The organism is Amycolatopsis sp. A1MSW2902, assembly GCF_017312175.1.
Lineage (GTDB): Bacteria > Actinomycetota > Actinomycetes > Mycobacteriales > Pseudonocardiaceae > Amycolatopsis > Amycolatopsis nivea.
This window is the reverse complement of the sequence record NZ_QJPO01000001.1, coordinates 7,462,825-7,519,561: the sequence shown is the minus strand read 5'-3', so window position 1 is coordinate 7,519,561 and position 56,737 is coordinate 7,462,825. Positions and strand designations below refer to the sequence as shown.

52 protein-coding genes and 1 tRNA gene (2 of these 53 running past the window's edge) are annotated in these 56,737 nt (G+C 67.9%); 25 read left to right on the top strand and 28 right to left on the bottom strand.

Annotated features, from left to right (window positions below):
* A protein-coding gene (locus tag DMP23_RS35010; RefSeq protein WP_037808921.1) for a (Fe-S)-binding protein crosses the window boundary here: on the top strand, positions 1–1,548 show its 3' portion. The gene continues 744 nt to the left of window position 1, outside the view; the window shows 1,548 of its 2,292 coding nt (coding positions 745–2,292); the start codon falls outside the window, past its left edge; the stop codon is at positions 1,546–1,548.
* Positions 1,549–1,755: 207 nt separating this feature from the next.
* A complete protein-coding gene (locus DMP23_RS35005; RefSeq protein ID WP_037808923.1) occupies positions 1,756–2,748 on the top strand; it encodes a cation diffusion facilitator family transporter in 993 nt (330 codons plus the stop codon).
* Here the strand turns inward: DMP23_RS35005 and DMP23_RS35000 are convergent.
* From DMP23_RS35000 to DMP23_RS34985, 4 genes are all read right to left on the bottom strand, one after another.
* Positions 2,742–3,284 (bottom strand): CAP domain-containing protein, encoded by a 543-nt coding sequence (locus DMP23_RS35000; RefSeq protein WP_337823607.1) that lies wholly within the window; start codon positions 3,282–3,284, stop codon positions 2,742–2,744. The two genes, DMP23_RS35005 and DMP23_RS35000, sit on opposite strands and share 7 nt — an antisense overlap.
* Positions 3,285–3,531: 247 nt before the next feature.
* Positions 3,532–6,123, bottom strand: a complete 2,592-nt coding sequence (gene rph / locus DMP23_RS34995) for a rifamycin-inactivating phosphotransferase (RefSeq protein ID WP_337823606.1) — start codon at positions 6,121–6,123, stop codon at positions 3,532–3,534.
* Positions 6,124–6,296: 173 nt separating this feature from the next.
* Positions 6,297–10,289 carry a DUF7507 domain-containing protein gene (locus DMP23_RS34990; protein ID WP_337823605.1) on the bottom strand — a complete coding sequence of 1,331 codons (3,993 nt, stop codon included), beginning with the start codon at positions 10,287–10,289 and terminating at the stop codon, positions 6,297–6,299.
* Between the two features lie 63 nt (positions 10,290–10,352).
* Positions 10,353–10,823: a MarR family winged helix-turn-helix transcriptional regulator gene (locus DMP23_RS34985; RefSeq protein WP_043831607.1), complete on the bottom strand. Its 471-nt coding sequence runs from the start codon at positions 10,821–10,823 to the stop codon at positions 10,353–10,355.
* 71 nt (positions 10,824–10,894) lie between these two features.
* On the opposite strand from DMP23_RS34985, the gene DMP23_RS34980 reads away from it, so the two are divergent.
* Entirely contained in the window at positions 10,895–12,091 is a 1,197-nt protein-coding gene (locus DMP23_RS34980) for an FAD-dependent oxidoreductase (protein ID WP_337823604.1), read from the top strand.
* On the opposite strand, the gene dcd is transcribed toward DMP23_RS34980, so the two are convergent.
* Both dcd and DMP23_RS34970 read right to left on the bottom strand, forming a co-directional pair.
* Positions 12,088–12,669 (bottom strand): dCTP deaminase, encoded by a 582-nt coding sequence (dcd, locus tag DMP23_RS34975; RefSeq protein WP_037354328.1) that lies wholly within the window; start codon positions 12,667–12,669, stop codon positions 12,088–12,090. The two genes, DMP23_RS34980 and dcd, sit on opposite strands and share 4 nt — an antisense overlap.
* Positions 12,656–13,864: an oxygenase MpaB family protein gene (locus DMP23_RS34970; protein ID WP_134727710.1), complete on the bottom strand. Its 1,209-nt coding sequence runs from the start codon at positions 13,862–13,864 to the stop codon at positions 12,656–12,658. Before DMP23_RS34970 ends, dcd begins: the two co-directional genes overlap by 14 nt.
* A 115-nt stretch (positions 13,865–13,979) precedes the next feature.
* Here DMP23_RS34970 and DMP23_RS34965 point away from each other — a divergent pair.
* A tRNA-Gly gene (locus tag DMP23_RS34965) sits at positions 13,980–14,050 on the top strand.
* A gap of 334 nt (positions 14,051–14,384) precedes the next feature.
* On the opposite strand, the gene DMP23_RS34960 is transcribed toward DMP23_RS34965, so the two are convergent.
* From DMP23_RS34960 to DMP23_RS34940, 5 genes are all read right to left on the bottom strand, one after another.
* A complete protein-coding gene (locus tag DMP23_RS34960) occupies positions 14,385–14,798 on the bottom strand; it encodes a type II toxin-antitoxin system VapC family toxin (protein ID WP_337823603.1) in 414 nt (137 codons plus the stop codon).
* Positions 14,795–15,049, bottom strand: a complete 255-nt coding sequence (locus tag DMP23_RS34955; RefSeq protein ID WP_078870279.1) for a hypothetical protein — start codon at positions 15,047–15,049, stop codon at positions 14,795–14,797. The genes DMP23_RS34960 and DMP23_RS34955 overlap by 4 nt, the downstream gene beginning before the upstream one ends.
* 208 nt (positions 15,050–15,257) lie before the next feature.
* Positions 15,258–16,640 carry an amino acid permease gene (locus tag DMP23_RS34950; RefSeq protein ID WP_037808936.1) on the bottom strand — a complete coding sequence of 461 codons (1,383 nt, stop codon included), beginning with the start codon at positions 16,638–16,640 and terminating at the stop codon, positions 15,258–15,260.
* 128 nt (positions 16,641–16,768) lie between these two features.
* Complete coding sequence (locus tag DMP23_RS34945; protein WP_337823602.1) at positions 16,769–17,419, bottom strand: hypothetical protein; 651 nt, start codon at positions 17,417–17,419, stop codon at positions 16,769–16,771.
* 2 nt (positions 17,420–17,421) lie between these two features.
* Positions 17,422–18,090 (bottom strand): hypothetical protein, encoded by a 669-nt coding sequence (locus tag DMP23_RS34940; RefSeq protein WP_337823601.1) that lies wholly within the window; start codon positions 18,088–18,090, stop codon positions 17,422–17,424.
* 114 nt (positions 18,091–18,204) lie between these two features.
* Here DMP23_RS34940 and DMP23_RS34935 point away from each other — a divergent pair, with 114 nt between their 5' ends.
* Both DMP23_RS34935 and DMP23_RS34930 read left to right on the top strand, forming a co-directional pair.
* Positions 18,205–18,582 (top strand): nitroreductase family deazaflavin-dependent oxidoreductase, encoded by a 378-nt coding sequence (locus DMP23_RS34935; RefSeq protein WP_337823600.1) that lies wholly within the window; start codon positions 18,205–18,207, stop codon positions 18,580–18,582.
* A gap of 12 nt (positions 18,583–18,594) precedes the next feature.
* Positions 18,595–19,125, top strand: coding sequence for a GNAT family N-acetyltransferase (locus tag DMP23_RS34930; RefSeq protein WP_337823599.1), 531 nt, complete (start codon positions 18,595–18,597; stop codon positions 19,123–19,125).
* A 1-nt stretch (position 19,126) separates the two neighbouring features.
* Here the strand turns inward: DMP23_RS34930 and DMP23_RS34925 are convergent, their stop codons facing one another.
* From DMP23_RS34925 to mug, 4 genes are all read right to left on the bottom strand, one after another.
* Positions 19,127–19,402, bottom strand: coding sequence for a GlsB/YeaQ/YmgE family stress response membrane protein (locus DMP23_RS34925; RefSeq protein WP_037808945.1), 276 nt, complete (start codon positions 19,400–19,402; stop codon positions 19,127–19,129).
* Positions 19,403–19,560: 158 nt separating this feature from the next.
* Positions 19,561–21,405, bottom strand: coding sequence for an acyl-CoA dehydrogenase (locus DMP23_RS34920; protein WP_134727712.1), 1,845 nt, complete (start codon positions 21,403–21,405; stop codon positions 19,561–19,563).
* A gap of 159 nt (positions 21,406–21,564) precedes the next feature.
* A complete protein-coding gene (locus DMP23_RS34915; RefSeq protein WP_051728643.1) occupies positions 21,565–22,353 on the bottom strand; it encodes a response regulator transcription factor in 789 nt (262 codons plus the stop codon).
* 246 nt (positions 22,354–22,599) lie between these two features.
* Positions 22,600–23,178, bottom strand: a complete 579-nt coding sequence (mug, locus tag DMP23_RS34910; RefSeq protein WP_337823598.1) for a G/U mismatch-specific DNA glycosylase — start codon at positions 23,176–23,178, stop codon at positions 22,600–22,602.
* Between the two features lie 29 nt (positions 23,179–23,207).
* On the opposite strand from mug, the gene DMP23_RS34905 reads away from it, so the two are divergent.
* The gene (locus DMP23_RS34905; protein WP_337823597.1) at positions 23,208–23,846 is read left to right on the top strand and encodes a class I SAM-dependent methyltransferase; all 639 of its coding nucleotides are present in this window, start codon (positions 23,208–23,210) and stop codon (positions 23,844–23,846) included.
* Between the two features lie 183 nt (positions 23,847–24,029).
* Here DMP23_RS34905 and DMP23_RS34900 read toward each other — a convergent pair whose 3' ends face one another.
* Positions 24,030–24,671 (bottom strand): VanZ family protein, encoded by a 642-nt coding sequence (locus tag DMP23_RS34900; protein ID WP_337823596.1) that lies wholly within the window; start codon positions 24,669–24,671, stop codon positions 24,030–24,032.
* 103 nt (positions 24,672–24,774) lie between these two features.
* Complete coding sequence (locus DMP23_RS34895; RefSeq protein WP_276323719.1) at positions 24,775–24,900, bottom strand: hypothetical protein; 126 nt, start codon at positions 24,898–24,900, stop codon at positions 24,775–24,777.
* Between the two features lie 170 nt (positions 24,901–25,070).
* Between DMP23_RS34895 and DMP23_RS34890 the strand changes: the two genes are divergently transcribed.
* Positions 25,071–26,759 carry a bifunctional metallophosphatase/5'-nucleotidase gene (locus tag DMP23_RS34890; protein WP_337823595.1) on the top strand — a complete coding sequence of 563 codons (1,689 nt, stop codon included), beginning with the start codon at positions 25,071–25,073 and terminating at the stop codon, positions 26,757–26,759.
* Between the two features lie 83 nt (positions 26,760–26,842).
* Positions 26,843–27,184, top strand: a complete 342-nt coding sequence (locus DMP23_RS34885) for an MmcQ/YjbR family DNA-binding protein (RefSeq protein ID WP_443111307.1) — start codon at positions 26,843–26,845, stop codon at positions 27,182–27,184.
* Here DMP23_RS34885 and DMP23_RS34880 read toward each other — a convergent pair.
* The 3 genes from DMP23_RS34880 to DMP23_RS34870 are packed head-to-tail and all read right to left on the bottom strand — an operon-like array spanning position 27,174 to position 31,200.
* Positions 27,174–29,012 (bottom strand): VanW family protein, encoded by a 1,839-nt coding sequence (locus DMP23_RS34880; protein WP_337823593.1) that lies wholly within the window; start codon positions 29,010–29,012, stop codon positions 27,174–27,176. The genes DMP23_RS34885 and DMP23_RS34880 overlap by 11 nt on opposite strands.
* Before the next feature lie 24 nt (positions 29,013–29,036).
* Entirely contained in the window at positions 29,037–29,369 is a 333-nt protein-coding gene (locus DMP23_RS34875; RefSeq protein WP_037808959.1) for a GroES family chaperonin, read from the bottom strand.
* A 1-nt stretch (position 29,370) separates the two neighbouring features.
* Positions 29,371–31,200, bottom strand: coding sequence for a thioredoxin-like domain-containing protein (locus DMP23_RS34870; protein WP_134664419.1), 1,830 nt, complete (start codon positions 31,198–31,200; stop codon positions 29,371–29,373).
* A 169-nt stretch (positions 31,201–31,369) separates the two neighbouring features.
* On the opposite strand from DMP23_RS34870, the gene DMP23_RS34865 reads away from it, so the two are divergent.
* On the top strand, positions 31,370–31,942 hold the full coding sequence (locus DMP23_RS34865; protein ID WP_043831743.1) for a hypothetical protein: 573 nt from the start codon (positions 31,370–31,372) through the stop codon (positions 31,940–31,942).
* A 3-nt stretch (positions 31,943–31,945) separates the two neighbouring features.
* Here DMP23_RS34865 and DMP23_RS34860 read toward each other — a convergent pair whose 3' ends face one another.
* The gene (locus tag DMP23_RS34860; RefSeq protein ID WP_336156890.1) at positions 31,946–32,401 is read right to left on the bottom strand and encodes an SRPBCC family protein; all 456 of its coding nucleotides are present in this window, start codon (positions 32,399–32,401) and stop codon (positions 31,946–31,948) included.
* Positions 32,402–32,418: 17 nt separating this feature from the next.
* Complete coding sequence (locus DMP23_RS34855) at positions 32,419–34,722, bottom strand: oxidoreductase (protein ID WP_337823592.1); 2,304 nt, start codon at positions 34,720–34,722, stop codon at positions 32,419–32,421.
* A 117-nt stretch (positions 34,723–34,839) separates the two neighbouring features.
* Between DMP23_RS34855 and DMP23_RS34850 the strand changes: the two genes are divergently transcribed.
* From DMP23_RS34850 to DMP23_RS34830, 5 genes are read left to right on the top strand one after another with little or no spacing between them, the layout of a single operon-like run.
* Entirely contained in the window at positions 34,840–35,601 is a 762-nt protein-coding gene (locus DMP23_RS34850) for a hypothetical protein (protein WP_337823591.1), read from the top strand.
* Positions 35,602–36,210 carry a DUF3558 domain-containing protein gene (locus tag DMP23_RS34845; protein WP_337823590.1) on the top strand — a complete coding sequence of 203 codons (609 nt, stop codon included), beginning with the start codon at positions 35,602–35,604 and terminating at the stop codon, positions 36,208–36,210.
* Between the two features lies 1 nt (position 36,211).
* Positions 36,212–37,441, top strand: coding sequence for a hypothetical protein (locus DMP23_RS34840; RefSeq protein WP_337823589.1), 1,230 nt, complete (start codon positions 36,212–36,214; stop codon positions 37,439–37,441).
* Positions 37,442–37,468: 27 nt separating this feature from the next.
* On the top strand, positions 37,469–38,218 hold the full coding sequence (locus tag DMP23_RS34835; protein WP_337823588.1) for an ESX secretion-associated protein EspG: 750 nt from the start codon (positions 37,469–37,471) through the stop codon (positions 38,216–38,218).
* A 27-nt stretch (positions 38,219–38,245) separates the two neighbouring features.
* Complete coding sequence (locus DMP23_RS34830; RefSeq protein WP_337823587.1) at positions 38,246–38,869, top strand: DUF3558 domain-containing protein; 624 nt, start codon at positions 38,246–38,248, stop codon at positions 38,867–38,869.
* Positions 38,870–38,910: 41 nt separating this feature from the next.
* Here DMP23_RS34830 and DMP23_RS34825 read toward each other — a convergent pair whose 3' ends face one another.
* Genes DMP23_RS34825 through DMP23_RS34815 form a run of 3 tightly spaced genes read right to left on the bottom strand, consistent with a single transcriptional unit; the run spans position 38,911 to position 41,578 of the window.
* Positions 38,911–39,684 carry an amino acid ABC transporter ATP-binding protein gene (locus DMP23_RS34825; RefSeq protein WP_037808968.1) on the bottom strand — a complete coding sequence of 258 codons (774 nt, stop codon included), beginning with the start codon at positions 39,682–39,684 and terminating at the stop codon, positions 38,911–38,913.
* Positions 39,681–40,640 carry an amino acid ABC transporter permease gene (locus tag DMP23_RS34820; RefSeq protein WP_337823586.1) on the bottom strand — a complete coding sequence of 320 codons (960 nt, stop codon included), beginning with the start codon at positions 40,638–40,640 and terminating at the stop codon, positions 39,681–39,683. The genes DMP23_RS34825 and DMP23_RS34820 overlap by 4 nt, the downstream gene beginning before the upstream one ends.
* A 23-nt stretch (positions 40,641–40,663) precedes the next feature.
* Positions 40,664–41,578, bottom strand: coding sequence for an ABC transporter substrate-binding protein (locus tag DMP23_RS34815; RefSeq protein WP_337823585.1), 915 nt, complete (start codon positions 41,576–41,578; stop codon positions 40,664–40,666).
* Between the two features lie 166 nt (positions 41,579–41,744).
* On the opposite strand from DMP23_RS34815, the gene DMP23_RS34810 reads away from it, so the two are divergent.
* From DMP23_RS34810 to DMP23_RS34800, 3 genes are read left to right on the top strand one after another with little or no spacing between them, the layout of a single operon-like run.
* Positions 41,745–43,406, top strand: a complete 1,662-nt coding sequence (locus DMP23_RS34810) for a circularly permuted type 2 ATP-grasp protein (RefSeq protein ID WP_337823584.1) — start codon at positions 41,745–41,747, stop codon at positions 43,404–43,406.
* A 14-nt stretch (positions 43,407–43,420) separates the two neighbouring features.
* Positions 43,421–44,368, top strand: coding sequence for an alpha-E domain-containing protein (locus DMP23_RS34805; RefSeq protein ID WP_337824475.1), 948 nt, complete (start codon positions 43,421–43,423; stop codon positions 44,366–44,368).
* On the top strand, positions 44,365–45,207 hold the full coding sequence (locus DMP23_RS34800) for a transglutaminase family protein (protein ID WP_037808975.1): 843 nt from the start codon (positions 44,365–44,367) through the stop codon (positions 45,205–45,207). Before DMP23_RS34805 ends, DMP23_RS34800 begins: the two co-directional genes overlap by 4 nt.
* On the opposite strand, the gene DMP23_RS34795 is transcribed toward DMP23_RS34800, so the two are convergent.
* Complete coding sequence (locus DMP23_RS34795; RefSeq protein ID WP_051728647.1) at positions 45,208–46,188, bottom strand: FecCD family ABC transporter permease; 981 nt, start codon at positions 46,186–46,188, stop codon at positions 45,208–45,210.
* On the bottom strand, positions 46,185–47,207 hold the full coding sequence (locus tag DMP23_RS34790) for a FecCD family ABC transporter permease (protein ID WP_337823583.1): 1,023 nt from the start codon (positions 47,205–47,207) through the stop codon (positions 46,185–46,187). Before DMP23_RS34790 ends, DMP23_RS34795 begins: the two co-directional genes overlap by 4 nt.
* 62 nt (positions 47,208–47,269) lie before the next feature.
* Between DMP23_RS34790 and DMP23_RS34785 the strand changes: the two genes are divergently transcribed.
* A complete protein-coding gene (locus DMP23_RS34785; RefSeq protein WP_037808980.1) occupies positions 47,270–48,283 on the top strand; it encodes an ABC transporter substrate-binding protein in 1,014 nt (337 codons plus the stop codon).
* A 52-nt stretch (positions 48,284–48,335) separates the two neighbouring features.
* Here DMP23_RS34785 and DMP23_RS34780 read toward each other — a convergent pair whose 3' ends face one another.
* Positions 48,336–49,757, bottom strand: coding sequence for a M20/M25/M40 family metallo-hydrolase (locus tag DMP23_RS34780; RefSeq protein WP_238603755.1), 1,422 nt, complete (start codon positions 49,755–49,757; stop codon positions 48,336–48,338).
* A 360-nt stretch (positions 49,758–50,117) separates the two neighbouring features.
* Between DMP23_RS34780 and pdhA the strand changes: the two genes are divergently transcribed.
* The 6 genes from pdhA to DMP23_RS34750 all read left to right on the top strand — a co-directional run.
* A complete protein-coding gene (pdhA, locus tag DMP23_RS34775; RefSeq protein ID WP_037808983.1) occupies positions 50,118–51,323 on the top strand; it encodes a pyruvate dehydrogenase (acetyl-transferring) E1 component subunit alpha in 1,206 nt (401 codons plus the stop codon).
* Positions 51,323–52,315: an alpha-ketoacid dehydrogenase subunit beta gene (locus DMP23_RS34770; RefSeq protein WP_037808984.1), complete on the top strand. Its 993-nt coding sequence runs from the start codon at positions 51,323–51,325 to the stop codon at positions 52,313–52,315. The genes pdhA and DMP23_RS34770 overlap by 1 nt, the downstream gene beginning before the upstream one ends.
* Positions 52,316–52,331: 16 nt before the next feature.
* Complete coding sequence (locus DMP23_RS34765) at positions 52,332–53,666, top strand: dihydrolipoamide acetyltransferase family protein (protein WP_337823582.1); 1,335 nt, start codon at positions 52,332–52,334, stop codon at positions 53,664–53,666.
* Between the two features lie 106 nt (positions 53,667–53,772).
* Positions 53,773–54,345, top strand: a complete 573-nt coding sequence (locus tag DMP23_RS34760; protein WP_167753960.1) for a TetR/AcrR family transcriptional regulator — start codon at positions 53,773–53,775, stop codon at positions 54,343–54,345.
* 20 nt (positions 54,346–54,365) lie between these two features.
* Positions 54,366–56,300, top strand: coding sequence for an ABC transporter ATP-binding protein (locus DMP23_RS34755; protein WP_337824474.1), 1,935 nt, complete (start codon positions 54,366–54,368; stop codon positions 56,298–56,300).
* Between the two features lie 31 nt (positions 56,301–56,331).
* Positions 56,332–56,737 carry the 5' portion of an ABC transporter ATP-binding protein gene (locus DMP23_RS34750; RefSeq protein WP_337823581.1) on the top strand. Its footprint extends 179 nt past the window's final position, so the window shows 406 of its 585 coding nt (coding positions 1–406); it begins with the start codon at positions 56,332–56,334; its stop codon lies beyond the right edge, outside the window.

Genomic DNA, 56,737 nt, shown 5'->3' with positions numbered 1-56,737 from the left:
GCGGACGGCGGCGTCGCACTCGGCAAGGTCAAGCCGATGATGAGCAAGGGCAAGGTGCTCGACCTCGAAGAGGCGGACCCGGACGAGGACACCTTCGGCGTCGGCGCGATCGAGGACTTCAGCTGGAAGGGCTGGCTGGACTTCTCCACCTGCACCGAATGCGGCCGTTGCCAGTCGCAGTGCCCGGCGTGGAACACCGGCAAGCCGTTGTCGCCGAAGCTGCTCATCACGCAGCTTCGCGACCACGCCTACGCGAAGGCGCCGTACCTGCTCGCGGGCGGCAAGCGCGACATGGCGGGCGACGAGGTCGGCCTGTCCGGCGACAACATGTACGCGGGCATCGACGTCCTCGCGATCGCTGAGTCGCAGAAGGCGCTCGTCGGCGACGACGGCGGCGTCATCGACCCGGACGTCCTGTGGTCCTGCACCTCCTGCGGTGCTTGCGTCGAGCAGTGCCCGGTCGACATCGAGCACGTCGACCACATCGTGGACATGCGCCGCTACCAGGTGATGATCGAGTCGTCGTTCCCCACGGAGCTGAACGGCATGTTCAAGAACCTGGAGAACAAGGGCAACCCGTGGGGCCAGAACGCCAAGGACCGGCTGCAGTGGACGGAAGACCTCGACTTCGAGGTCCCGGTCTTCGACGGCGACCTCGGCGACGCGGAGTACCTGTTCTGGGTCGGCTGCGCCGGCGCGTTCGAGGACCGCGCGAAGAAGACCACGCGGGCCGTCGCGGAACTGCTGCACATCGCGGGCGTCAAGTACACCGTGCTCGGCTCGGAGGAGTCCTGCACCGGTGACCCGGCTCGCCGCGCGGGCAACGAGTTCCTGTTCCAGATGCTGGCGCAGCAGAACGTCGAGGTGCTGAACTCGGTGTTCGAGGGCCGGGAACGCAAGGCGCGCAAGGTGGTCGTCACCTGTGCGCACTGCTTCAACACCCTCGCCAACGAGTACCCGGAGCTGGGCGGCCAGTTCGACGTCGTGCACCACACGCAGTTGCTGAACCGCCTGGTGCGGGAGAAGCACCTGACGCCGGTCGCGCCGGTCGCCGAGGACGTCACCTACCACGACCCCTGCTACCTGGGCCGGCACAACAAGGTCTACGACGCTCCCCGCGAGCTCGTCGGCGCGTCCGGTGCGCAGCTGCGCGAAATGCCGCGGCACGGCGACCGCTCGATGTGCTGCGGCGCGGGCGGCGCGCGGATGTGGATGGAAGAGAAGATCGGCAAGCGGATCAACGTCGAGCGCGTGGACGAGGCGCTCGGCACCGCTCCGTCGAAGATCGCCACCGGCTGCCCGTTCTGCCGCGTGATGCTCACCGACGGCGTCACCTCGCGCCAGAGCGACGGCATGGCGAGCGAAAAGGTCGAGGTCGTGGACGTCGCGCAGCTGCTGCTCACCGCGGTGAAGCGCAAGCCGGAGCCGGCGCTGGTCGCCTCGGGCGCGCCGTCGCTGGACGAATCGGACGCGGAGCTGTCCGCCAAGCCGGACGTCCCGACCGACGAGAAGCCGACCGGAACACCGTTGCCCGAGGGCGACGACTGAGGTTCTCGCTGACAAACGGCCCCTGGCATCCGCGGATGTCAGGGGCCGTTTCGTTGCCGGGACGTACTGCTGGGTCGGGTTGCTGCCCGCCGTCCGCGGGTTTCGCCGCGACGGTCGAACAGTCGGTACTGGTCGTGGGCACGCTCGCCCTCGTCGTGGCTGCTTGCAGCAGGCGGCCTACCCCGCAGTGCCGTTAGTCTTTCCGGCGTGAGCGACGAACCGGAGGGCGGCGGCGAAAGCACTCTCACCGTGGTGCTGGCCGGTGGGGTGAACCTGGCGATCGCGGTGCTGAAGCTCGTCGCGGGCATCATCACCGGATCGGGCGCGATGCTGTCCGAGGCCGCGCATTCGGTCGCCGACACCATCACCGAGGTGCTGCTGCTCACCGCGTTGAAACGGTCCGAGCGACCGGCCGATCGCCGCCATCCGTTCGGGTACGGCAAGGAGCGGTACTTCTGGTCGCTCCTGGCCGCGGTGTCGATCTTCGCTTCCGGTGCGGTTTTCGCGCTGTACGAAGGATTCACCACCGTTTTCGGAGAAGGCGCGGAGCAGACGAAACCGATCGTCGGCTACATCGTGCTGGCGCTCGCTTTCGCGCTCGAATCGGTGTCATGGGCACAGGCGGTCCGCCAGGTCCGGCGCGACGCGAAAGCCGAGCAGCGACCGTTCTTCGCCTACCTGCGGATGATCGACGACCCGGCGCCCAAGACGGTGCTCTTCGAGGACTCGGCGGCGCTGGTCGGTCTGCTGCTCGCGTTCGCCGGGATCGGACTGCACCAGCTGACCGGCTCGGACGTGTGGGACGGCATCGCGTCGATCCTCATCGGCGTGCTGCTCGCGTGCGTCGCGTACCTGCTCGGCAGCACGAACCGCGGTCTGCTGGTCGGCAGGCAGGCGGATCCGCGCCTGGTCCGCGGCATCCGGGATCATCTCGGGGCCGCACCGGAAATCGACGCGCTGGTGGATCTGCAGACCATGCTGATGGGCACCGACCACGTCCTGGTGTGCGCCCGCGTGGACTTCGACGACGCTCTCGGTGCCGCCGACCTGGAACGCGCGTGCGTGCGGATGGCCGACGAACTGAGCGAGCGGTTCCCGGACGTCGCGGAGGTGTTCATCGAACCCGTGCCGCGGACTGATCCGAAGCTGCGCGCGACGGTGCTGGCCCGGTACGGCGTGCCGCCGCGACCGAATCAGTAGCCGAAGTCCTGCGTCCAGTACCAGCCGTCGGTCGTGACGCCGACGCCCAGCTTCTTCAGCGAGCAGTTGAGGATGTTCTTGCGGTGTCCGCTGGAGTTCATCCACATCCGCATCACCTGGTCCGCGCTGGTCGCACCCTTCGCGATGTTCTCCGCCCCCGGTTTGGGATATCCCGCGGCGGTGATGCGGTCGGCGAAGCTCTCGCCTTCCGGGGTGTCGTGGGAGAAGTAGTCACGCTGGGACATGTCGTCGCTGTGTCCCTGCGCCGCCTGGTCGAGATGGGGTTCCTCGGCCACCGGATCGCAGCCCGCCTTGTCCCGCTCGTCGTTGACCAGTGCGATGACCTGGCCCGCCAGCGTCGGCGCGCTGCGCGGCTTGGGTGCCGGCTTCGCGCTGCTGCTCGTCGGAGTGTCCTCTTTGGACTCCTCGGCCGGCGGCGGCGGGGGCGGCGCGGGAGTGGCCGAGGTCGATGGCGGTGCCGTAGTCGCGGGCGCGCTGCTGCTCGGTGTCGCCGACGTGGAAGACGCTGGCGACACCGCGAACGGTCTCAGGGCGCCCGAGGACAACCCGCCGTCGCGAGTTTCCGGGACAGCGACGCTCAGTGTGTCGAGGTGCCCGGAGCGCAGCGCGAACGTCCCGCCAGCTGCTCCGAGCCCCCCAAAGAGAACACTGAGAGTCACACTTACGACCCGGACGCGCACACTAATGGAGGACACAGCCGCGGAAACTATCACGAACTGATTACGATGGTTACCTCCAAATGGCGCAGCGGCCGGAGACCCACTACCCAGCGTCGAGAACCTCGACGTACCCGTCCGTCCCGTTGACGCGGATCCGTTGTCCGTCCTTGATCAGCTTCGTGGCGTTCTGCACCCCGACGACCGCGGGCAGGCCGTACTCCCGCGCGATCACCGCGCCGTGCGTCATCTGGCCGCCGACCTCGGTCACCAGGCCGGTGATCGCCACGAACAGCGGGGACCAGCTCGGATCCGTGTACGCCGTGACGAGGATGTCGCCCGGTTCGAGATCGGCGTCGCCGAGATCCAGGATGACGCGGGCACGTCCCTCGATCGTCCCGGCGGACACCGGCAGCCCGCCCAACGCGCCTTCGGGCAGGTCGTCGCGGCGGTAGCTGCCGGAAACGGCCTCGCCGTCCGAGGTGAGCACGCGGGGCGGCGTCATCGATTCGTAGGACCGGAACGCTTCCTTGCGCTGCTGGATCAGCTCGCCGTCGACCTCGCTCGTCCGCACGACCTCCTGGAATTCCTGCAGGCGCAAGAAAAAGAGGTCCTCCGGCTCGTCGAGCACGCCGGCCCGCACCAGCCGCTCGGCCTCGCCCAGCAGAGCTTCCTTGTACACGAAATAGCGGCTGATCATGCCGTACTTCGGGTACTCGCGGTACCCGGTGAACGTGCGGACGCGCTCGATCATCCGCTCGGTTTCCTCGGCCTTCGCCGCGCCGTCCGGCAAGGCGCGCAACCGTTCCAGGACCTCCTGCGCCTTGTCCAGCGCTTCCTGACGGCCCTGTTCGAAGCGGCGCTGCCCGGCCCCCGGCTCGAAGTTTTTGATGTTGGACAACAACATCGGCACCAGCGCGACCGGCTGTTCGCTCCACCGCGGCCGGGTAATGTCGATCTCGCCGACGCAGCGCATCCCGTACTTGTCGAGGTACCCCTGGATCGCGGCGCGCGATTCCTCCCCGCCGGCCAGCCTCGGCAGTTCGTCCAGGAACCCGTTGTCCTCGACGTCCTGCAGGAACGCGACGACCTCGGGATGGGCGCGGAGCACGTCGGCGACGTCAAGGAGCGCCAGCCCCATCTCCGCGGTGACGTTGTGCGGGACGGATTGGGTGAGCGTGTCGGCGACATTCTTTTCGCCAAGCCACTCTTGAAGGTGGTCATTCAGCCACCAGGTCGCCTGCATCGCCGCGGTGAACACCTGGTGGCTGCGCCGGTCGAAGAGAATCCGGCGCATTTCCTCGACGTCCTCGAAAATGAAGTCGAGCAGTTCACTGCCGGACTTCGCGGCGATTTCTCGCTGCAGCTTGGCGATGGAGGCCTCGCTGTGCTGGATCAGCTCGGTGACGACGGCCGGATCGGTTTCGATGGTGGCCGGTGCGGCGCCGGGGATCTGCTCGCCGGGTCCGTCGTCGTCGGACAGCGGGAGGAAGCCCTCGCGGGAAAGGACGGTCTCCAGCGCGTCCGCCATCAGCGGATCGGATTTCCCCACCACCGCGAGGAAACTGGCGCGGCTCTTGGGCACCGACAGCAGTGCGGTGGCGTCCGCGAACAGCCGCCCGCCCGCCTCGGCCATCGGACGCGGGGTCGTCAGCTGCCAGACCGACAGGCCCAGCGGCTTCATCGCGTCGGTCATCATCTGCTGGTGGCCGACGGAGAGGTAGACGTGGTTTCCCTCGTCGGCGGCCGCCGGGAGCGGGAACAGCGTGGTGATCGGGCGGCTCTGCACGATCTGGAACTCGTCGTCGGCCAGGCACCATTCGATGTCCTGCGGGCGGCCGAAATGCGCCTCGATCGTGCGGCCGAGTGCCACCAGCCGCAGGACCTGGTCGTCAGTCAGCGCGGCCTGTTCCTGCTGGTCCGCGTCGATCACCTGCTCTTCAGTGCCGCCGCCCTCGACGGCCAGGATGGCGCGTTGCTTGGCGGAGATCGCCTTGTCGACGATCGCGCCGTCGCGCACCTGGTAGTTGTCGGCGTTGACCAGGCCGGAAACCAGCGCCTCGCCGAGGCCGAAGCTGGCCTCCACGACGGCGGTCTTCCGATTGGACGTGACCGGGTCGGCGGTGAAGAGCACCCCAGCCGCCTGCGGGAACACCATCTGCTGCACGACCACGGCCATGTGGACTTTCCGGTGGTCAAAGCCGTTGCGCAGCCGGTAGGTCACCGCGCGTTCGGTGAACAGCGACGCCCAGCACCGGCTGATGTGCCGCAGGACCGCCTCCGCGCCAAGGACATTGAGGTAGGTGTCCTGCTGACCGGCGAAGGACGCGCCCGGAAGGTCCTCCGCGGTCGCGCTCGACCGGACCGCGTAGGCGCGTCCGTCCACCAGCGCGTCGGTGATCTCCTTCGCCAGATCGTCCGGGATCGCGATCGCTTCCAGCGCCTGCCGGACCTCGGCGCTGCCCTCGCTGATCGCGTCCCGGTCGTCCGGGTTCAGGTTCGCCAACCGGTCCAGCGGCGCGGCCAGTTCCGGCGCGTTCTCGACGATCCGCTCGAACGCTTCGGTCGTCACGCAAAAACCGGGCGGCACCCGGACCCCGTCGATCCGCGCGAGTTCGCCCAGATGCGCGCCCTTGCCCCCGACGATCGCGACCTGCTCCCGGTCGATCTGCCCGAGACCGAGCACGTAGCTGCCCATTCGTTCGTTTCCCCCGTCTGTGGTCGTTCCCGGCTTTCGCTCGCCGCCGAGCGGAAGCCGGATCGGCTGGAGATTCTGCGGTACCACCCGGGTCTTGCGGCAAGCCCCCCGATGCGTTATAAGTTAAATACGGCAGGGAGAGATGTTCTTCGCTGCCTTTTCTTTTGCCCGCCTCAGGGGCTCACCTTCGTCGTCGTGGTGGCTTCCTTGGTCACCGGGCGTCCGGTCTGATCCGTCGCGGTCGCGGTCGCGGTGGTCGTCGTGGTGACGTCCGCGCGAGCCGAAAGCGTGCAGGCGCGGGTGACCTGTTCGCCAGGGGCCAGCTGGGTGACGGTGAACGAGCAGACCGGGTCCGCGGCGCGAACGGTCACGTCGTGCAAGAGCGCGTCGCCGGTATTGCGGAGGGTGCTCACATAGGTCACCGGGTCACCCGGCCGGATCGGTTGGTCCAGGTGATCGCGGCGCAGGTCCAACGCCGGGTGAAGCACCGCGAAGTCGGCTTTCCCGGTCGCGGTCACCGGCGGGCCCCACGGGGCGGCCGCGGTCGCGGTGAGCGGGGCGGCGCTTGCCGGTGCCACGCACTGGTAGCGCTGGGTTCCGCCGACCGGCAGCTCGGCGAAGGCGTGCGCACAGGCAGGGTCGCCGGCCACCCGGACGTCGTGCAGCGGCTGGTCGCCGGTGTTGGTCACCACGACCTCGAACGGCACCGCGTCGTCGGCTCGATACGCGCTGCCCGGGGCGTATTTGGCGACGGACAGCGCAGGCTTCTTCACCTTGAACGACGCCTGGGCGGAAGCGCTCACCGTTCGCTGCGTCGGGTCGGTGCCGGTCACCTTCGCGGTGTTCGTGAACCCGGCCGCGCCCGCGGTGATCGAGCACTGGTACTCGACTTGAGCGTCCGGGGCCAGGCTCGGGATCTGGTGCGCGCAGGCCGGGGTGCGATCGTCCACAACGGACACCGCGGTCAGCGGGACGTCGCCGACGTTGCGGACCAGCAGCGAGAAGGTGACCTTGTCGCCCTGGCGCACCTCGTACGGCTGGGCGTCCTTCATGATCGCGAGTTCCGGGTGGATGACGTCGATCTTCGCCGAGCCGGACGCGGTGACCGGGCGGTTCGTGGGGTCGGTTCCGGAGAGGGTGGCGAGGACGGCGAAGTCGTCCGGTTTGGCGTTCACCGTGCACTGGTAGCTCTGTGCGGCACCGGGTTCGAGGCGGTCGAACTTCTTCGGGCACGCGGGATCAGTGCTGGTCACCGCGGTGAGCGGGACGTCGCCGGTGTTGGTGACGGAGACCGTCACGGTGAGAGTGTCGCCGACCCGCGCGACGGTCGGGTTCGCCGAGGTCAGCACGGTGAGCGCGGGATGGATCACGTCGATGTGCGCGTCGGCGGACGCGGTGAGCGGCGGGCCGACCGGCGGGGTGCCGGTGATGTGCGCGGTGCTGACCGCGTCGTCAGCGGGGGCGGGGATGGTGCAGTCGTAGGTTTTGTTCGCTTTCGGGGCGAGGGTGTCGAGGGCTTTCGCGCACGGGCCCTGGTCGGTGACCTTGACGGCGGTCAGCGGGGCGTCGCCGGTGTTGGTCGCGGTGATGGTGAAGGTGACCGGGTCACCGGCGCGGAAGGGGCCGCCGTGGACGGTCTTCGTCAACGACAATCCCGGGTGCACGACGGTGAACGCAGCGTCAGCGGTGGCGGTTACCGTGCCGCCGATCGGGTCTGCGGCGGTCACCTTCGCGGTGTTCGAGTAACCGTCGTGCCCAGCTTTCGTGGTGCAGGTGTAGTGCTGTTCTTCGCCAGCGGCCAGGGTGGGGAAGTCGCGGGTGCAGCCGGGGGTCTTTTCGTCCACAATGGACACCTTGGCCAGTGGCACGTCTCCGCTGTTGCGCACGGTGATGGTGAAGGTGACTTCGTCCCCCTCGCGCACCTGCGTCGGCGCGACAGTTTGGGTGAACTGGACGGCGGGGTGGATGACGTCGACGTGTGCGCTCGCGTTCGCGGTGACGGGGCGGCCGGACGGGTCGGTGCCGGTGACCGTCGCGTCGCTGGTGAGATCGTCAGTCGCGGGCCGGGTGCAGGTGTAGGTCTGCTTTGCCTGCGGGGCAAGGGTTCCCAGCCGCTTCGCGCATTCCGGGACACTCGGGTCAGCGACCTGGGTGTCGCGGAGTTCGGTGTCGCCGGCGTTTGTGACGGTCAGGGTGAACGTCGCGGGCCCACCCGGGCGCACGACGGTCGGCGTCACGCTCTGCGCGAGCGTGACGAGCGGGTGGATCACGTCGATTGCTGCCTCCGTCGCCGCCGTCACCGGCGTTCCGACCGGCGGTTTCGCGGTGACCTGCAGTGCTTCTGTCACGTCGGCACCCGGTGCGGTAGTGGTGCAGTCGAACGCCCAGTTAGCTCCGGGGGCGAGGGTGTCGTGCTGTTGTGCGCAGCCATCGGCACGGGCCATTGTCGTGACGGCCAGTCCGGTGAGCGGCACGTCGCCGGTGTTCGCCACGACGACATGAATTGCGATGGAGTCGTTTTCGCGGAACGGTCCACCTTGGACAGTCGCGGTCAAGGTGACTGCCGGATGCTGCACGGTGAACGACGCGCTCGCCTTTGCGGTGACCGGACGGCCGGTTGGATCGGTGCCGGTGACGGTCAGGTCGTTCGTGAAGCCCTGCGTTCCGGCGACCGTGGTGCAGGTGAAAGTCTGCTTTCCTTGTGCGGCAACAGTTCCGAGGGTTCGCGCGCATTCGGCGACCCGGTCGTCTGCCACGGTGACGTCGTGGAACTCGGCGTCGCCAGCGTTGCTTACCGTGACAGTAAAGGTGACACGGTCCCCCTCGCGCACCTGCGCGGGCGCGGCGGCGACGGAAGCTTCCAACGTCGGGTGAACCACATCGATCCGCGCCTCCGCGGTCGCGCGCTGTGTCGTTCCGAGCTGGTCTTTGCCAGTCGCGACAACGGTATTCGTCACGTCGTCCGCCGGAGCTAACTGTTCGCACTTATACGTCTCGACCGCATTGGGCGCCAACGTGCCGAACTTGCGGACACAACCGGGCACGCTGTCGTCGGCCACCGCGACGTCGTCGAGCGGCACGTCCCCGGCGTTGCGCACGGTGACAGCGAAAGTGACGCGGTCCCCTTCGCGCACCTGCGCGGGGGAGGCGGCAGCGGTGACCGCGAGGGCCGGATGGATCACCGTGACAGTGGCCGAGGACTTGGCCGTGACCGGTCGGCCGGTGGCGTCCGTACCCGTGGCGGTAACGCTGTTTGTGGTGGTGAGCGCGGGTTTCGCGGTGCAGGAGTAGGTCTGCTGGGTGCCCGGCGTCAGTACGCCGAAGGACCGCGAGCACTCCGGAGTCAGATCATCGGTGACGTCGACCGGGTTGAGCGGGCTGTCACCGGTGTTGCGCACGGTGATCTTCCAGGCGACCTGGTCCCCGCCGTGCACCACCGGCGGGACGGCTTCCTTGGAAACGGAGATCGCGGGCGTGATGAGGGGGACTTTCGCATCCGCGGTCGAGCTGACGACCTTGCCGAGCGGGTCGATGCCCTTCACGGCCGCGCGAGCTCCGTTCGGCAGCGGCACGGTTGCCGCGCAGGTGCCCACCGCCGATTGGCCCGGCGCAAGGGCTCCGATGGCGCGTGCGCACGAGGGGACCGCTGGGTCGGCGATGGTCACGTCGTGCAGCGGAACGTCGCCGGTGTTGATGGTCTTGAGCGTGAAGGTCGCCTGATCGCCGGCGCGGTAAGCCGGTTTGTCGACCTGTTGACTCAACTTCAGGGCCGGGCGGAGGACATCGACGTTGCTGCCCGCCGAAGCCGACACCTGCTCCCCGCCGGAGCCCACCCCAGTCACCTTGACCGTGGCGACAAACCCCTTCTCCGGCGCGGCGAACGTGCATTGATAACGCGCGCTGGCCCCCGGCGCGAGGGTGCCGATCTTCTTGCCGCACTGCGGGTTCCGCTCGTCCACGACGTCCACATCGGACACCGGGACGGACGCCGGGTTCGTCACGCTGACCGTGAACGTCACCTGGTCGCCCGCGTGTACCCGATGCGGTTCGGCGACCGCCGTGACCTGCAATTCCTGCGCCGGCCGGGGCGCCGCATACGCCGCGGGGGTCAGCAGAGTGGCCACCAGGCCGAGGACTAAGAGCAGACGTTTCCCGGCCGAAACCATGGGGGCAAGTTTTCCACCATCCGGTGACGCCGCGGCGATTTCTTACCCGGCAGTGGGATTACCTCACTCCGCTGAGCGATGAGTGAGACGCACGGTTGACTCGTGGGTGATCGCCGCCGCCTGATCGAGGAAACCGATCACCGTTTGGAGTTGCTCGTCGGAGTAGCCGGCCGCGACCGACTTCGTCGCGGCGACGATGTAGTCCCACAGCGGCGCGACGCGCTCGACGTTCGCCGGGTCGACCCGGACGAGGACTTTCCGCCGGTCGTCCGGATGCGGCATCCGGTTGACGACGCCCTTGCGCTCGAGCCGGTCGACCAGCGCGGTGACCGACGCGGGCGCGAGTCCGGCGTACTCGGCCAGCTCCTTCGGCGTGAGCGGACCGAGCCGGGCGAGGTAGTCGGTCACCTTGCTCTCGACCGGCGAAAGGCCGTTCTGCTCGGCGAGCGCGGTGTGGAACATGACCGTCTCGGTCGACAGCACCCGGGCACGAAGCAGCAGCTCAGCGACCAGATCCTCGCGTTCGCTTGACATGTCCCGGAGTCTAGCGGACTCTTTAGTTCGATAGAACGAATTACTTTCCAAGATATTCGAAGGGGCGAATCATGGCACGGATCTTGATCGCGGGCGGGGGCATCGCGGGGGCGATCACCGCGATCGCGCTGCACGAGGTGGGGCACGAACCGGTCCTGTACGAGGCGTATGACCGCAGCGCGGAAGGGGTCGGCGCGTTCCTGACGCTCGCCGTGAACGGCCTCGACGCGCTGACGCCATTAGGGCTGAAACCGCTGGTCAAAGACCTGGGTTTCGACACGCCGCGGATGACCCTCGGGCTCGGCAACGGCCGCCGGCTCAGCGAGTTCCCGCTCGGCGGGCCGCTGCCGGACGGCACGGTGAGCCAGACCGTCCTGCGCTCCGATCTCTACGTGGCGCTGCGCGACGAAGCGGTCAGACGCGGCGTGCGCACGGAGTTCGGCAAGCGGCTCACCGACGCCGAACAGTCGGCGGACGGCGTCGCCGCGGTCTTCGCCGACGGCACGAAAACCCACGGCGACCTGCTGATCGGCGCGGACGGGCTGCGGTCGACAGTCCGCCGGATCCTGGATCCCTCCGCCCCGTCGCCGCGGTACGTGCCGCTGCTCAACACCGGCGGTTTCGCCCGCGGCCTCGACCTCGACGACGAGCCCGGCATCATGCACATGGTGTTCGGCCGCAAGGCCTTCTTCGCGCACGTACTCGCCCCGGACGGCGCGGTCTGGTGGTTCGCGAACGTGCCGCACGCCAGCGAACCGACCGAATCCGACCTCGCCGCGATGCGCGGCCCCGGCTGGCGGAAGCGGCTGCTCGACCTGGTCCGCGCGGACCGCACTCCGGCCGCGGCGATCATCGAGGCCAGCGAAAACATCTACGAACCGTGGGCGACGTACGACTTCCCGACGGTCCCGGTGTGGCATCGCGGCCGGATCGGCCTCATCGGCGACGCCGCGCACGCGACGTCACCGGCGGCCGGTCAGGGTGCGGCGATGGCGATCGAGGACGCGGTGACGCTCGCGATGTGCCTGCGCGACGTCCCCGACCCGGCGGGCGCGTTGACCACCTTCGAGGCGTTGCGCCGCGAGCGGGTGGAAGCCGTTGTGGCCCAAGGCAAACGCAACGGCGACGCCAAAGCCCCGGGCCCGATCGGCCGGGTGGTCCGGGACTTCTTCATCACGCGCGCGATGCGCAAACCGGCCACCGACGACCCGAACCGGTTCATGTGGGAGCACCGGATCGACTGGGCCGCCCCGGTGAAGGCGGCTTAGCGCCAGGTGTCGACGCGGTGGAAGTTCTTGTACGCGCGGCTCGGCGTCGGCCCGCGCTGCCCCTGGTAGCGGGAGCCGGCCTCGCTGGAGCCGTACGGGAATTCCGCCGAGCTGGACAGCCGGAAAATGCACAGCTGGCCGATTTTCATCCCGGGCCACAGCGTGATCGGCAGGTTCGCGACGTTCGACAGCTCGAGCGTGATGTGCCCGGAGAAGCCGGGGTCGATGAAGCCCGCGGTGGAGTGGGTGAGCAGCCCGAGGCGGCCAAGGGAGGATTTGCCCTCGAGCCGTCCGGCGAGGTCGTCGGCGAGCCGGACCTGCTCGAACGTGGACCCGAGCACGAACTCGCCGGGGTGCAGCACGAACGGCTCGTCGCCCTCTTTTTCGACCAGCGAGGTCAGCTCGTCCTGCTGCAGCTGCGGGTCGATGTGGGTGTACTTGCTGTTGTCGAAGACCCGGAAGTACCGGTCGAGCCGGACGTCGATGCTGGACGGCTGGACCATGGCAGGGTCGAAGGGGTCGATGCCGAGGCGGTCGGCGTCGAGCTCTTTGCGGAGGTCACGGTCACTGAGCAGCACGGATGCAGCCTATCGGGCGGGCAGGCGCGGCCGGGGCACCCCTCCGTCCGAACACCGCGTCCATCCGCTTGAGGTACCGCCGCCGCCCGAACGCGCCGAGTGCTTCCTGCAGCGCAGTCGCACCGGGCACCAGCTGCCGCACGGTCTCCGCCGCGTAATTCACCCCTGCGGCGGCGAGCACCGCGGCCTGCGCGACCGGGTTGTCCGGCAGCCCGAGAAAGTCGGCGTTGTCCCGCCCGAGCACGAGCCGGCTGATCGCGGAGTGCACACCGACGTTTACCTGCGCGAGCACCTTCCCGGCCGCCCCGCGCCCCTCGCCGATCGCCGCGTGCGTGTCGACGAGGGCGCGGGCGAGCCGGACGGAGTCGTCGTCGGGGATGAACTCGGTGGCGGCGAGCATCCAGAGCAACCGCCAGGCGTCGTCCTCATCGGCGGGCAGCAGCTCGTCGGCGACGCCCATCAGCCAGCCGACGTAGCGCCAAAGATGCAGGATGTCGGCCTTCTCGCGGGCGGTGTAGCGGAGGCCGAGCAGCTGGGTGCCGAAGACGTAGACGAGCGAGAAGAGCAGGAGAGTGCCCGCGGTCTGGACCTGATTGACCGGCCGGTCCCACCGCTCGTAATCCCAATCCGGCCGGTTGTTCATCGCGCGCCGGACGTGCGCGTGCACCAGCCGAATCTTGAGCGCGGCCTGATACCCCGTGCGGTGCTTTTGGAGCGCGCCCGGAGTCGTGACGTCAATCCACCACGCCGCAGTCTCCACCAGCCGCCGCGGTGCCCGGTGCTCGATTTCCCCGGTCCCGACCAGGGATTTCGTCGCGCGTGAGGCCAGGTAGCCGCCCATGAGCGACATGTCGCCAAGCGGGAAAAGCCCGAGCAGCCCGGCGCGGGTGATGGCCTTCGCGCCGCGGACGAGCCTTTGCTGGTCGACCCAGTACGGGGTGGCCTCGACCTGGTCGATGAAGGCTTTCAACTCCGGGTGAACCTGTTCCCCCGCCAACGCCTGGTCGACGCGGCTTTGCTGGTGAGGCTCCCGGTGCAGCCACTCGACGACGGCGTCGGCCAGGGCGTCTTCCTGCTGCGCGAAGGTGCGAAGCCGCTTGAGCTGCGCTTCGTCGGCGGTGGCGCCCCGGCTCCGGGCGGCCAGCCGGAACCCGCCTTGCCGGAACATCTCAGGAGACATCTCGGGGTCGTCCATCGCGCACCTCCGCACCGTGGGTCGACAACAAGTGTTGTCACTTTGGCGGGGGAGCGTCAAGGCGTAGCCCCGCTGGACATGGGGGTGCCGTGGTTGTGTATGCTGGCGGAGCACTGCGGATGTAGTTCAATGGTAGAACATCAGCTTCCCAAGCTGAATACGCGGGTTCGATTCCCGTCATCCGCTCTCATAGAGAAGCCCCAGGTCAGTGGTCGTCTACTTTAGACCTGGGGTTTACTTTATCTGCGCTCTTCACTTCTCGCGTGCGAGCCCGCGGACTAGCGTCGACCAAGCGAGGCAGTCCTCCGCTAACAATCCGGAGGAGACCGTCCGCGCCGCAACTCGTATCGCTCATTCGCCCTCATCAAAGTCGGGCGTGTGGCGCATCTGCACGGAGCCGAGCCTGCCCTGGGTCGGAGTCGCGATCTGAGACGAGCAGCCTCTCAAGAAGTGATCTACGGGGCGGAACGACTTATCCGACACAGTCTTCGCTGCGGCCTTCTTGTCTCTGCCGAAGACACTAGGAAGGCAATAGGGTGAACGACGAAATATGCCTTGGCCTGACAACCGAGAAATGACGCGTATCAAGGGTTGCCACCCGCGTAATGCCGAGCCGCTCAGCCAGTGCGATGACGCACGCATCGGCGGTTCCCAACGGGAGATCCGCGTACTTCTCCACAAGGTCGGCCGCCCGCGCGATATCGGCGAGCATCATGGACTCGACGGTGTAGAGGCCGTCAGCGACGTCGCGAAGAAAATCGGCTTCCGCTGAAGCGCCGGCACGCGAGCCAAGCATGTAGCCAATTTCCACAAGCAACGGCTCGGGCAAGATCAGTGGCTCTAGAGTCGAAGCCAGGAGTTCGGTACAGCGTTCGTGGTCGTCATCGCGCCGGTTGCCCATGGCGACCACGACTCCAGTGTCGACCAGGATCACGCCGATTTGCCCGATCCGCTGCCAAGTTCTCGACGGGCCACTTCCTTGGCGCGCCGGCCGAGGTCATGTTCACCTTCGAACACGCCTACCGTGCGAAACCGACGACGTGGCGGTTCAGCGTCTGGTGGCACCTCCGCCAGTTGCCGAAGCGCCGCCAACGCAGCGGATACCCGTTCGTCGGGAACCGCCTCGAGGAGGCGTCGAGCCTCTTCACGAGGAGCGCCCGGATCAGGGGCTTCGCTAGTCGCCATGCCACCATCCTAGCTGCAACCACACACAATTCCGACGAACGCGAAGTACGCAATCGCTACTGCGGGTGCACTTGAGCAGCTCTACGCATCGACCGGAAGAGGCTCGGCCCCAGGTCGGAGGCCAGGGCGAGGATCACGGTCAGGGCCCTGTAAGCGTTGCCCTACTGGCTGGTTACGACACCACCCGCCCGACTTGACGGTGCTCGCGTTATCCGGCCTCGGACATCGCGTCTTCCTTCGGCTCCGACGGCGTTGCCCTGCGGTGGAACCAAAACAGCCCGCACAGCACCGCCAGCCACACCACCCCGACGAGCAGCGCCAGGCGGGTGTCCTCGGCGAACGCCATCACCACGAAGATGAACACCATGAACACCATCGTCAAAACCTGGCCCACCGGCCAAAACGGCACCGGGAACTCCAGATCAGCGGCAGACGAGCGACGCCGTGAACGGTAGTGCGTTAGCAGGATCATGAACCAAACCCACACCGTCGCAAAGGTGCCCACCGAAGCGATCAGCAGGAAAGCACTGTCCGGCAACAGATAGTTCAAGACGACAGCCAAACTCAGCGCAGCAGCAACGACCAGGACAGTCATCCACGGGATGCCATTACGCGTAACCCGGGCCATCACAGCAGGAGCCTGGCCGCGTCGAGCCAGGCCATAGATCATCCGGCCGGCACCGAAGATGTCGCTGTTGATCGCGGACAACGCCGCGGTCACCACGACGATGTTCAAAACCGTTGCGGCGGAGTGCAATCCCAGACCGGCGAAGATTTGGACGAAGGGGCTTCCGGAAGTGCTGATCGTGTTCCACGGGTTCAGCATCATGATGATCGCCAGGGTCGCCACGTAGAAAAGCAAAACCCGGACGGGGACCGTATTGACCGCCTTCGGCATGGCGGTGCGCGGGTCTTCGGATTCGGCAGCAGTGAGGCCCAAAATCTCCGTGCCGCCGAAGGCGAACATCACCAAGGCGAACGAAGCGATGAAACCGCTTACCCCATTGGGGAACCAGCCGCCGTGGGACCAGAGGTTGGTTACGCTGCCGGAACTCGAACCCAGGCCGAAGATCAGGATTGCCGCGCCGCCGAGGATCATCGCTACGATGGCGACTACCTTGACCAGCGTGAACCAGAACTCCAGTTCACCGTAAACCCGTACGCTCACCAGGTTCGCGGCGGCGATGACCAGGATCGTCAGCACAACCCAGATCCAGCGCGGCACATCGGGGAACCAGAATCCCATGTACACAGCCAAAGCCGTGACATCGGCGACGCAAACGATCACCATCTCGAACGCGTAGGTCCAGCCGGTCAGGAAACCTGCCAGCGGGCCCAGGTGCTTCCGCGCATACTCGCCGAAAGAACCGGGCGCGGGGTCGTTGACGGCCATTTCGCCCAAAGCGCGCAGCACGAAGAAAATCGCCGCGCCGCCAATGAGATACGCGAGCAGCACCGACGGTCCGGCCTTGGCGATCGTGTCCGAGGAGCCGTAGAACAATCCGGTGCCGATCGCCGAACCTAGGGCGATGAACCGGATGTGCCTGCCGTTCAACCGGCGGCTCAAACCATCCCCGGACTTCGTCGTCATCGACGGAACCTCCCGAAATCAGTGGCCCGCGCGCGAGCGGGTCGGCACAGTAGAACTGATCCGGCCCGGACCGCCCAACCAACGACTACCGGAAAGCGTCTGCGATTTCAGACAGTCCACAAAGGACGTCAGCCTTCCACCAATTCCCACGGCGCGCCCGGCTCCGCCCGGTCGAACACCTGGCCCGGCGCGGCGAGCAAGGCCGGCACGACGTCCGGGTACAGCTGCACGACGTGTTCCAGTTCCAGGCCCTCCACCTCGAAATCCTCCGCTTCCGGGACCTCGAAGCCGACGAACAGCCATGTGCCGTCCTGCTCGCGGACGACCTGGCGGACTGCCCGCGCCGGCGCGTCGGCGGTCGTGCCGATTTCGGTCAGGCCGGTGCTCAGCTGAACCTCTTCCAGCGGCGAACCGGGGTGCGTCCAGGCGGCGATCCGGGCCTCCTGGTGCACGAGATCCTCGTCGAGGTCATCAGAATCCGACACCGAGCTGAGCAGCCAGGTGCGGCGGTCCGGGTCCCAGTCCGCGGCCATCCCGGGCGGCACGTCGGCCAGCGCGACCAGGTGCGGCAGCAGGGTCGCCGCCGCGCGCAGGGTCGTCGCGCCGAACAGCTGGCGGTTGACCTCCATGTCCTCTTCGAACTCGGCACCGTCGCTGATGAACCAGTCGTCGTCATCGTCGAGGACGACGAAAGCCAGTTTTTCCGGGTGATCCACCAGGTCGTGCGCGATGATCACCGGGGATTCCGGGTCCTGTCGCAGCGGCCATTGCTCGGACATGTTCACTCCCCGTCGTCGATTACGTGCAGCCACTCGGCATCCGGAGCCTCGCGGAAGAACACCTCGCCCGGTTCCGCGTCCAGCAGTTCGACCACCTCCGGGTACAGCTGCGCCACGTGCCCGAGCTCCAGGGTGTCAACCTCGACGTCGGTCTGCTCGTCGGGATCCGGCACCTCGAAGCCGACGAACATCCACGTGCCGTCTTCTTCCCGGCTGACGTACCGCACGTTGCGCGCGGGTGCGTCCGCCGCGGCGCTGATCTCCATCAGCCCCAGGCTGAGGTTCACCTCGTCCATTGGCGACCCGGCGTGCGGCCAAGCGGCGGCGCGCGCCTCCCGGTACGCGCGGGCCTCGTCGTCATCGCTCGGCACGAGCGGCGAGATCAGCACCCAGGACGCGTTGCCTGCGTCCCACTCCGCGCCCATCCCGGCAGGCAGCTTCCCCAGCGCCGACAGCTGCGGCATCAGCTCCACGACGTCGTGCAGGCACATCGTGGCGAACTGCTCCTCGTCCAGCTCCGGATCGTCGCCGAACTCCGTGCCGTCGCTGACGAACCAGCCTTCCTCGTCGTCGAGCAGCACGTGATCGAGCTGCTCCGGATGCTCGATCAGCCCTCGCGCGACGAGCACCGCCGCGTGCGGTTCCTGCCCCATCGGCCAGTCTTGCGACATGCCCGCTCCCCACCTCGTGTCCACGTGCGGGCCCATCCCACCAGACCCGCTCGCGCAGGCGCACAGCGCGTCTCCGACAGGAAATTCCACATACGTTGGATTAGGCTGGACGACATGGTGCTGCCCGAACGTCTCGCCCGGTTCAACCGCGTGGTCACCAACCGGGTCACGAAACCCTTCGCCGACAAACTGCCCGGATTCGGGGTGCTCGTGCACCGCGGCCGCAAGTCCGGCCGCGAATTCAGCACCCCGCTCAACATCTTCCGCACCGACGACGGATTCGTCGTCGCGCTCACCTACGGACCGGACGCGGACTGGGTCCGCAACGTCCGCGCCGCGGGCGAGGCGGAGGTGATCACGCGCGGCCGTAAATACCGCGTGCGTGATCCGGAACTCGTGCATGATGAATCGCGCCGGCCGATGCCGCCCGGGGTGCGGCAGTTCCTCGGACTGGTCGGCGTCACGGATTTCCTTGTGCTGAAACGAGAATGAGGGGGAGCGCGGATGCTCACGGGGAAGCTGGTCCGGCTCCGGGCGATCGAACCGTCGGACGCCGAATCGATCTACCGCTGGATCCACGACCCCGAGGTCGGCCGGTACATGACCGGCGATTACCCGCGTTCCCTCGCGCAGTTGCGCAAACGGGGCGAGGACCGCCCGGTGAACACGTACGAGAACGTCGTGCTCGGCATCGAGTCCCTCGAAGCGGGCAAGCTGATCGGCGTCGTCGACCTGCGGGACGCGAGCCCAGAGATCGGCCGCGCCGAGTTGGACATCTACATCGGCGAGACCGACCACTGGGACGGCGGATACGGCACCGAGGCGTTGAAACTCATGTGCCGCTACGGGTTCAACGTGATGCGGCTGCACCTGATCGCGCTCTGGGTGGTCGCCGAGAACGAGCGCGCCCGGCACGTCTACCGCAAGGTCGGGTTCGTGGAGGACGGCAGGCACCGCGAATGCCATCGCGGGCCCGACGGCCAGTACCACGACATGTATCTGATGAGCCTGCTCGAGCCGGAGCTGAACGATTGAGCTAGCTCTTGACCTGCCGCTTGCCCCACAGGCTCGCGGCGAGCGTCACGCCGATCGCGGCGAGCACGACCTGGGTGATGATTTCCAGCCAGTCGATGCCCTTGGTGTCCGCGTAGCCGATGCCGCGCGCGATCGCGGTGCCGACGAACGCGGCCACGATGCCGACGATGATCGTCAGCCAGATCGGGATGGATTGTTTGCCAGGTGCGACCAGCTTGCCGAGCAGGCCGAGGATCAGGCCGATCACGACCGCGCTGATGATGCCGGAAACCGCCATGCCGAACTCCTTTTGCCGAGAGGACCGGGCCCGACCGGTTTAGCCCGGAACCCGTGGGTTCAAACCCGGCTTACCGCCCGCATGGGGCCACCGCCACCGGAAGCACGAAAAATGCCCCGGTCCGGGTGCGGAGCGGGGCATTTTTCCAGCCAGTGCGATCAGAACGCGGCTTCGTCGATCTCCATGAGTGCGTTGTCCGCGGCCTCCACGATGGCGCGGCGCGAGGTCAGCTCCGGCAGCACGCTCTTCGCGAAGAACGACGCCACCGCCAGCTTGCCCTCGTAGAACGGCTTGTCCTTGGCCGACGCGCCGTTGTCGAGCTTGGCCAGCGCGACCTCGGCACCCTGCAGCAGCTTCCAGCCGACCAGCAGGTCGCCGACCGACATCAGCAGCCGCACGGTGTGCTGGCCGACCTTGTTGATGTTCTGCGGGTCTTCCTGCGACGAGGTCAGGTAGCCGATCAGCGAGCCCAGCATGCCCTGGGTGTCCTCGAGCGCCTGCTTGAGCAGCGCGCGCTCGTTCTTGAGCCGGCCGTTGCCCGCCTCGGACTCGATGAACTTGGTGATCTCGCCCGCGACGAACGCGAGCGCCTGGCCCTTGTCGCGGACGATCTTGCGGAAGAAGAAGTCCAGCGACTGGATCGCCGTGGTGCCCTCGTACAGCGAGTCGATCTTCGCGTCGCGGATGTACTGCTCGATCGGGTAGTCCTGGAGGAAGCCGGAACCGCCCAGCGTCTGCAGCGACTGCACGAGCTGCTCGGTGGCGCGCTCGGAGCCGACGCCCTTGACGATCGGCAGCAGCAGGTCGTTGACGCCGTGCGCCAGCTTCAGCGCGGCCTCGTCGCCCTCGCCGGTCCACAGCTGGTCCTGGAACGACGCGGTGTACAGGTAGATCGCGCGCAGGCCCTCGGCGTACGCCTTCTGCAGCATCAGCGAACGACGCACGTCGGGGTGGTGCGTGATCGTGACGCGCGGCGCGGCCTTGTTCAGCATGTTCGGCAGGTCAGCGCCCTGCACGCGCTCCTTGGCGTACTCGAGCGCGTTCAGGTAACCGGTGGACAGCGTGGCGATCGCCTTCGTGCCGACCATCATCCGGGCGTACTCGATGACCTGGAACATCTGCGCGATGCCGTCGTGCACCTCGCCGAGCAGCCAGCCCTTGGCCGGGGTGCCGTGCTGTCCGAAGGTCAGCTCGCACGTGGTGGACACCTTGATGCCCATCTTGTGCTCGATGTTGGTGACGAAGGCGCCGTTACGCTCGCCCAGCTCGCCGGTCTTGGAGTCGAAGTGGAACTTCGGGACCAGGAACAGCGACAGGCCCTTGGTGCCCGGCTTGGTCTCGATGCCGGGACCCTCGGGACGGGCCAGCACCAGGTGCATGATGTTCTCGACCATGTCGTTCTCGGCCGAGGTGATGAACCGCTTCACGCCGTCGATGTGCCAGGAGCCGTCCTCCTGCTTGACCGCCTTGGTGCGGCCGGCGCCGACGTCCGAACCGGCGTCCGGCTCGGTGAGCACCATGGTGGCTCCCCAGCCGCGGTCGATCATCAGCTGAGCCCAGTGCTTCTGCTCTTCGGTGCCGTTCTTGTCCACGATCATGGCGAAGTTCGGACCCGCCAGGTACATGAACAGCGGGGCGTTCGCGCCGAGGATCAGCTCGGCCGCGGCCCACTGCACCGTCGGGGGCAGGCCGAAGCCGCCCAGCTCGTTGGTGAGGCCGAGCCGCCACCATTCGCCGTCGACGAGCGCCTTGTAGCTCTTCTTGAACGAGTCGGGGATCGTCACGCTGAACGTCTTGGGGTCGTACACCGGCGGGTTGCGGTCCGCGTCGGCGTAGGACTCGGCGAGCGGGCCGGTGGCGAGGTTGTTCAGCTCCGACAGCACGCCGCGGGCGGTTTCCTCGTCCGATTCGGCGAGCACGCCCTTCCCGAGCCGTTCCTGCACGCCGAGTACCTCGAAGAGGTTGAACTCCAGGTCTCGGACGTTGCTCTTGTAGTGGCCCATGTCGTCACTCCGTGTCGTGTTCGGCTTTCCGGCCGGGCACTGGCTCCCTTACTCGCCGGTAACATCAGGATATTACCTACCAGTAACCAGAGCAAGCGAATCCGCCCTTCCAGGGGGTGGATATTCGCTCGGAATGACGGGTCGACCAGGGGGCCGGGCTCACCGCGTGCCGCGCGCCACGGCCTCCTGCACGGCCGGCGGCCCGGCGCTGTCGTCGAGCTGGGGGACCAGGATGCCGCTGCGGAACGCGATGGTCACCGCGTGTGTCCGGTCGCGGGCGGAGAGCTTGCGCAGAATGCTCTTCACGTGGGTCCGCACGGTTTCCACGGACAGGAAGAGCAGCTTCGCGATCCCCGAGTTCTCCAGCCCTTCGGCGACGAGCTGCAACACCTGGTACTCGCGCCGGGACAGCGGCATGGCGCCCTTCGGCTGCACGAGGTGGCCGTCGACCGGAGCGGCTCTTGGCGACGGCTCGCGTTTGGGCCGCGCGGTGAGCGCGGACAGCGCCGGGTCGATGTAGCGCCGGTCGTGGTGCGCGCGCCGGACCGCCTCGGCGAGCCGCCGGGAATCGACCGCACGCGGAACGATGGCGTGCGCGCCCGCCCCGATGGCGGCGGCGAGGTACTGCTGGGTGCGGTTCGTGTCGCGCACGAGGGTGACCAGCACGAGTGCCGGGTCGCCCGCGTTGAGCAGCTTCGCGAGATGGCAGTTGGGGTCCAGCGCGGAGTCGAGGATCACGACGTCCGGACGGACCTGCTCGCACAACTGCATCGCCGCGTGATGGCTCGCCGCCTGGCCGGACCAGTGCAGGCCCAGCGTGCGGTGCACCATCGCCGCGATGCCCTCGCGGAAAATCGGGATCGGGTCGACGACCGCGACTCCCAGGCTTCGACCGCCGGCTGGCTGACCGGCCGACATGGGCGTTCGGTGGGGCTCGATGCCACGCATCTCGGGCCTCCGTCCATCTCGGTCGCTCCCGGTGACCGGCACGCCCCCTCGGCGTGCCCGCCGGTCCCCCCTGCCGGAACCGGCCGGGAACGACACCTTGTCCCTGGTTCGACTCCGCCGAGAGCAGCTTGTGACGCGGTTTCCCCCTCATGGCCGTAACGGCTGGTCGCGGCAAACTCTGAGTAGAAAATCGGCCGGGAAATGCGGGGGAACGGCGCAGCGCGGGTCCGCCCGACTGGGTTAGCTCTACTGAGGGTTTACCTGCTCGGGTGAATCTCCGATGACCGCCTGTGCGCGCAGCCGACCGAACTCCCCGGCGAGCGTTTTCGGGGTCCAATGGGCGTTCAGACCGCTCGGATTGGGCAGCAACCACACCCGAGTCGTCCCGATTGTCCGGTCTTGCGGTCCGACCGCGGCCCGCCGATCGCCGAACGCGACGCGGTAGGCGGTGATTCCCACCACTGCCAGCCAGCGTGGTCGGTACTTCTCGACCTTCTCGGTCAGGATCTGCCCGCCCTCGCGGAGTTCGTCGTCGGTCAGCTCGTCGGCGCGGGCGGTGGTGCGGGCCACGACGTTGGTGATGCCGAGACCGAGAGCGAGCAGTTCGTCCTGTTCGCTCGGGTCCAGCAGGCGCGGGGTGAACCCGCTGGCGTGCAACGCGGGCCAGAAGCGGTTGCCGGGACGAGCGAAGTGCAGGCCGAGCGCGCCGGAGTAGAGGCCGGGGTTGATGCCGCAGAACAGCACGTTCAAGTTCGGGGCCAGGACGTCCGGGATGGTGGTCCCGTGCGCGGCGGCTTGTTCGGCCTTGGTGGGTTTGGCGGGCATGGGTCCAGTTTCCCGGCAAGCTGGACGGTATGAGCGTGACGCCTGACGGCTGCCCGGTCGACCTGTATCTGGAGCTGCCCGCCGCTGGCGAGCCGGAGGTGATTCACGGCGCGATCCCGGCGGGTGCCGCGGTGCTTGAGCTCGGCTGTGGAACAGGCCGCGTGACGCATCCGCTGCTCTCGCTCGGACATCCGGTGGTCGCGGTCGACGAATCGGCGGAGATGCTCGCGCACGTCGCGGGTGCGGAGACCGTCCGCGCGCGCATCGATGAGCTTCAGCTGGACCGCCGGTTCCCGGTCGTCGTGCTCAGCAGCCACCTGGTCAACGGGCCGGATCGACAGGCGCTGCTGGCGGCGGCGCGGCGGCATCTGGCTCCGGACGGGCAGTTGCTGGTCGAATGGCATCCGCCCGCCTGGTTCGATCAGGTCGCCGACGGCTCGGGCGGGCAGCTGGGCGACGTGCGCATCGCCCTCGAAGACGTCCGCCGCGACGGCGACCGGCTCTCCGCCACCGTCGCCTACTTCCTCGGCGACCGAACCTGGAAACAGCCCTTCACCTGCGAAAACTTCCCTCTCGAACCAGCGCTCGGACAAGCCGGGCTGAAGTTCGGGCGCTGGGTCACCGCTGAGCGGGATTGGTTCTCCGCACGACCTTCGAACGCGGGGTAGCCAACCCGGCGCCGGGCTCGGTAGCCTGTGTGATCTCTCGCACAACGGCGTCGATGAGGAGAGCACATGCAACTGTGGCTAGTGCTCGGCCTGGTAGCACTGATCATCGCCATCGCCTCGTTGATCGTGATCCTGGAAGACCGCCGCGCCGCGCGCCAAGCCGCGATCGCGAGACGAGCCCGGTTAGCGCGTCTCGGCGAGGTCGATCCGCTCGCTCCGGGCAGGCTCCACGCGGAGGGTTGAAGAGATCGGCCGGAGTGCGAGCAGCAGCGCGCCGGCCAGCCAGCCGAGACCGGAGCCGAAGGTGTTGGTCATGAGGTCGTCGACGTCGAAAATCCGGTAGACGAACGGCGCGGTCCCGAAGTTCGCGGTGAGCTGGGTGATCTCGACGGCCAGTGAGGCCGCGAAACCGATCGCCAGCGCGCCGACCAGGCCGCGGCGCCACAGCACCCGGGCGAAGAAGCCGAGCGGGACGAACAACAGCACGTTCATCGCGGCCTGCTGGAACGTCTGCGTGGTGAACCAGTCCGCCGCCGACAGACCGTGTTTCACCAGCTCGGTGTGGATGTCCGCGATCCACTGGAACGGCTCCAGCTGCACCGTCTGCTCGAGCCGCCTGCTGTGCGGACCGGGCAGCGGCAGGAAGACGACCGCCAGCGCCATGCACGCGTAGAACACGACCGCCGCTGTGGTCGCCAGGCCGCGCAACCGCAGGCGGCCGTGGCGCGCGAACTGGAGCACGAGCTGCGGGACCAGGATCGTCGCCCATACCGCGAGGAACCCGATGAACCCGTACTGCAGGGCGGTGACCTGTGCGTTCGTCATACCGAGAACGCTATTGATCTTGCCGCCGCGGCACTTCGGTCGAAGAGCCGGAGGGTCTGGACCACGGATCGGCCAGATGGCCGAGTGCGCGCCGACCGATCGGTCAGCGCTCGCCCGAAGGCGGCTCGTCGTCCTGGTCCACCCGCTCCGAGCGCCAGGCCGCGAAGACGGTGCCGGCGATCAGCAAGAGCACAACGGCGAGCGTCAGCACGACGAGCTGCAGTTCCATTTTGTCCCCCTCGGCACCCAACGCACTGATCGGCGCGGCGCGGGCGAACGTTACCGAAACTTTCACCCGGTACCGGCCGTTCCGCCCTGGTCAGGACCGTCCGATTTGGGCAGACTGCTTCGCCGGGCGTCCGCATCAGGGGTCAGGCGGGCGCGAACACCGGAGGAAACATGAAGCTCTTCACCCGGCTCGCGGCCACCGCCGCGGCCGCACTGGCCACCGTGGCCGTCACGAGCGCGCCCGCCGAGGCCGCGCAGACCGCCGACGTCCGGATCATCGCGTTCAACGACCTGCACGGGAACCTCGAACCGCCGTCCGGGTCGAGCGGGAAGATCATGCTTCCGGACGGGAGCAAGGTGGACGCGGGCGGCGCGGCCTACCTCTCGACGCACGTCAAGCAGCTCGAGGCGCAGGTGCGCAATTCGATGGTGCTGTCCTCGGGCGACAACATCGGCGCGTCGCCGGTGATCTCGGCGCTGTTCCACGACGAACCGACCATGGACTTCCTCAACGAACTCGGCGTGAAGGCGTCCGTGGTGGGCAACCACGAGTTCGACGAGGGCTACCAGGAACTGCTGCGCATGCAGTTCGGCGGCTGCAACAAGACCGACGGCTGCCAGTTCCGCAAGACCTACGACGGCGCGCGCTTCCCGCTGCTCGGGTCCAATGTGTACTTCGACAACGGGCTGCCCGCGCTGCTGCCGTTCAGCATCCAGTACTCCGGCGGCGTCCCGGTCGGCGTCATCGGCGCGACGCTCAAGGACCTGCCGTCGGTCGTGACGCCGGAAGCCATCAAGGGCCTCAAGTTCGGCGACGAGGTCGAGGCGATCAACCGCACCGCGAACATCCTCGACCGGCTCGGCGTGAAAGCCCAGGTCGTGCTGCTGCACCAGGGCGACGAGGCGCTGCCGGGCGCTGGCCCGAACGACTGCAAGGTGCAGCCGGACGGCGACGCCTCGGCCATCGCGAAGAACGTGACGCCGAAGGTCGACGCGATCTTCACCGCGCACAGCCACCAGCAGTACAACTGCGTCATCAACGACCCGGCGGGCCAGCCGCGTCCAGTGATCCAGGGCGCGTCGTTCGGCAGGCTGCTTTCGGTCGTCGACCTGAAGATCGACCGCCGCACGCGCGACGTGGTCCGGTCGCAGACCAAGGCGCACAACGAGATCGTCACCCGCGACGTCACGCCGGACCCGGCCGTGACGAAGCTCGTCGACGAGGCCAAGACGAAGGCCGCGCCGATCGCGAACAAGCAGGTCGGCACCATCACCGCGGACCTGCCCGCGGCGGGCGGGCCGTCCGGCGAATCGCCGCTCGGCGACGTGATCGCCGACGCCCAGCTCGAAGGCACCAAGTCCAACAACGCCGTGATCGCGATGACGAACCCAGGCGGCATCCGCGCCGACCTGACGTACAAGTCGTCGTCGGCCGGCGAAGGCGACGGCGTCGTCACCTACGGCGAGGCGTTCACCGTGCAGCCGTTCTCGAACATCATGCAGACGATCACGCTCACCGGCGCGAACCTGAAGAACGTGCTGGAACAGCAGTGGGGCCAGTCCGGCGGCACCAAGATCCTCCAGATCTCGAAGTCGCTGCACTACACGTATTCGGCGGCCGCTCCGGTCGGCTCGCGGGTCTCGAACATCACGGTCAACGGAACGCCGGTCGACCCGGCGGCCAAGTACCGGGTGTCGGTGAACAACTTCCTCGCCGCGGGCGGGGACGGGTTCACCGAGTTCACCAAGGGCACCGACCTCGCGGGCGGACCGGTGGACCTGGACGCGTTCATCGCCTACCTCGGCGCGCACCCGGGCATCGCTCCGCCGCCCGCGGACCGGATCACCGCGACTCCGTAACCCGCGGCACTCCAGGAGCCCTCGCCCACCCGGGCGGGGGCTCCTCTCGTTTCTCCAAGACAACTCGCCGTTGCCGGGCCACGATGGCGGGCATGACGATGACCTGGGACGACGTGACCGCGTGGGCGCAGGAAGAGCTGCCGGAAACCGAGGTGGCGACCTGGTACCGCACGCCCGCGCTCAAGGTGGCGGGCAAGGGTTACGCACGGCTGCGCACCGAGGCCGAAGGCGGGCTGGTGCTGTTCGTCGGGCTCGACGAGAAGGCCGCGCTGCTCGCGTCCGGCGATCCGGCCTTCTTCACCACTCCGCACTACGACGGGCACGGCTCGATCCTCGTGCACCTCGACCGCGGCGATCCGCAGCAGCTGCGCGAGCTGCTCACCGAGTCCTGGCGGTCGAAGGCCCCGGCGCGGCTCAGCAAATGACGATCGGCTGCGGCGAGTACGTCGTGCTGCGGCTTTCCTCGCGGACCTCGCCGCCGCTGGCCAGGTCGTAGAACACCCGGGTGTCGCTGACGGTGAACCCGGACGCGCCCGGCGACGCGTGGCACTGACCGTCCGGGCCGGGCCCCAGCTGCACCGGCGGCGGCACCTGGTTCGACGGCGCGCCGCTGCGGCCTTCGACGCGGAAGTGCTTGGTGCCCCAGATCTTCACCGTCACCGAACCGCCGCTGGCGCTCGCCTGGATCACGAAACCGGTCGGATCGTTGTTGGCCAGCTTGAGGTCCACGGCGTTGCCGGAACTGTCCACGGCCGCCGCGTCGCGGCCCGCCGGATAGCGGTCGATGAAGTGGTCGTGCGCCGCGTGGCCGCCGTCGCCGAGTCCGGCCAGGTAAGCCGCGTTGTACAAAGTGGACGAAAGCTGCGACAGCCCGCCGCCGGTCACCGACGGTCCGGTGCCGTCCTCGTCGACCGGCGCGGACGCGTACCCGCCGCCGCGATAGTCGTTGAGGCTGAACGATTCTCCCGGCTTCACGAGGACGCCGTTGATGCGTCCGGCGAGCGTGGCGACGTTGTCCGCGGCCGGACCGCTGAGCCCGCTGGTCGTGTACTCGCCGATGACCTCCTTGACGCCCAGCGCGTTCGCGCCGTCGGTGGTCAGCGTCGGGTGCTTCTGGTCGTAGGCGACCGGCAGATCGCGGCCGGCCGGCTTGGCGAGCACCGCGGTGAGGGTCTTGAAAGTGTTGGCCCAGTTGATCTTTCGGCCGTCCTCGGACGGGGTGACGGCCGGGACGCCGGAGTCGAGAGTGATCTGCGCGTCCTTGCCGTTCGCCTCGGTGGACGCCAGGTCCGGCTGGACGGCCGCGCGCAGCTTCTCCTGGTCGATCCGCAGTTCGAGACCGCCGCCCCCGTTGGGCTGGAACTGGAACGACGACGCGATCGCGGACGGCTCCAGCGTGCTGTCCTTGCCCTCGCCGTGCAGCACGACCGGCGCGGCGACCGCGGGCGCGACCACGGTGTCCAGCAACCGGTGCACGTCAGCGGAGGTGGTTTGGGGCGGCGTCACCGCCATCTTCACCGTGACGCCACGCGGCGAAAGCCAGTCCGCGACCACGGCTTGCACCGCGGCCGGGACGTCGGACAGCTCCTGGCCCTGGCGCGGCTCGACCGCATACGCGGTGACCCCGTTGTTTTCCTTCGGCGTGAACCCGATGCTGCCCTCGACCAGCGGATGGTTGAGCTGTTTCTCGGCGAGCTGCTGGACCGCGTCGGTCACCTCCAGCTGGTCGCTGCGCGTCACGACGCCCACCTCGCGGGTGGTGAAGAACGACAACAGCCGGGTGAGCGGGCTCCACGGCTGGTGTCCGGCCTGGGCGAGCGTGCCCGGCCAGTCGAGGCCGAGCCCGGAATCCGCGGGGACGAGCGTCCCGGTGACGTCCCCGGCGTGCACCGCCACCGGACGGGTCAGCCGCGGCTGGAGTTCGGTGTGCAGCTTGGCTTCCGCCTCGGCATAGGACAGGCCGCCGACGTCGATCCCGGCCACCTGCACGCCGCGCGGCACGTCGCCGGCGCTGGTCATCAGGTCGACGGTGTAGAGCAGCACGAACAATCCGAGCAGACAGCCGACGATCATGAACGTGCGGCCGACGCGTTTGCGGAACCGGCGGAACGGCGTGTCCGGCGGCGGGGGCGCGTCGGCGACCGCGAAGATCTCCGTGGCCAGATCGGCTTCGCTGACCAGGGCGGGGTCGTTCAGCAGTTCGTCGCTCAGCAGGTCGTCGGCGAAAGCCGACGAACGGTCTTCTTCACGCAACGCCTGCCTCCCCTGGTACGGGAGCTACAGGTAAAGCCCCGTGCCGTGTTCGGTCCGCTCCGTGGCCACCGCGTGGATGTCGCGCTCGCGCATCACCAGATGGCCTTCGCCCTGGATCTCGACCTCGAGCTGGTCCTCCGGGTTGAACAGAACCCGGTCTCCCTGCTTGACGTTCCGCACGCTGTTGCCGACACCCAGTACATCACCCCACACCAGCCTGCGCGCGACTTGCGCGGTGGCGGGAATCACGATGCCGCCGCTGCTGCGGCGCTCGCCTTCCTCCTGCGACAACCGCACGAGGACGCGGTCGTGCAGCATCTGGATCTCGAGCTTGGGCGTGTCCGGCACGCCAGCCATGCTACTGACCGGTTGCCGGAGCCTTGGGCTCGCCCGCCATCATCAGGCTCAGCGACTTCCCCCCTCCGTTCTCGAACCGCACCGGAACGCCCCAGTCCTGCCGGGTGATCCGGCACGCCGGGTGCTCGCCGCCGTCGTCGCAGCTCGCGGCCTGCGCCACTACCTGCAAGACACCTTCGGTCGCGCCTTCGGCGAACTTGATCCGCCGAACGAGATCAGTTCCGACCCCGGCCCCGTCGGCGAGCAGTTCCGGCGGCGACGCGGTGATCTCCAGCCGCGTCGAAGGCCCGTAACGCTCGTCCAGCTTCTCGCCCGGCGGCGGGGTGAAGACGACGGAGAACTCGATCTCGCCGGGAGCGAGCACGGTCGGCGGCCGCCGCACGGCTTGCCGCGTGCCGGCGACGGCGGTCGCCTGGCCATTGCCCCCGAGCGGGGTAACCCGGTTGCCCGCCGACTCCACGACGTACAGCTCGCCGTCGTGGCGCACCAGGCCCTGCGGTTCGGCGAACCCGGTCGCGAGCGTCGTGACGTCGCGGGTGAACGGGTCGTAGCGGCGGATCGCGCCGTTGTAGGTGTCGGCGATCGCGACCCGGCCGTCGGGCAGCACGGCGAGGCCGAGCGGATGCTGCAGCAGCGCCTGGTCGGACGGGCCGTCGGCGTGGCCGAAGGTGAACAGGTCCGTGCCGACCGCGGTGTGCACGGCGAACGACTCGCCCGCCGGTTCGATCCAGCGCAGGGCCGAGGTTTCCGCGTCGACGAGCCACAGTTTCTGGCCGTCCACGGCGAATCCGGAGGTCTGCGCGAAGAACGCCTCGTGCACGTCGCCGTCGCGCAGGCCCTCGACGGTGGTGCCGGCGAACCGGCGGATGGCGCCGGAGACCGGGTCGAAGACGCTCAGCGTGTGGTTTCCGGCCATCGCGACGACCACGCCGCCCGCCGGGGCCCACCACGTGACGTCCCACGGGCTGGTGAGGTCGATGTCCAGCGCCTTGCCGGTGTCGGTGCCGTCGCGCCACTGTTTCCCGGTTCCGGCAACGGTTTTCACCTCGCCGGTGTTGAGGTCGAGGCCGCGCAGACGGTGTCCGGCGGTGTCGGCGACGATCGCGTGGTACCCGGCGCGCTCGGCGACTTCGTTGGGCAGCAAGGCGATTCCGGACGGTTCGGCGAACTGGGCCAGGTCGAACGGCCCGTCCTGCGTCCCGCGCACGCCGCTGCCGAAGCGGCGGATGACGGTCTCGCCGTCCGAAGCGAACTCGACGATGGAGTGATGCCCGGTGTCCGCGACCAGAATCCGCCCGCCCGCGGTGACCACGGCCTTGCTGGGGAAACGCAGTTCCGTGCGCTGCTCCTCGACCGGCACGTACGGGCTCCCGCCGCGCCGGAGCGTGCCCTTCGCTTCGTGCTTGGCGACGAGGTCGGCGATCACGCGGCGTAGCGCCTCGCCGTGGCCTTCGCCCGCCGCGACGTGCACGACGTAGCCCTCGGGGTCGACGACGACCAGCGTCGGCCAGGCCCGTACGGCGTACTGCGACCACAGCTCCATCTTCGGGTCGTTGACCACCGGATGGTGCACCTCGTACCGGCGCACCGCGGCCTCGATCGACGTGCGCTCGCCCTCGCGGCTGAACTTCGGCGAGTGCACCCCGACGGTGACCAGGACGTCGGCGAATTCCTGTTCCAGCGGACGGAGTTCGTCCAGTACGTGCAGGCAGTTGATGCAGCCGCTGGTCCAGAAGTCCAGCAGCACCACGCGTCCGCGCAGTTGCGCCAGAGTCAGCCGGTGGCCGCCGGTGTTGAGCCAGACGTCGCCGGTCAGCTCGGGCGCGCGCACGCGGGCTTGCCGGGCTTGCGGTGAGGAAGTCACGGGAGGAGTGAACTACATCCGGTCACTCAGTGTTCCGTCAACCACGGCTGGAGAGAAGAACCTCACCCCGGCGAGGGAGCTCATTCCGGCGAAAAAGGGCGCGCGGACGCGGGCCGGCGCTACGTACGCTTCGGGCATGACACACGTTCAGCCGGCCGAAGCCTTCACCGTGGAGGAGGCCCGCATCCTGCAGCAGAATCTCGGCGAGCCCTTGCGGCCTGGCCTCACGCCCGCCGAACTGAGCGACGTCGAGGACCAGTTCGGGTTCACCTTTTCCGACGACCACCGGATTTTCCTCACCGCCGGGGTGCCAGTGGGCGACCGCTGGCCCGATTGGCGCCACGGCGACCCGGACCAGCTGCGCAAACGCCTGGACTGGCCGGTCGACGGCGTCCTGTACGACGTGGAGAACAACGACCTGTGGCTGCCCGAATGGGGCGCCCGGCCGCGGTCGATGTGCAACGCGCTGGCGGTCGCGCGACGGCACCTGGCGACGGTGCCGCAGCTCGTGCCAGTGTGCGGGCATCGGTATCTGCCCGCGACGGCCGGAGAATCCGGGTATCCGGTGCTCTCGGTGTACCAGACCGACGTGGTCTATTACGGCTGGGACCTGCGCAGTTACCTGCGGCACGAGTTCGGCGGGGAGCCGCTGGGGGAGGAACCCGCGAACGTCAAGGTCGTGGAGTTCTGGTCCCGGTTCGTGGAGTGAGCGCTACTCGACCGCGCTCTTGAGCCGCGCGAGCGTCTCCTCGATGTTGACGCGGTTGGTCACCGAACGGTCCTTGACCCCGGTGGCCACCACGGTCAGCGGCGTGAACCAGCCGGGCCGCTGGTCCCACATGCTCTCGGTGACGACGCAGCCGTCGCCGGCGGGTTCGATCACGTACTCCCAGCGGGAGACCGGGATCGGCCCGAGCTTGACGTCGAAGGCGAACCGGCGTCCCGCGTCCGCGGCCGTGATGACGACCGTCGTGGACCACCGGCGCACCCCGCGCCGGTTGCTGCCGCGGAATTTCGCGCCGACGGCCGGGCCGGTCGCGCCGCCGAGCCAGCGGTGCCCGCAGTACTCGGTGGCCGCCCCCGCGAGCGCGCCCGGGTCGCTGACCAGCGCGTACACCTTCGCCGGAGCGGCGCTGACCTCGATCTGACCGGTCGCATCAGGACTCACATACCCAGAGTATGCGATCAGGACTCTCGCCGCAGCATCCGGCTGACGCCCGCCGCGACCGTCGTCGCGAGGATCCAGCCGGACGCGGTGAACCCGGCCGCGACCCAGTTGTCCGCACCATGCATGTACCAGCGCGACTTGTTGCCGAAGTCGACGATCGGCACCAGCAGGTCGGCGGTGTAGATGACCGGGTTCCATTGCAGGCCGGAGTCCTGCTGGTTGACCAGACAGCGCGGGCCGCTGGTCATGTAGCGGCCGGTGTGGTCGTTGACGCAGTCGTCCTTGCCGAGGCCGAACCACAGGCTGCCGAGCACCAGCAGCGTGAACAGCCAGCCGAGCGCGCGCACCGGACGGAAGCCGTAGCCGACCATCGACCGTTGCAGCCAACTCCACGCGCGGACGCCGGGTCCGAAGAACTTGAAGCCCTTGGCGAGCGCTTCGTAGCGGAACTGCTGCTTTCGCAGGGCGACGGTCGAGGCGTGCTCTTCGTTTCCGGCCGCGCGCAGGGTCGCGGCGAGCTGGTCGTAGGGGCCGGGGCGGTAGCCGCGCATTGCCTTGCGCAGCAACTCGATCCGGTGGTCCAGCGCTTTGTCGTCATCGAGGGCGATGCCGTGTTTCAAGGCGTCGTAACGGAAATCATCGAGTTCAAGACCGTCGGTGGCGTTCCAGATCTCCTCGTTGTCGGCGAGCGCACCGCAATGCGCCCTGCGCAACCGCACCGAACCGGTCGGCGGCTCGGCTGGAGACAGAATGAATTCGTCCGCGGTGACGTCGCTGGCGTCGAGCGCGATGTCGTGCGGGGCAAGGGATCCGAGCTTCGCACCGTTCAGGTCGAGCCTTCGCGCGATCTGCGCGCCGTCGAGGTTCACGCCACCCTCAGCGAGGAACGGACGGTCTTTGTCCTCGGTCAGCACCAGGTCGCGCCCGATCCGCGCGGTACGGATGTCGAGGGAGAAACTGCTCGATTTCCGTTGCCCTGGCTCGGTGAGCAACGTGCCGAACATGTTCACGCTGCCGCCGATTTCCGCGCCCTGGAGCCGCAGTGTGCCCTTCAGGGTGGCGTCCGTCAGCTGGAAATTCCCGGAGATTTTGGCCCTGCGCGCGGAAAACGCATCTCGTCCCGGGTGCAGGAACATCGAATTCCAGGCGAGGAAGTTGCCGCCGACCGTGATGTCCGCGAGCCGCAACTGCCCGATCGGCACGCGGAGATTGGTCGCCTCGATGTCACCGCCGATGGTGGACCCGTCGAGGTGGAGCGCGCGGTCGTAGTACGGCGTCGCACGGCCGCGCACCATGGTGATCTCCGCGCCCGCGAGCCTGAGCGATCCGCCGATGCGCGCGTTGACCATCCGCAGGGTGCCGAATGCCCGGAGCCCGTCGGACAACTCGAGATTTCCGTCGACCTTCAGCCGATCCGCGACCAACGCCGGCCGCGGATCGAGGTACGGATCCCCGGACTTCCACGCGTCCATAACGATCGGACCCCGTTGGTCGACCTCAAGACGCGCCTCGCGCAGGACGATGTCACTGTCCACAGTGGCGCTCGGCAGGTAGAGGACTCCCTTGGCGGAGAACCTTTTCCGCTCACTCGCCGGACCGTAATTGTCGACCTCGCACAGCAGACTGCCGCCGATGTGCAGCCCGTTCCCGTTGAACGCGAAGCCGTCCGGATTGTCGAACGTCGCCCCGGAAAAGTTCACGTTACCGCCGGTCCGCATGCCCGGCAGCCGCACCTCGCCCTTGGCGACCATGCGATAAGCCAGCAGGGCCCCGGTAATCACCAGGCGGTCGCCCTGGATCGCCTTGCCGTGCGGATGGCTGATCGTGGTCCGGGTGAGCACGACCGACCCGTCGATCACCGCGTCGGTGAGATTGACCGCGGCATTGGGCATCCCGCGCTCGCGATCGTCCCCGCGCTGCACGGTGGTCGTCTCCACCTCGAATTCGTCCGCCGCGATTTCCACGGTGCTGCGAATGAGCCGCACGTCATTCCGGCTGCGCAAATTGCGCGCCCGTAGTCCAGGAAGCCAGCATTTCCGGAAAACGAGCCCGAGAAGCGTCGCCTCGCGCACGTCCGGCGGATGCTCGAACCGGCAGCGTTCGAATTGGAAGAGAAAGTTGAGATCGGCGGCGCGAAGATCGAGTGTGCCGGTGAGGTAAGCGTCCTCGACCAGCACGATCGGCGCGTTGGTGGCCTGCCGTCTCCAGCGAAGGATGCCGCTGCTGCCAGGTTTCAGCAGGTCCGCGGCCTTCACCTCGTACCGCTTGTCGGGAACCCCGGCAAACGGATCAAGCGGCGGCAAGGTCGTATCGGTCGGCACGAGCCCCTTCTCCCCACGATCGTCGGCCCTCAGGGAATCGGATCAACGGCGGATGGGCAAGGGGCCGGGCGGAGTAGTGCCCGGTCGTCCTTGTTGACGGTCACTGACTGCTTGCGGATGACTACTGAATTGATCCACTGCGGCGTGGTCCGCTCTGCCGGGCTCATCCGCCAGGAGGAGGGCTCTTTCCTGCCCCTCAGGATGATTGCCCAGGTCGAGGTCCTATTCGGCAAGCGGGTGCCCGCATCGGTCGATCTTGCCCGAACCCCCTTCCTGAGCGGTTCGTGCCTGCTAGAGTCACTTCCCGAAGCTGACCAGAAACAGAGGGTAGGCCGCACCCAGGAAACCGCGGCCCGTGCGGGGAGGCACGACATGCCAGACGGAACGAACAGCGGACTGCAGGGCGTCCAGAACCAGATCATCTCGACAGCCCCGACCGCTCCTCCGCCCGGATCAGGGTTTATCCCGGGAGCCAACGCGGCCGCGCCGCCGCCTCCGCCGCCGGACTACGAGGCGCTGGGCAAGAAACAGGCCTCGGCCGACTTCGCCGCCGCGTCCGGCAACCAGGGCTGGGAATTCGACCCGGCCGCGATCGACGAGGTCATCAAGAGCCTGGAAGACAGCCTTGATGGCGACCACGAACGGGCTAGCAAGCAAGCCAGGCTTCTCACGCAGATCGTGCCGCCGGGTTCGGAGGTCGGCAGCCAAGGTTATGCCGATGTGGCGAACAAGCCGGGAATCGCGTACAACAATTTCCTGACGGGAGCGGTCAGCTACATTACGGCGTACGTGGATACCTTGAAGCAAATCCGCACCGCTTACCAGAACAACGACCAGAATGCCAAGGACCAGCTCCGTGCTGCTGGAAAGGTTGACTAAATGCGCCCCCGCAATTCCGTAGCCGCGCTGATCACCGCAGGCGCCCTCGCGTCGGCCACAGCATGCGGCGGGTCGACTGGCGGCACCGCCGCACCGGCGATGTCTTCCGATTCAGTTCCTGCTTCCTCACAGAATATGGCTCCGAAGGTCACTCAGCCGATCGCCAAGACCTCGGCAACCGAGACCGACCCGTGCTCCGCGGTAAGCGTCGCCACCGTAGAAGGCACCGCCAGCAAGGTAAAGGAAACCCGGACAGAGCGGTCGAGCCTCGGCAATACCTGCGTCTGGGTCTTCAACAACAGCGGCGGGAACGTCAGCGCCGGCGTGGTGACCGCGAACAAGCAAGGCGTCAACGCCCTCTACATTCAGAACTCCCGGGGCGGCCTCACCACTTTCAAACCGCAGCCGCCGATCTTGGGCTACCCCGCCGTGGTCTATGCCAACGGCGGAGAAACCGAGGGGTCCTGCAACCTCGCGGTCGGCATCCGAGACGACGTGACGTACACGGTTATCGCTCAGCTTCGCCACGATAGTCCCGTTTACAGCGATTCCTGCGGCATGGCGACCAAGATCGCCTCTGCCGCCATCACGCATCTGAAGGGTCAATGACATGACCTACAGCGGATGGGAAATTTACACCAAGACTCATGAACCGGGCGACACTTCGACTCTGGACGGTGCTCGTGACGCGTCCAGCGGGCTCAAGACCATCCACGAGAACGTCGTCCGGACTCTGACCGAGAGCCAGGCGAAGCTCAACGCGTTCTGGAAGGGACAGGCCGCGGAGACCGGTGCCGCCGGGCTGACGCCGTTGATCCAGAGTTCGCAGATCGCCGCGGAAAACATGGACCGGGCGCACCGCTCCATGCAGGAACAGTCCGACGCGTTCAGGTACGTCAAGCAAAATGCCCGGCAGGTCGCCAAGGATCGGCCGGACGACCAGAAGCTGTCTGACTACGTCTCGATCGGTGCCAGCGACGACGAGAAGGCCGCGGCGCAGTTCGATTCGGACACCAAGTTCAACGTCGAACTGTACGAGCCTTATTACCAGAGCACGCAGCCACGCAAGAGCACGTTGGCTCCGGATTATCCGGCCGCGCATGATCCGAATGTGTCGGCGACCGGCATCACCCCGGATCCCTCGACGCCTGGAACCGCGACCGGGCGGATCGGCTCCGGTATTGGCCACCATTCGTCCGGTGGTGGTTCGTCGCACAACTACGGCGGTGGCTACAGCAGCGGGCCCAGCACCTACTCCGCTCCTCCCGGCGCGGCTGGCATGCAGGCGCCTCCGCCGCCCGGGCACGGCGGGGTCGTGACTCCGCCCGTTACACCGCCGCCGAATGACAGCACCAGGGCGGCTTGGGCGGATCCCACGCCGCCTCCGTCCACGCCTCCTACTTGGCAACCGCCGTCGTCGGCACCGGGTGGCGGGAATCCTGGGACTGGCGGGTTCAACGGCGGTTTCGGTCCGGTCAGCGGGTTCGGCGGCGGCTTCGGGCCGACTGCCGGCGGGAGTGGCAGTGGTGGCTTCGGGCCCGGTGGGTCCGGTTCCGGTGGCGCGGGTAGCAGCGCCGGGCCGCGGGGTCTCGGAGGCGGTACCGGTGCGGGGGCGCTTGGCGAGGGGGCGGGTGCAGCCCGGCCTGGTGCGGGCGGTGCTGGTGCGGCCGGAGCGAAAGGGCAGCCCGGGATGGGCGGCATGGGTGGCGGCGGCAAGGGCGGCAAAGGCCCCGAGGACGAGGAACACCAGCGCAAAATCCTGCTGGCCGAAGAAGACCCGGATTCGATTTTCGGGGGTTACGACGGCAATCGGCCTACGCCGCCGGTGATCGGGGCTTAGCGGAATGGCAAGGGGGAGGGAAAGTCGGTGCTGCGCAAGCCCGTTGAGCTGAGCCTGCAAACCTTCGAAGTGCTGCTGGAACGCCTGAACCTCGGCGACATCCACCCGACGCTCGTCCGCGGCGCTCTGTGGTACTCGCCGGAGGAAAGGCGGCAACTGGCTGCTGACACTGACCGCGAGCTGCACAACGTCGGTCTGATGCAGCGCGGACGGCTCAGCGACGAGTTCGTCGAGACGATGCATCTGCTGCAGCGGCCGGGTGTCGAGTACTACTCGTGGGTGAAATCGGAGCGTGGCGAGCGGACGGTACGTGCCGCCGCGAGCGGTCGGGACGCGGCGACTATTGTTGCGGTGAACCAGAAGTTGTATATCGCGCCGTGTTCGGCGGATACGTTGGTTCGGGAGTTCATCGCGCTCCTGCCGGAGGCTCCGGCTGCGCGGGTTCTTTCGCTTAACTGTTCCGACGAGGACCTCAACTTGGTCAAGACCGGCAGCCAGCCGTCTGGGCGGACGAGTCCGAGTGTTCGGGATGCCAAGCAGGTATTGCAGTGGCTTGACAAGCCGCACACGTACTTTGGGCGGCTGTACGTCGCGGTCCGGGACAGTCGCGGGAAGCGGCGGCGTAACGAGAATCCGCCGGGGTGGGCGGATATGGAGGAGGGGCGGATCCTGTTCGGGGTGGACAAATCCGGATGGATCAGCTTGGCCGGGGCTGGGCCGCAGGAGATGGCTAAGAAGGTGCAGCAGTTGGAGAATGAGCTGCGTTCTGGACGGTGAGCTGCCCGTCACCGCTACTTCTTAAGGATGAATGATGCGGCTCTCCAGGCATGCAGTCATCGATGTGGTGGGCTTGCGGCGGTCGGGTTGGCTGGATGCAGCTCGGCAAGCACGCCGCCGAGCCCATCGCTGCCGTTATCGAGCGCCCGGAATGCTCTGCCGTCGCACGGTGCACCAGCCGTGCCTGCGCCCATTGCCAGTACTGCCGAGGTTGAGTCTGACCCTTGCCGTGCCGTAAGCACGGCAGAGGTGGAAGCGTTAGGGACCAAGGTCGTCAACGCCGCGCCGGAAGGCGACCAGAGCGGGAAGAGCTGCGTGTGGACCTACGCCGGCGAGTACGGCACCATCAACGCTGGTCTCACCCCCGGCAACAAGGACGGGCTCAGCAGCCTGTACGCCAGCAGCGAAGACGGCACATTGACTTCGTTCACCCCGCTGCCGCCGATTGACGGATACCCCGCTGTCACCTACGCACAAGGCGGGGAAGGAGAAGGCGTCTGCACACTGGCAGCCGGAGTCCGGGACGATCTTCTCTACACCGTGATTGCCCGGCTGGACACCGGAAATCCGCATCGTTCCGACCCGTGCGGTGTCGCTGTCAAGATCGCCAGCTTCGGCATCCAGCACCTGAAGTCCACACACCGCTCATAAAAAAGGCCGCCCGGATAATCTCCGGGCGGCCTCCGCAAACCTCAAGCGTTCGGATTCAACACCCGAGCCAAGAACGACTTAGTCCGTTCATGCTTCGGATCCCCGATGACCTCATCCGGAGAACCGGACTCCACGACAACCCCGCCGTCCATGAAGAAGACCTTGTCGGCTACCTCGCGGGCGAACTGCATTTCGTGGGTTACCACGACCATCGTCATGCCGTCCTTCGCCAGTTGGCGCATGACGCCTAGGACGTCGCCCACCAGTTCTGGGTCCAAAGCGGACGTTGGTTCGTCGAAGAGCATCAGCTTCGGTTGCATCGCCAGCGCGCGTGCGATGGCGACCCGTTGCTGCTGGCCGCCCGAAAGCTGGCCGGGGTAGGAACGTGCCTTGTCTGCCAGGCCGACTCGGTCCAGCAGTTCCAAGGCCCGCTCCCGGACCTGTGCCTTCGGTTCCCGGCGGACCTGGACCGGGGCCTCCATGACATTTTCCAGCGCTGTCATGTGCGGGAACAGATTAAACCGCTGGAAAACCATGCCGATGTTCTTGCGCTGCGCCGCGATTTCCTTGTCTCGCAGCTCGTGCAACCGGCCGCCGCGTTCGCGGTAGCCGACTAGCACTCCGTCGACATACAGTCTGCCCGCGTCGATTTTCTCCAGGTGATTGATGCAGCGCAGCAGGGTGGACTTGCCGGAACCGGACGGGCCGATCAGGCAGAGCACCTCTCGGTCGTGCACTTCCAGGTCGATGCCCTTGAGCACGTCCAGGGAGCCGAAGCTCTTGCACACCTTTTGCGCGGAAACGACGGGAGTCACTGCACGCCACCTCCGCCGCCGCTGCCACCACGGCCGAAGCGGTAGCCCAGCATTCGCGACCCCCACTTGTTCCGCTGTGCGGTCGCCCTTGAAGTGCCGCGGGCGAAATACCGCTCGATGTAAAGCTGCACGATCGTCAGCACCGACGTCATGAACAAATACCACGTCGCCGCGACGATCAGCAGCGGAACCGTCTTGTAGTTCTGCGAATAAATCGTCTGCGCCGACACGAACAGCTCGAAGTATCCGATGACGACGACCAGCGACGTGGTCTTCAACATCGAGATGGTCTCGTTGCCGGTGGGCGGGATGATCACCCGCATCGCCTGCGGCAGGATGATCCGGCGCAAGGTCTTGCCCCGGCTCATGCCCAGTGCGGACGACGCTTCCAGCTGACCGCTGTCGACGGACTGGAGGCCGCCGCGGACGATTTCCGCCATGTACGCCGCCTCGTTGAGACCGAGGCCCAGCAACGAGGCGACGAACTGGTTGATCAGCGTGTTCGTGTCCCAGCTGATGAAGGTCGGCCCGAACGGAATGCCGAGTCCGATCTTCGGGTACGCCAGCGCCAGGAAGTTCCAGATCACCAGCTGAGCGATCAACGGCGTGCCGCGGAACAACCAGATGTAAATCGACGCCGCGCCCGACATCAGCAGGTTCGGCGACAGTCGCATCACCGCGAGCAGTACGCCGCCGACAATGCCGATGAGCATCGAGAGCACCGTGAGCAGCAACGTGTTCCGCAGGCCGTTGATGATCCGGCCGTCGAAGAGGTACTCGCCGACGACCGGCCACTGCAACGCGGAATTCGTGACCACGCTGCGGATCACGATGAACGCGACGAACACGATGATCACGCCGGCGATCCAGCGTCCGTAATGCCGGACCGGGACCGCCTTGATCGGGGTGGTGTCGACCTCCTGCCAGGAATCGGCGGGGCCGGGGGGAGTGGACACGAGTAACTAAGTCCTCAGTTTCGTCAGGAAGCGGACGGGTTGATCTCCGACTTGGTGATGGCACCGGAACCCGACAAGCCCCACTTGTCGAGGATCTTCTTGTAGATTCCGCTGTCGATCAGCTTCTGCACGGCGCCCTGGATCGCCTTGCCGAACTCGCCGCTGCCCTTCGGCAGCACGATCCCGTACGGCGCGGTGTCGTACGGCGCGCCCGCGGACTCGAGCTGGCCGCCGGTCTGCTTGACCGCGTAGTCGATCACCGGCGAGTCGGCGAGCTCGGCCTGCACGCGCTTCGCGGTCAGCGCCAGGTTCACGTCGGTCTGCGCCTGGAACTGGGTGATGTTGATCGGCTGCTTGCCCGCCTTGGTGCACGCGGTGTTGCGCTTGCCGAGATCGTCGACCTGCGTGGTGCCCTTCTGCACGGCCACATTCTTACCGCACAGGTCGTCCACCGACAGTTTGTCCGGATTGCCCTTGAGCACCGCGAGCGAGGTGCCGGCGCTGTAGTACGAGATCATGTCGACGGTCTGCATCCGCTCGGCGTTGATCGTGAACGACGAGATGCCCATTTCGTACTTCTTCGCCGAAATACCGGGAATGATGCCGTCGAACGCCGAGTTCTGGAACTCCGTCTGGACGCCGAGCACCTGGCCGACCGCGGTGGCGAGGTCGACGTCGAAGCCGGTCGCCTTGCCGTTCTCGACGAATTCGTTCGGCGGGTAGGTCTGGTCCTGCCCGATCACGATCTTGCCGTCGGCCTTGATGTCGGCGGGCACCATCCCGGCCAGCGCCGCGTCCTTCTGCGCGGTCGGCGCCGCGTCGCCGCCGGGAGCCTGGCTGGCGCCGGCGTCGGTGCCGCCGGCTCCGTTGCCGCCCGCGCCGCACGCCATCGTCATGCCGACCAGCGCGAAAGCGGGGAGAAGGGCGAGCGCCTTCATTTGCTGTCCTCGGGCCACTTCGTCACTCCTCGTAGTTCTCAAGGGCTGAGAGCTGGCATATTGCCACCCGGAAGCGGGTATGCACAGCACTGCTGCGTCACGGGGAAGTTTCGCACAGGACTTGCCGGAAGACGGGTGTCACGGCCGTCCGGCGCGGTAAGTCAGGATGTCTCCCATGAACAGCAACCCCGGTCCCCGGCTGCCGCCAGCCGGACGACGTGCGCGAACGGTGAAAGGCCGCCGCGCGGCCCGGCCCGGCGCGCAGTTCGACGGATACCTCGCCCCGGAGCGGCCGCACGCCGGCGCGTACGACGAGATGTTCGCGCCCGACGGCACGGTCCGCGGGCCGTACCGAGCGCTGTACGGCTCGATCGCCGCCCTCGACGCCAGCGACCTCACCAACCGCTCGCAGGCCCTCGACCGGGCGATGGTGGACCAGGGGATCACGTTCTCGCTGTCCGGCCAGGAACGGCCGTTCCCGCTCGACCTCGTGCCCCGCGTCATCCAGGCGACCGAATGGTCCCGGCTCGAGCGCGGCGTGACCCAGCGTGTCCGGGCGCTGGAGGCGTTCCTCGCCGACGTCTACGGCGACCGGCAGATCCTGCGCGACGGCGTCCTGCCGCGCAGGCTGATCACCTCGTGCGAGCACTTCCACCGCGAGGCCTACGGGATCAAACCGCCCAACGGCGTGCGGATCCACGTCTCCGGCGTCGACCTCGTCCGCGACGAGGAGGGCACTTTCCGGGTCCTGGAGGACAATCTCCGCAACCCGTCCGGCGTGTCCTACGTGATGGAGAACCGGCGCACGATGGCGCGCGTGTTCCCGGACCTGTTCGCGCGACACCGGGTCCGGCCGGTCGGTGACTATGCGTCACACCTGCTTCGCGCACTGCGAGCGGCGGCCGCGCCGAACGTCGCCGACCCGATGGTCGTCGTGCTCACCCCCGGCGTCTACAACTCGGCCTACTTCGAGCATTCGCTGCTCGCCCGGCTGATGGGCGTGGAGCTCGTCGAGGGCCGTGACATGTTCTGCCGCGACAACGTGGTCTACCTCCGCACCACCGAGGGCGAACGCCAGGTCGACGTGATCTACCGGCGGATCGACGACGAGTTCCTCGACCCAGTGCACCACCGGCCGGATTCGGTGCTCGGCGTCGCGGGCATCCTCAACGCGGCCCGCGCGGGCAACGTGGTGGTGGCGAACGCGGTCGGCAACGGCGTCGGCGACGACAAGCTCGTCTACACCTACGTGCCGGAAATGGTGCGCTACTACCTGAACGAGAAACCCATTCTGCCCAATGTGGACACATTCCGGTGCTGGCTGCCCGACGAGTTCGACCACGTCATGCAGCACGCCGACGAATTGGTGATCAAGCCGGTCGAGGGTTCCGGCGGATACGGCATCGTCTTCGGGCCGGATGCGTCCAAAAAGGAGCTGGACGCGTTGCGTCGCAAGGTGCGCGCGAACCGGCGCGGCTGGATCGCGCAGCCGGTGGTGCAGCTGTCGACCGTTCCGTCCAAGGTGGACGACCGGCTCGCGCCGCGGCACGTCGACCTGCGGCCGTTCGCGGTCAACGACGGCAAGGAAATCTTCGTTCTCCCCGGCGGGCTCACCCGGGTCGCGCTGCCCGAGGGCAGCCTGGTGGTGAACTCGTCCCAAGGCGGCGGTTCGAAGGACACCTGGGTGCTCGCTTCGCGGTCCTCGACGTCGGAGCAGGAGCTCGACCGTCCCGCGCTCGGCGACGTGTCCGCTGTGGACGGTGTCGCCGCGGAACAGGGTCCGGAACTGTCCACGTCGCAGCAGCAACAACAGCAGCAACAGAGCTGAGGGAGGGAAACATGATGCTGGCCCGCAACGCGGAGTCGCTGTACTGGATCGGCCGTTACGTCGAACGCGCCGACGACACCTCCCGCATCCTGAACGTCTCGGTGCATCAGCTGCTGGAAGACGCGAGCGTCGATCCGGACCACGTCAGCCGTCAACTGCTCGCCGTGCTCGGCATCCCGTTCGACGCGGGCGACGCGCTCGACGTGTGGAAGCTGACCGAACTGGTCGCCTACGCGAAGGACAATCCGTCGTCCATCGTCGGTTGGATCAACTCCGCGCGAGAGAACACCCGCGGCGCGCGCGAGGTCGTTTCGACCGAGCTGTGGGAATGCCTGAACGCGACGTGGAACGCGGTACCGGACCGGCAGCGTTACGCCCGCCGCGCCGGACCGCATGCCTTTCTGTCCTTTGTGGAGGAACGGGCGGCGATGTTCGCCGGGCTCGCCGATTCCACGATGAGCCGCGACGACGGCTGGCTGTTCCTCGTGCTCGGCCGATCGGTCGAACGCGCGGACATGGTGGTGCGGCTGCTGCTTTCGCGAGTTTCCGACCGCGCGTCGTCGCCGGGGTGGATGACCGTGCTTCGATCAGCCGGCGCGCAGGACACGTACCTGCGCACTAACCGCGGCGCGCTCGACGCGGCGCGCGTGGTGCAATTCCTGCTCAGGGACACGTTGTTCCCGCGTTCGGTATTCCACGCGCTGCGCCAGGCGGAGGATTGTTTACGCCAGCTCGATCCGGGAATCAACGCTCGGGGCAACGAAAAGTCCGAGGCCGTCCGGCTGCTCGGCCGTGCCCGCAGCGAGCTGGAATTCCTCCACCCCGCGGCACTGCTGGACGACCTGCCGCGCCGGTTGCGCGGATTGCAGGAAGCGATCAAGGAAGTCGGGGAAGCAGTGTCCATTCAGTACTTCCACACGTCGCCGTGGGTGGCGTGGAGCGGCGCGGAGGTGTCCCTGTGAGCTGGCAACTGCGGGTGACGCACCGGACCGGCTACCGGTACGCGACCCCGGCCACCCAGTCGTACAACGAAGCCCGGCTCACCCCGCGCTCCGACCGGCGGCAGACCACGTTGGCCACTCGCATCGAAACCTCCCCGGCCACCCGGGCCTATCGCTACACCGATTACTGGGGCACCGACGTCACCTCGTTCGACCTGCACGCGCCGCACACCGAGTTCACCGTGCTCGCGACGTCCGTCGTGGAGACCGCGGACGAGGCGGAACCGGTGCGTTCGGCGACGTGGAAGGAACTGCAGAGCGAGACCGTCCGCGATCAGCGCACGGAGTATTTGACGCCGACGCCGTACACGCCGAACGACCAGGAACTGTCCAAACAGGCCCGAGCGCTGCGCAAGGGCTTGGACCCGGCGGACGCGGTGCTCGCGATCTGCGGCTGGGTGAACGAGCAGTTGAAATACCAGCCGGGCACCACTGGTGTGCACAGCACGGCGACCGATTCGTGGCGAGCGCGCGAGGGCGTGTGCCAGGACTTCGCGCACGTCTCGCTGGTGATGCTGCGCGCGATCGGCATCCCGGCGCGGTACTGCTCGGGCTACCTGCACACCAAGCCCGAGGCCAAGCTCGGCGAGAAGGTCGAGGGCGAAAGCCACGCCTGGGTCGACGTGTGGACCGGCGGCTGGTGGGCGCACGACCCGACGAACGCGATCCCGGTCGGGCCGCGGCACGTGTGGGTCGCGACCGGCCGCGATTACGCGGACGTGGCTCCGTTGAAGGGGATCTTCACCGGGGCCAGCCAGTCCACTTTGGATGTCTCGGTGGAACTGACCAGGATGGCTTGATCACGCGGTCTGGCGGCGCCGGGAAACGGTCAACAGCCACAACAGATACCCGCCGCCCAGCGCCGCCGCGACGACGCCCACCGGCAACAGCGAAGCGTCCAGGACCCGCTGGCCCACAAAGTCCGCCGCCAGCACCAGCACCGCACCCATCGCCGCGGAGGCGAGCAGGTTCGGTCCCGGTCGACGGGTCAGGCGGCGGGCGAGTTGCGGCGCGGCAAGGGCGACGAACGGGATCGGCCCGGCCGCCGCGGTCGCGGAAGCGGCCAACGCGACCGCCGCCAGCAGCACCACCGCACGCACTCGCGGCACCGCGACGCCTACGGCGACCGCGGCGTCGTCGCCCATTTCCAGCATTCGCAGCGCGGGCTGGTGCACGAAGATGAACGGCGCGAGCACCACGACGGCCAGGCACAGCGGGATGAAGTAGTTCCAGTCACGACCGGCGAGATCGCCGGTCAGCCAGCCGACCGCCTGTGCCGCGGCTTCGAGTTTCGCTTGCACCAGCAGGTAACCGTTCACCCCGGCCAGCACCGCGCTCACCGCGATGCCCAGCAGCACCAGCCGTGAGCTGAGCAAACCGTGCGGCGCGCACAGCGCGGTGACCAGCAACGCGGTGAGCAGGCCGCCCGCGACCGCGCCGACCGACACCAGGCCGGGGCCCGCGCCGAACAGCAGGATCATCATGATCCCGCCGGTCGCCGAGCCGGTGGTGAAGCCGATGATGTCCGGGCTGCCGAGCGGATTCCGGGTCACCGTCTGGAAGACCGTGCCCGCCAGCGCGAGCGCGACGCCGACGAAGATCGCCACCAACGCACGCGGCAACCGACCGGTGACGACCAGGTACTGCGCCTTCGTGCCGGATCCGGCGAGCGTCTGCAGCACTTCGAGCGGCGACATCTCGTAATCGCCGGTGCCCACGGCGAGCACCAGAAGCACCGCCGCCACCAGCGTCAGCAGTCCGACGACCACCCACGTCCTCATCGCCGCACCGCCTTCAACCGCCGCGCCACGATCACGAAGGCGATGCCGCCGATCACGTCCGTCATCAGGCCCACCTGGATTTCGCCGTTGCCGCCGAGCAGCCGGCCGAGCACGTCGCAGCCGAGCAGCAGCACCGGCCCGAGCAGCGCGGACAACGGCAGCACCCACCGTTCGTCCTGGCCGACCAGCGCGCGCACGACGTGCGGGATCATCAGTCCGACGAACGCGATGGGCCCGCACGCCGCGGTCGCGGTCGCGGTCGCGGAAAGCAGACCGACCGCGATCATGCCGACCGCGCGGGTCAGCACCGGATTCGCGCCGAGCCCGCGCGCGCTGTCGTCCCCGAGCGCGACCGCGTTGAGCGGCCGGGCGAGCACTCCCGCGACCACCAGGGCGGCCAGGAAGAACGGCAGCAGCCCGGCGAGGCTGTCGAGGTTCCGGTTCACCAGCGAGCCGACGAGCCAGTACCGCATCTGGTCGAGGCTGTGCGTGTTGATCATCTGCATGCCCTGGTTGATCCCGACGAACACGGCCTGCACCGCGACGCCCGCGAGCACCAGCCGCAGCGGGCTCACCGAGCCGCCGATCACCGTGACCAGGACCGTTCCGGCCAGCGCGCCGAAGAAGGCGAACCACACCAGCTGCTGCGGCGAAGACACCGAGAACACCGCGCCGCCCAGGACGATCGCGACCGCCGCGCCGTGGTTGATGCCGAGCAGGCCGGGGTCGGCGACCGGGTTGCGCGTGATCGCCTGCAGCAGTGCGCCGGCCAGGCCGAGCCCGACGCCGACGGCCAGCCCGAGCAGCGTCCGGGGCAGCCGGTCGTCGCGGATCACCACGTCCTCGAACGTGCCGCTGTAGGAGAACAAGGCGTGCCAGACGCTGCCGAGCGGCAACCGGTTGGAGCCGAAGGCGATGGACAGCACCACCACCGCGACGAGGGCGACGAGCGCCGCGACCAGGACTGTCGCGCGAACGCCCCAGCGCCGGGATGTGACGCGCTCCCCAAGCAGGACCATGGCGTTCACCCTAAGGCAAGGCTAACCTCAGGCGGTACCTCACCCGATCCTCCGGAGTTCCGATGACCCTCTCACCGGCGCGGCTGTCCCGCCGCGGTTTTCTCGCCGGCACCGCCGCCGCGGGCACCCTCGGCCTGCTGAGCGCCTGCGGGTACAAAGACGACCAGCCCGCTGCCGGCGGCGGCGCGACGTGGTCCTTCACCGACGACCGCGGCCGCAAGCTCAGCGGCGAACGTCCACAGCGGATCGTCGCACAGGTGACCGCCGCGGCCGCGCTGTGGGACTTCGGCGTGAAATCGGTGGGGATCTTCGGCCCGTCGAAGCTGCCGGACGGCAAGACCGATCCGCAAGCGGGCGGCGTCGACCTGAAGTCGGTGACCTCGCTGGGCAACGTCTGGAACGAGTTCAACTTCGACAAGTTCGTGTCGCTGAACCCGCAGCTGCTGGTCAGCGTGATGTACCTGAAGCAGCAGATGTGGTACGTGCCGGACACCTTGGCGGACAAGGTGGACAAGGCCGCGCCGAGTGTCGGCATCGGACTGCAGGACATCGCGATGCCGCAAGGGATCGCGAAGTTCGAGGCGCTGGCGAAGGCGCTCGGCGCGAACGTCGCGACGCCGGAAATCCAGCAGGCGAAGGAGAAGTACGAGGCCGCGGACGCCAAGTTCGCCGACGCGGTCAAGAAGACGGCCGGACTGAAGGTCGTGCTGCTGTCCGCGCAGAAGGACACGGTGTACGTGGCCAACCCTTCGAAGTTCGCGACCTCGAAGCACTACCAGGACAAGGGAATGCACTTCGTCCTGCCGGAGAAGCCCGACGAGAGCCAGGGCGGCTACTACGAGCAGGTGAGCTGGGAGAACGTCGGCAAATACTCGGCCGACGTGATCATGTACGACTCGCGCGGCGGTTCGCTGTCGCTCGGCCCGGACGGGCTCGGCGGCGTCCCGACCTGGCAGCAGCTGCCCGCGGTGAAGGCGGGCAAGCTGATCCCGTGGAACAACGAGACGCCGTTCTCGTACCAGCGGTTCGCACCCGAGCAGACCCGGGTCGCCGACGCGCTGGCCAAGTTCGCCTGACGTGCGAATGCCTGCGCCGGAGCGAAACCGGCGCAGGCATTCACGCGAACCGTCAGCTGCGGGCGTGCGCGTCCAGGAGGTGCGCCACCGCTTCGGTGACCTGCTGGGCGTAGTCCAGGTTCAGCCACTCGTCGGGCACGTGGATGTTCGAGTCCGCCCCGCACGCGCCGGTGACCAGGAACTGCGCCTCCGGGTACTTCTCGCCGAGCAGGCCCATGAACGGGATCGACCCGCCCATGCCCGCGGCGCGGTGCGGACGGCCGAACACCTCGTCGTCGACCCGGCGCAGCGCGTCAGTGAGCCACGCGGCTTCTTCCGGCGCGTTCCAGCCGTTCTCCGCCTGCTGGTCCTCGGCGATGGTGACCTTCGCGCCGTACGGAACATCCGTGGTCAGCACCCGCTTGATCGCCGCCAGCGCGTCGTCCGCGACCGCCGTGGGCGGCAGGCGGAAGCTCAGCGTGAGGGTGGTGCTCTGCCGCAGCACGTTGCCCGCTTCGGCGGGCAGCGGGAGCCCTTCGCCGCCGATGATCGACAGCGTCGGCCGCCAGTAGTTGTTCAGCAGCAGCTCAAGCGCGTCCTCGGACACCGTCTTTCCGCCGCTCACCAACGGGAACGCGGTGCGCAGCGCGTCCGGGGCCACCTCCGCGACCGCCTCGATCTCGGCGCGGCGGCTGGCCGGCACCTCGACGTTCAGCTCGGACAGCTTGATCTCGCCGGTTTCCGAGTTCTCGATGCGCTCCAGCAACTGCCGCAGCACGCGGAACGAACTCGCGACGACCCCGCTGGCCAGGCCGGAGTGCTGCGCGGTGGCGAGCAGCTGGACGTTGACCGTCAGGTGCACCATGCCGCGCAGGCTGGTGGTGAGCCACAACCGCTCGTAGTCCATGCCGCCCGCGTCGAGGCACACGACGAGGCTGACTTCGCCGAGCCGCGCGCTCAGGTGCTCCAGGTAAGCGGGCAGGTCCGGGCTGCCGGATTCCTCGCCGGTTTCCAGCAGCAGCGCGATGCGCGCGTGTTCGCCGCCGGCCGCGTGCACCGCTTCCAGCGCGGCACTGGCCGCGTACCCGGAGTAGCCGTCGTCCACCGAACCGCGGCCGTACAGCCGCCCGTCGCGGATCACCGGCGTCCACGGGTCGAGGCCCTCGGACCAGCCGCCGACCGGGGGCTGCTTGTCCAGGTGGCCGTACATCAGGACGGTGCCCTTGTTTGTCGCGCCCGGGGTGGCCGGCACGTCGACAAACAGCAGCGGGGAACGGCCTTCCAGCTCGACGACCTCGATCCGCGCGCCCGGCAGGTCGCGCCCCTCGAGGTAGGTCTTGACGTGCTGGACGGCGGCGGCGAGATGCCCGGTCGACGCCCAGTCCGCGTCGAACGCCGGGGACAGCGCGGGGATCGCGACCAGACCGGACAGGCTCGGCGTGACGTCGTTGATCCACGTCGAGACCACGGATTCGCGTACGGATTTTTGTTCCACAGCGCCATCTTGCCACGGTGACCGACGTCACCGGCACGAGTGAACGTCTCGAGTGCTCAGTCCGCATAGCCGAGCCGCCGTCGCCCGCGAGGGCAGGTAGGACGCGGGATGGCCGCCCGACCATCGCCTCTCCCATACTCGGGCTTCCAAGCGTTTCCCCTGTTCAGCGAGGTTTTCTCAGCAACAAATCAGCAACTGCCGCTCTCCATCGGAGCAATTCTCGTGCCAGGATGTGGCCACGAACCGTCAACGCCGACGGTGGCCGGGAGCCTCGGACCCGAGGAGCCGGTCCCCGCCGGTGCAGTCGCTGTGGCCGCCACAAGCGGCCGCTCGCGGCGCCGACACCGAGGAGAACAGCTCATGCCGTCCGAACAGTGGACGCACCCGGAACCTGGAGACGGGCCGGCCGCCGTAGCGGCCCAGCCTTCCCCCGAACAGGTGATCGCCGGTTTGCGAGCGACAAGCGAAGGTGGCGCTGAGCTCACTCAGCTGCTCACCCCCGAGGGCCAGCGGGTCCCGTCCGAGCGGTTCGACCGCTACGTCGAGGACGTCGACGACGAAACGCTGAAGAACCTCTACCGCGACATGGTGCTGGTGCGCCGCGCGGACCGCGAGGCCAACGCGATGCAGCGGCAGGGGCAGCTGGGCATCTGGGTGCCGCTGCTCGGCCAGGAAGCCGCGCAGGTCGGGTCCGGCCGCGCGCTGCAGCCGCGCGACATGGCGTTCCCGAGCTACCGCGAGCACGGCGTCGCGTACACCCGCGGCGTCGACATGCGCGACCTGATCGGGATTTTCCGGTGCACCGACCACAGCGGCTGGGACTACCAGGCCCACCGGTTCCACCCGTACACGATCGTCATCGGCAACCAGGTGCTCAACGCGGCCGGTTACGCGATGGGCCAGAAGTTCGAGGGCAAGGTCGGCGACGAGGGTGGCGAGGCCACCATCTGCTACTTCGGTGACGGCGCGACTTCGCAGGGCGACGTGCACGAAGGTTTCGTCTGGGCCGCGGTGTACGACGCGCCGCTGGTCTTCTTCTGCCAGAACAACCAGTGGGCGATTTCCGAGCCGACCGAACGCCAGTCGCGGCTGCCGCTGTACCAGCGCGCCCGCGGCTACGGCTTCCCCGGCATCCGCGTGGACGGCAACGACGTCCTCGCCTGCCTCGCCGTCACCCGGTGGGCGCTGGAGGAATGCCGGCACGGCAACGGCCCGGTGCTGATCGAGGCGTTCACCTACCGGATGGACGCGCACACCACCACCGACGACCCCACCCGCTACCGGCTCTCGGACGAGCTGGAGGAGTGGAAGCTCAAGGACCCGATCGAGCGCGTGCGCGCGTTCCTGGCTCGGAACGGCCACGCCGACCAGGCGTTCTTCGACAGCGTCCAGGCCGAGGCGGATCAGTTCGCCGCGGACCTGCGCGACTACACGTTCAACATGCCCGAGCCGCCGCCGGACCGGGTGTTTTCCCAGGTGTACGCAGAACCCTCGCCGGTGCTGGAAGCGCAGCGCGAGGAGTATCTGTCCTATCTCGACGGGTTTGCCGCGGCAGGTGAGCACTGATGACTGATCTGCAGAAGCTCACGATCGGCAAGGCGCTCAACCTCGGTCTCCGGCGCGCGATGGAGGAGGACCCGAAGGTCCTGATCATGGGGGAGGACGTCGGCAAGCTCGGCGGCGTCTTCCGGATCACCGACGGGCTGCAGAAGGACTTCGGCGAGCAGCGCGTGCTGGACACGCCGCTGGCCGAATCGGGCATCATCGGCACCGCGGTCGGCCTCGCCGTGCGCGGTTTCCGGCCGGTGTGCGAAATCCAGTTCGAAGGCTTCATCTTCCCCGGCTTCGACCAGATCTCCTCGCAGCTGGCGAAACTGCACTACCGCACGCAGGGCAAGGTCAAGATGCCCGTCGTGATCCGGGTGCCGTTCGGCGGCGGGATCGGCGCGGTGGAGCACCACTCGGAATCGCCGGAATCGCTGTTCTCGCACATCGCCGGCCTCAAGGTGGTGTCGATTTCGAACGCGGTGGACGCTTACTGGGGCATCCAGGAGGCGATCCGTTCGGACGACCCGATCCTCTTCTTCGAGCCCAAGAAGCTGTACCACTCGGGTGCGTTGAAGATGGAGGTCGACACATCGACGGCGCCGTCAAAGGTGTTCGCGTCGCAGGTGGTGCGCGCGGGCACGGACGCCACGGTGGTCGCGTACGGCCCGTCGGTGAAGGTGGCGCTCGAAGCCGCTACGGCCGCCGAGTCCGAGGGCAAGTCGCTGGAGGTCATCGACCTGCGCACGCTCTCGCCGCTCGACCTCGGACCGGTGTTCGAATCGGTCCGCAAGACCGGACGGCTCATCGCGGTGAGCGAAGCGCCGTCGGAATCCTCGCTGACCTCGGAGATCGCGGCCCGGGTCCAGCAGGAATGCTTCTACTCCCTTGAGTCCCCCGTCCTGCGCGTGACCGGATTCGACACGCCGTACCCGCCTGCGAAGCTCGAGGAGCATTACCTCCCCGACCTCGACCGGGTCCTGCACGCTGTCGACCGTTCGCTCGCCTGGTAAGGGGGTTCCCGCAGAAATGCCTGAGTACAAACAGTTCCCCTTGTCGGACACGGCGGAGGGGCTCACCGAGGCCGACATCCTGGCCTGGCGCGTGAAGCCGGGCGACACGGTCACGGTCAACCAGATCGTGGTCGAGGTCGAGACCGCGAAGGCCGCCGTCGAATTGCCGATCCCGTGGGCCGGTGTGGTCACCGAACTGCACGTGGAGCCGGGGCAGACGGTGGAGGTCGGGACGCCGATCCTGACCATGGACGTGGATCCGGACGGGAAAGCCGCTCCTGCTCCCGCCGCCGCTCCCGCCGCCGCTTCCGCCGAGCCCGCCGCTCCGGCCGAGGAGGAGATGAAGCCGCTGGTCGGCTACGGCTCCAAGGCGGCCGGGACTACCCGGCGGGCGCGCAAGGGAGCCACCCCGGCTCCCGCTCCCGCTGCCGTCGCGGCGGCTCCCGCACCGGTGGCCGAAACCCCGCGTGGCGGTTACGTCCCGCTGGCCAAACCGCCGGTCCGCAAGCTGGCCAAGGACCTCGGCGTCGACCTGCACTCGCTCACCGGCAGCGCGGACGGCGGCGTGATCACCCGCGACGACGTCCATCGGGCCGCCAACGGTTCCGCCGCGCCCGCGGTGTCCACTGCGGATTCCGGCTACGACCCGGCGACCCGCGAGCGGCGCGTGCCGATCAAGGGTGTCCGCAAGGCGACCGCGGCCGCGATGGTGCAGAGCGCGTACACCGCTCCGCACGTCACGGAGTTCCTCACCATCGACGTCACGCCGATGATGGAACTGCGCGAGAAGCTCAAGAAGTCGCGCGAATTCAGCGGCGTCAAGCTCACTCCGCTGGCGTTCGCGGCGAAGGCGGTGTGCCTCGCGGCGAAGCGCACGCCGGACGTCAACGCGGTGTGGGACGACGCGGCGCAGGAGATCGTCTACAAGGACTACGTGCACCTCGGCATCGCGGCGGCGACCCCGCGCGGTCTCGTGGTGCCGAAGATCCGGGACGCGGATTCCTTGTCGCTCAAGGAACTCGCGGTCGCGCTCACCGAGCTGACCGATGTCGCGCGCGAGGGCAAGACGACGCCGGCGGCGATGCTGGGCGGCACGTTCACCATCACCAACGTCGGCGTGTTCGGCGTCGACACCGGCACGCCCATCATCAACCCGGGCGAGTCGGCGATCCTGGCGGTCGGGGCGATCCGCGACACCCCATGGGTGGTCGACGGCGAGATCAAGGTGCGCAAGGTGATGCAGTTGTCGCTGAGCTTCGACCACCGGGTGGTCGACGGGCAGCAGGGGTCGGAGTTCCTCGCCGACGTCGGTGCGCTGCTCGCCGATCCGGCGGTCGCGATCACGTACTGAGCAGAAGGGGCCGTGTGCGCACGGCCCCTTCGTTTTATCCCGTTGACGGAGTGAGCACTCACTCCGTACCGTGGAGCGCATGGAGACAAGAAAAAGAGCGCCCGGGATGGCTCCGGACGACCGGCGGCGGATGATCGTCCGCGCGGTGCTTCCGCTGGTCGTCGAGCACGGCCGCGGGGTCACGACCGCGCAGATCGCCCGCGCCGCCGGGATCGGCGAGGGCACCATCTTCCGGGTTTTCCAGGACAAGGACGAACTGTTCGACGCGTGCGTGGAAGCCGCGCTCGATCCGGCGGAGGCACTGGAGATGATCGGGGAGATCCCGGCTGAGCTGCCGCTGGAGAAGCGGCTGGCGGAGGCCGCCGAGGCGATGAACGCGCACCTCCAGCGCATGGGCGCGGTGATGGCCGCAACGATGAAGGGACGGCCGCGCGCGGCGGCGGAGGCGGCGCGCAACCGCAAGTCGGTGACCGGGGACAGCCGCCGCGAGTCGCTCGAAGCGATGCAGCGCGCGGTGCGGGAACTGTTCGTCCCGGACGCCGCCCGGCTGCGGCTGCCGGTCGACAAGGCCGCTTCGCTGTTCCTGGCGCTGCTGTTCACGCAATCCCGCCCGATGCCCGGTTCCCCCACTACTGACGAGGTCATCGACGTCTTCCTGCACGGTTCGGTGCTGGCGTGATCCCCGGCGGTGGGGGCGGGATCGAGATGGCCCTCGGCCGCCGCGGTCGCCGCAGGATGGCGCAATCCGTGCCGGACAGCGGACTCACCGGGCCGGTCGACATCCCGGAACCGGAGCAGCCGGAACAACCGAAAGGCGTGCGGGCGCGCCTGTCGCGGATGCGCACCTCGGTGGCGGGCACCGTCCGCGGCCTGCCGAAGGTCGCGAAACTGACCTGGCAGGCCAGTCCGACTCTGACGATCGTGCTCGCGGTGATCACGCTGGCCTCCGGCCTGCTGCCGACGGTCACCGCGTACATCGCGAAAATCCTGCTCGACTCGGTGGTCGCCGCGATCCAGCACCGCGGGTCGACCGCGGACATCGTCCGCATCACGCTGTTCCAGTTCGGCGTGCTGGCGGCGACCGCGATCAGCAGCTCGCTCACCACGATCGCGCAATCCCTGCTGCAGGAACGGATGACGCTCACCATCCGGCACCAGGTCATGCGGCACGCGAGCGACCTGCACCTGGCGTACTTCGAGGGTTCGGCGTCCTACGACATGCTGCGCCAGGCCGCGCAGGAAGCGCCGACGCGGCCGTTGTCGATGATGACCTCGGCGCTCGGCCTGATCCGGACGCTGATCACCTTCGCCAGCATGATCGCGTTGCTGGTGTCGATCAGCCCGCTGCTCGCGCTGGTCGCTTTGCTGGCCCCGATCCCGGCGTTCATCTCGCAGTCGAAGTACGGTTCGCGGGCGTTCTGGCTCACGTTCATGATGTCGCCGATCAAACGGCGGATGGACTATCTGTCCTCTTTGGTCACGACGGACACGTATGCCAAGGAGACCAAGCTGTTCGGCCTCGGCCCGTACTTCGTGGACCGGTTCCGGAAGCTCGGCGTGGTGGCTTACGAACGGCAGCGGAAGCTGACGGTGAAACGGAATGTCAGCTCGACGTCGTGGGGACTGCTCAGCACGCTGGTCGGCTCGGCGATCGCGTTGTACATCGCGCTGGAAGCGGTCGGCGGACGGCTCACGCTGGGCGATCTGGCGTTGTACACGGCCGCCGCGACGTCCGTGCAAAGCTCGGTGACCGGGTTGTTCACCGCGTTTTCCGGGATGTACGAGAACAATCTCTACCTGGACACGCTGTACAAATTCCTCGACACCAAACCGGAAATCACCGCGCCGGCGAAACCGCGCCCGCTTCCGTCCATTGTGGATGGACACATCCAGTTCGAGTCGGTGAGCTTCAGTTATCCGGGCGCGGACGAACCGGCGCTGCACGGGGTGAGTTTCGAGATCCGTCCCGGCGAAACGGTCGCGGTGGTGGGCCGCAACGGCGCGGGCAAATCGACGCTGTTCAAACTGCTGTGCCGGCTCTACGACCCGACCGCGGGCCGGATCCTGCTGGACGGCGTGGACATCCGCGAGTACGACCCGGCGGAACTGCGCACCAAGATCAGCGCGATGTTCCAGGACTACGTGACGTACCAGGGAACCGCGGCGGAGAACATCGGCCTCGGCGACCTGAACCGGCTCACCGATCGCGAGCACATCGAGGACTCCGCCCGCCGCGCCGGAGCCGACGAGCGCATCGCCCGGCTGCCGACCGGGTACGACAGCCCGCTCGGCCGGTGGTTCGACCAGGGCGTGTCGCTGTCCGGCGGGGAATGGCAGAAAATCGCGCTGGCCAGGGCTTTCCAGCGCGAGGCCCCGATCCTGATCCTGGACGAGCCGACGTCGGCGCTGGACGCGCAGGCCGAGCACGACCTGTTCGACCGGCTGCACACGTTGTCTCGCGGACGGACGACGCTGTACATCTCGCACCGGTTCTCGACGGTCCGCCAAGCCGAGCGCATTCTGCTGCTGGACCACGGGAAGGTCGCGGAATACGGCACGCACGAAGCGCTGATGGCGGCCGATGCCGGGTACGCGGAATTGTTCACGCTGCAAGCGGAGGCGTACTTGAAGTGACTATCTTGGGGTGATCAGCCGAGGGGGTTTCGTGCTCATCACCACTCAAGACCTGGGGGTCACCGCGGGCGAGACGGCGCTGTTCAGCGGTCTCGACCTGGCCGTCGACGCCGGCGAATGCCTGGTCGTCCGCGGTGCCAACGGAGCGGGCAAATCGACGTTGCTGCGGTGTCTTTACGGGAATCAGGCGCCGACGTCCGGTTCCGTGTCCGTCTGCGGCGGGCCGCCGGACGAGCGGTCCGCCGCTTTCCGTCGCCGGGTTTCCGTGCTTTTCGACGATTCGGCGCTCTTCGACGAACTCACCCCGCGCCAGCATCTCGATCTGCTGCGCAATTCCTTCGGCGGCGAACTGGCCGAAGGCCCGGTCCCGGCTCCCGATGTGCCCGCGTCGGAACTCTCCGCCGGACAACGCCGTCGGCTCCTGCTGCACGCCGCGG

Bases quoted from the DNA above. Each gene is read 5' to 3' on its own strand.
- DMP23_RS34765 (WP_337823582.1), top strand. From the start codon at position 52,332: ATGCCTGAGTACAAACAGTTCCCCTTGTCGGACACGGCGGAGGGGCTC.
- DMP23_RS34920 (WP_134727712.1), bottom strand. From the start codon at position 21,405: ATGGGCCACTACAAGAGCAACGTCCGAGACCTGGAGTTCAACCTCTTC.
- DMP23_RS34935 (WP_337823600.1), top strand. From the start codon at position 18,205: ATGGTGCTGCCCGAACGTCTCGCCCGGTTCAACCGCGTGGTCACCAAC.
- DMP23_RS34770 (WP_037808984.1), top strand. From the start codon at position 51,323: ATGACTGATCTGCAGAAGCTCACGATCGGCAAGGCGCTCAACCTCGGT.
- DMP23_RS34915 (WP_051728643.1), bottom strand. From the start codon at position 22,353: ATGCGTGGCATCGAGCCCCACCGAACGCCCATGTCGGCCGGTCAGCCA.
- DMP23_RS34875 (WP_037808959.1), bottom strand. From the start codon at position 29,369: ATGGCTGGCGTGCCGGACACGCCCAAGCTCGAGATCCAGATGCTGCAC.
- DMP23_RS34985 (WP_043831607.1), bottom strand. From the start codon at position 10,823: ATGTCAAGCGAACGCGAGGATCTGGTCGCTGAGCTGCTGCTTCGTGCC.
- DMP23_RS34785 (WP_037808980.1), top strand. From the start codon at position 47,270: ATGACCCTCTCACCGGCGCGGCTGTCCCGCCGCGGTTTTCTCGCCGGC.
- DMP23_RS34945 (WP_337823602.1), bottom strand. From the start codon at position 17,419: ATGTCCGAGCAATGGCCGCTGCGACAGGACCCGGAATCCCCGGTGATC.
- DMP23_RS34850 (WP_337823591.1), top strand. From the start codon at position 34,840: ATGACTACTGAATTGATCCACTGCGGCGTGGTCCGCTCTGCCGGGCTC.
- DMP23_RS34930 (WP_337823599.1), top strand. From the start codon at position 18,595: ATGCTCACGGGGAAGCTGGTCCGGCTCCGGGCGATCGAACCGTCGGAC.
- DMP23_RS34890 (WP_337823595.1), top strand. From the start codon at position 25,071: ATGAAGCTCTTCACCCGGCTCGCGGCCACCGCCGCGGCCGCACTGGCC.
- DMP23_RS34955 (WP_078870279.1), bottom strand. From the start codon at position 15,049: ATGGCGACTAGCGAAGCCCCTGATCCGGGCGCTCCTCGTGAAGAGGCT.
- DMP23_RS34950 (WP_037808936.1), bottom strand. From the start codon at position 16,640: ATGACGACGAAGTCCGGGGATGGTTTGAGCCGCCGGTTGAACGGCAGG.
- mug (WP_337823598.1), bottom strand. From the start codon at position 23,178: ATGCCCGCCAAACCCACCAAGGCCGAACAAGCCGCCGCGCACGGGACC.
- DMP23_RS34830 (WP_337823587.1), top strand. From the start codon at position 38,246: ATGAATGATGCGGCTCTCCAGGCATGCAGTCATCGATGTGGTGGGCTT.
- DMP23_RS34900 (WP_337823596.1), bottom strand. From the start codon at position 24,671: ATGACGAACGCACAGGTCACCGCCCTGCAGTACGGGTTCATCGGGTTC.
- DMP23_RS34845 (WP_337823590.1), top strand. From the start codon at position 35,602: ATGCGCCCCCGCAATTCCGTAGCCGCGCTGATCACCGCAGGCGCCCTC.
- DMP23_RS34895 (WP_276323719.1), bottom strand. From the start codon at position 24,900: ATGGAACTGCAGCTCGTCGTGCTGACGCTCGCCGTTGTGCTCTTGCTG.
- DMP23_RS34940 (WP_337823601.1), bottom strand. From the start codon at position 18,090: ATGTCGCAAGACTGGCCGATGGGGCAGGAACCGCACGCGGCGGTGCTC.
- DMP23_RS34790 (WP_337823583.1), bottom strand. From the start codon at position 47,207: ATGGTCCTGCTTGGGGAGCGCGTCACATCCCGGCGCTGGGGCGTTCGC.
- DMP23_RS34840 (WP_337823589.1), top strand. From the start codon at position 36,212: ATGACCTACAGCGGATGGGAAATTTACACCAAGACTCATGAACCGGGC.
- DMP23_RS34760 (WP_167753960.1), top strand. From the start codon at position 53,773: ATGGCTCCGGACGACCGGCGGCGGATGATCGTCCGCGCGGTGCTTCCG.
- DMP23_RS34885 (WP_443111307.1), top strand. From the start codon at position 26,843: ATGGCGGGCATGACGATGACCTGGGACGACGTGACCGCGTGGGCGCAG.
- DMP23_RS34905 (WP_337823597.1), top strand. From the start codon at position 23,208: ATGAGCGTGACGCCTGACGGCTGCCCGGTCGACCTGTATCTGGAGCTG.
- DMP23_RS34980 (WP_337823604.1), top strand. From the start codon at position 10,895: ATGGCACGGATCTTGATCGCGGGCGGGGGCATCGCGGGGGCGATCACC.
- DMP23_RS34865 (WP_043831743.1), top strand. From the start codon at position 31,370: ATGACACACGTTCAGCCGGCCGAAGCCTTCACCGTGGAGGAGGCCCGC.
- DMP23_RS34795 (WP_051728647.1), bottom strand. From the start codon at position 46,188: ATGAGGACGTGGGTGGTCGTCGGACTGCTGACGCTGGTGGCGGCGGTG.
- DMP23_RS34970 (WP_134727710.1), bottom strand. From the start codon at position 13,864: ATGGACGACCCCGAGATGTCTCCTGAGATGTTCCGGCAAGGCGGGTTC.
- pdhA (WP_037808983.1), top strand. From the start codon at position 50,118: ATGCCGTCCGAACAGTGGACGCACCCGGAACCTGGAGACGGGCCGGCC.
- DMP23_RS34815 (WP_337823585.1), bottom strand. From the start codon at position 41,578: ATGAAGGCGCTCGCCCTTCTCCCCGCTTTCGCGCTGGTCGGCATGACG.
- DMP23_RS34925 (WP_037808945.1), bottom strand. From the start codon at position 19,402: ATGGCGGTTTCCGGCATCATCAGCGCGGTCGTGATCGGCCTGATCCTC.
- DMP23_RS34990 (WP_337823605.1), bottom strand. From the start codon at position 10,289: ATGGTTTCGGCCGGGAAACGTCTGCTCTTAGTCCTCGGCCTGGTGGCC.
- rph (WP_337823606.1), bottom strand. From the start codon at position 6,123: ATGGGCAGCTACGTGCTCGGTCTCGGGCAGATCGACCGGGAGCAGGTC.
- DMP23_RS34805 (WP_337824475.1), top strand. From the start codon at position 43,421: ATGCTGGCCCGCAACGCGGAGTCGCTGTACTGGATCGGCCGTTACGTC.
- DMP23_RS34810 (WP_337823584.1), top strand. From the start codon at position 41,745: ATGTCTCCCATGAACAGCAACCCCGGTCCCCGGCTGCCGCCAGCCGGA.